The following is a 57,671-nucleotide window of genomic DNA, read 5'->3' as shown; positions in this document are numbered from 1 at the left end:
GGTTACCTGACCGGGCGCTCAGGTCAGATGTATGACCATGACCGTTATTATTACGATAAGGCGGGCAACCTGCTGGATAACGAAGGGCAGGGAGCGGTGATGAACAACCGACTGCCGGGCTGTGGTCGTGACCGTTACGGCTATAACGAGTGGGGCGAGCTGACCACGCGGCGCGACCAGCAACTGGAGTGGAACGCGCAGGGGCAGCTGACGCGGGTCATCAGCGGCAACACGGAGACGCACTACGGCTACGATGCGCTGGGGAGGCGAATCCGCAAGGCGACGTACGGGCGGCACACGGGCCATACGGCGCGGAGCCGGACGGACTTTGTGTGGGAGGGGTTCAGGCTGTTGCAGGAGAACGTGCAGCAGCAGGGCTGGCGGACATATCTGTACGATGCGGAACAGCCGTACACGCCGGTGGCGAGCGTGACGGGAAAGGGAGAAAGCAGGCAGGTGTGGTATTACCACACGGATGTGACGGGCACGCCGCAGGAGGTGACGGCGGCAGACGGAACGCTGGTATGGGCGGGGTATATCAGGGGGTTTGGAGAAAATGCGGCGGACATCAGCAACAGCGGGGCGTACTTTCACCAGCCGCTGCGGCTGCCGGGGCAGTATTTTGACGACGAGACAGGGCTGCATTACAATCTGTTCAGATATTATGCACCGGAGTGTGGGCGGTTCGTCAGTCAGGATCCGATTGGGCTAGTGGGTGGTATTAACTTATATCAATATGGGTCTAATCCGTTAAGCTGGATCGATCCATGGGGATTGACAGGGACATATATTTTCACTGACGGTACTACATATTATATTGGCAAAGGGCCTGAATCCAGAATGTATGATTCGATGGACTATCGTATAGGTGGTAGGGCTAATGCGATACAATTTGCGCATATGGATTTTGGTGATGATAAATTAGGTTTTATGGTCGAGCATCGTTTAATGGAAAAATATAATGCTCGGTATTCTCCTGATTTCGCGAATAGCGAACGTATAAGCTCACCTGGTAAGAGATTATATGATGCTGCCGATGCTAAGACACAAAGAAAAGTTAATCGATTAGCTAATAAATTAGATAGTAAATATAGAGCATCTAAGGGTTGTTAAGGAGGTATTATGAATTCAATTTATTATAACGAGAATACAGGCGATCTTGAAATACCGTTGGATATTCTATCCAAGGGAATATCTTATGCTGCAAAAAAGAAATTACATAACATAAAAATAGTCAGCCCAATAAAAAAAAGCAATGACAAACTTGATTTATCGCCATTGACTGAAAATGATAATATTCATTCACTTCATATTATTGATGATATCGATCTAAAAAAAATTGACTTATCGCCATTATATGAAATGAAAAATATAAAAAAAATAACAATGAAGTATTTAAAAGGAAGTATTGATTTTTCTAAATTTCAGAAGTTGGAAACTCTTTATATAACAAAGGCCGATGCCGAAATAGATATTTTAAATATCGATACCCTGGTAGATCTTTTACTGGTTTCAATAAAAAACACTAATTGTGAATTTATATCTTCGCTTAGGAGCTTGAATACGCTGAGAATAAGTAGTGTCAGTATAGAAACTCTATCTGGGATAGAGCTTCTCAGTAATTTAAAGTCATTAAAAATTACCTACTCCCCCAACGTTATTGATATATCAAGTATAAATAAAATAAAAACCTTATCTTATCTGCATGTTGAGAAGTGTAAAAAATTAACTGAATTTTCTTTCCTAAGGGATAACGAATCTATATGTGATCTTTTTTTGTCAGATGTTGATTCACTCTCTTTTATTCCAGAAATGAAAAGTATTAAAAATCTTAAATTTTGGAACTTAAAAGATGGAGATTTAAGCTATTTGCTTAACTCTTCGACACTTAAAACTGTTGATTTTCACCCCGATAAAAAAAGTTATAGTCACAGGAAAGACGAAATAAATAAGAAAATAGGTAAATGAGAGGGGGCAATTATTGATATTTGCCGGGAACCATTGAAATTTGCCCAGCCTTTTCATTACTTAACTTTCAGAGCACCTTCATGGTTCCAGTCGTAACGGGCCCCGGCACCCGCGATGGCGTTTCTCACCCCGGTACGCCGCCTGCGTGGCAGCGTGGTGTACAGCTATGACAGAAGCGGTTACCTGACCGGACGCTCAGGTCAGATGTATGACCACGACCGTTATTATTACGATAAGGCGGGCAACCTGCTGGATAACGAAGGGCAGGGAGCGGTGATGAGCAACCGGCTGCCGGGCTGTGGTCGTGACCGTTACGGCTATAACGAGTGGGGCGAGCTGACCACGCGGCGCGACCAGCAACTGGAGTGGAACGCGCAGGGGCAGCTGACGCGGGTCATCAGCGGCAACACGGAGACGCACTACGGCTACGATGCGCTGGGGAGGCGAACCCGCAAGGCGACGTACGGGCGGCACACGGGCCATACGGCGCGGAGCCGGACGGACTTTGTGTGGGAGGGGTTCAGGCTGTTGCAGGAGAACGTGCAGCAGCAGGGCTGGCGGACCTATCTGTACGATGCGGAACAGCCGTACACGCCGGTGGCGAGCGTGACGGGGCGGGGAGAAAGCAGGCAGGTGTGGTATTACCACACGGATGTGACGGGCACGCCGCAGGAGGTGACGGCGGCGGACGGAACGCTGGTGTGGGCGGGGTATATCAGGGGGTTTGGAGAGAATGCGGCGGACATCAGCAACAGCGGGGCGTACTTTCACCAGCCGCTGCGGCTGCCGGGGCAGTATTTTGACGACGAGACAGGGCTGCATTACAATCTGTTCAGATATTATGCACCGGAGTGTGGACGGTTTGTCAGTCAGGATCCGATCGGGCTGAGGGGCGGGTTAAACCTTTATCAGTATGCGCCAAATCCTCTCAAATATATAGACCCACTTGGTTTAACCGCGACTGTTGGGCGATGGATGGGGCCTGCGGAATATCAGCAAATGCTTGATACTGGGACAGTAGTACAAAGTTCAACAGGGACAACTCATGTTGCCTACCCTGCTGATATAGATGCTTTTGGTAAGCAAGCAAAAAATGGTGCTATGTATGTTGAATTTGATGTGCCTGAAAAATCATTAGTACCTACAAATGAAGGATGGGCAAAAATAGTAGGGCCAGATTCTATCGAAGGGCGATTAGCTAAACGCAAAGGTTTGCCTGTTCCTGAAATGCCAACAGCAGAAAACATAACTGTAAGGGGCGAGAAAATTAATGGGGAAGTTGAAGCAAAATGCTAAATAAATTTAAATTGTGGGTGAGCAAACATACTGATTATACGGTAATTCATAATGAAAATGATTTATCTTACAGTATTATTATAGATTTTGAAGATGACCGGTATATATCAAGATTTACTGTATGGGATGACCTAAGCTGTATGTCAGAAGTAATGGATGTGGATACTGGTTTATATAAATTAAACAAGAGAAACGAATTTTCTACATTTGATGAACTTCTGGATATATTTGATGATTTTATGATAAGTATTAAATAATAGTTGGCCGGGTAAGAAGTTAACTCTTCCCGGCTGTTTTATTATCTAACCCCCATCAATCCGGAGACGCGCTACCGGTACGATGCGCTGGGCAGGCGGGTGAGCAAGGCGACGTACGGGCGGCACACGGGCCATACGGCGCGGAGCCGGACGGACTTTGTGTGGGAGGGGTTCAGGCTGTTGCAGGAGAACGTGCAGCAGCAGGGCTGGCGGACATATCTGTACGATGCGGAACAGCCGTACACGCCGGTGGCGAGCGTGACGGGAAAGGGAGAAAGCAGGCAGGTGTGGTATTACCACACGGACGTGACGGGCACGCCGCAGGAGGTGACGGCGGCGGACGGAACGCTGGTGTGGGCGGGGTATATCAAGGGGTTTGGAGAAAATGCGGCGGACATCAGCAACAGCGGGGCGTACTTTCACCAGCCGCTGCGGCTGCCGGGGCAGTATTTTGACGACGAGACGGGGTTGCATTACAATCTGTTCAGATATTATGCACCGGAGTGTGGCAGGTTCGTCAGTCAGGACCCGATTGGGTTAAGGGGCGGGCTGAATCTCTATGCTTATGCGCCCAATCCGTTGACCTGGATTGATCCTTTAGGTCTTAAAGCTGATGCTTGGGTTCCGCATGGAGCTGGGGAAAATGATATAATATCAAAAGGTGTGCATTTTAATGCCGGGGATAAATATGGAACAGAACTGAAACTAGGAATAGATTCTAACGGTCAAATTCAATTTGAGCGTGTATTCAATAAAGACTCACAATCCGTTATAGATAATGCTATAAAAATGGCGAATGATAAATTCAGTAAAGATGCGTCATGGCGACAGAGGTTATTTGAATCTGCCGTTAAGGTAAAAGAAAGTCTATTTGAAAACTTTAATCGTTTAGATAGAGCGAGAGAAGTTAAAAAAATTCAAAAGGCTTTAGGTAAATCCCTTGGTAGGGGGTGTTAAATTGTCTGATTTTATTGATTTTATAAAAACAGGTTATTTATTTGGTTTGGGGTTAAACAGTACGGCATTAGATGTTAGGTGTAAACTCGGTGAACCAGTACATATATATGACGAGGCTCAACATAGTGCTATATACAATTATGGGAATATTGAGTTTATATTTGGTAGGCAAGGTGTCGCATCATTAGAAGTAAAATTATATGAAGATATGTGTGGTGTGAATATTTTGGGCGCTGAATCATTTTGTAGTGCTAAATGTATGGATTTTATAAATATATTATCTGGGTTGACCATAAGTTATAAAAAAGGTCGAGTTATCGATAATGGATTTATTATTTTTTTTCATGAACACCATCGAGCTTCGTTTGACAACGATATATTAATGACAATTTCCGTTATAAAACCTGAGGATATATACTGATCTTATAACAATACAGCACCACGACTGCGTGATATCGCGGGACTGCACGTACACAGGGAACGGAGAGTTAAGCGGTATCCGGGACAGTCTGCGTGGCAGCGTGGTGTACAGCTATGACAGAAGTGGTTACCTGACTGGGCGCTCTGGGCAGATGTACGACCATCACCGTTATTATTACGATAATAATCTGTTCAGATATTATGCACCGGAGTGTGGACGGTTTATAAGCCAGGGCCCCATAGGGTTAGCGGGGGGAATAAACCTCTACCAATATGCGCCGAATCCGTTAAGCTGGGTTGATCCGTGGGGGTTAATTTCCAAAGATGGACGGTATCATGGACCTAAACCAACATACGAGAATCCAGGACATCATGAGCCATCCTCTGGTAAATTCAGCGCCCCCGGAAAATTTTTCAACCATGCTTTAACGTTTCGCTGATTGATATAGGTCACGCTCATACCTTCAATACAGCCCCACAGTTTACGGGTATTTTGCGGCGTGATCACGACGCAGTCTTTCATCACCCGAATTTTCACAGGCATCCCGTTAATAAATCCGGCCTGCGCCATCCAGTCGCCGCATAAACGAACCGAGCGTCCTTCAACTCGTGAGTAAAACTCACAGTGGCTGAAATTCGGCACGGTATCAGCGCGAGTTTGCGTACGACGACAACGACTGCATGACGATGCACCGGGAGCCGGGCGGCGAACGGTATTACTACACCTGGGCGTGGTTTGAAGGCCCGGACGATGCGGCGTGGAGGGTGACGGGCCATCATACGGACAGCGGCGAGCAGTACCGTCTGGACTGGAATCTGGCAGAACGTTCGCTGTGCGTGACGGATAGTCTGGGGCGTACGCGCTGCCACTGGTGGGATGCGCAGGGCCTGGTGACGGCGTACCGGGACGAGGCCGGGCAGATGACCACTTTCCGCTGGAGCGATGAAGAGCGGTTACTGCTGGGGATGACGGACGCGCAGGGCGGCAAATGGCGTTATGTCTATGACCGTCTCGGCCACCTGACGGAGACGCATGACCCGCTGGGCCGGGTTGAGCAGACGCAGTGGCATCCGGTGTGGCACCAGCCGGAAACGGAGGTGGATGCCGCGGGGGCGGCGTGGCGTTATGAGTATGATGAGCGGGGCAACCTGCAGGCGGTCAGCGACCCGCTGCACCAGCGCACGGTATACGGGTACGACCGGCACGGCCAGGTGGTGCGGATAACCGACGCGCGGGGCGGAGATAAATACCTGCAGTGGAACGAAGACGGGCAGCTTATGCGCCACACGGACTGTTCTGGCTCGCAGACGGCATGGTTTTATGATGAACGCACGCGGCTGGAAAGGGTGACGGACGCGGAGAGTAACAGTACGCGTTACAGCTATGACGGCAACGGACATCTGACGGAGGTCATGTTCGCGGACGGGCGTACGGAGCGTTACCAGCCGGATGCGGCGGGACGGCTGGTGAAATACACCAGCCCGGCAGGGCAGATAACACGCTGGCAGCGGGACGGCCAGGGGCGGGTGCGCAGGCAGACGGATGCGACGGGTCGCAGGACGGCGTATGAGTACGACGCTTACGGGCGGTTGACCACGCTCACGAACGAGAACGGGGAAAGCTACCGGTTCCGGTACGATGTTCTGGACCGGGTGACGGAACAGACGGACCCCGGCGGCAGCCGCCGGGTATACGGGTATAACGCGCTGAATGCGGTGACGGCAGTGATATACGGCGGGGAGCGCGGGGGCGAAATCCGTCACGGTCTGGAGCGTGATGCGGCGGGGAGGCTGACGGCGAAAATCACGCCGGAGACGCGCACGGAATACCGGTACGACGCGGCGGACCGTGTGCTGGAAATCCGCCGCAGGCGGCATGATGCGGCGGAAGGCGGAGAGCCGGAAGTTATCCGGTTCAGCTACGACAGTGCGGGTAACCTGCTGAGCGAGGAGACGGCGCAGGGCGTGCTGCAGAACCGGTACGATGTTCAGGGCAACCGCACAGAAACGCAGATGCCGGACGGGCGGACGCTGCGGTACCTGTACTACGGGAGCGGCCATCTCCAGCAAATCAACCTGGGGCGTGATGTCATCAGCGAGTTCACGCGCGACCACCTGCACCGTGAGGTGCAGCGGAGCCAGGGGCGGCTGGACACGCGGCGGATGTACGACCGGACGGGCCGGTTAACGCGGAAACTGACCTGTAAAGGAATGCGCGGTGTGGTGCCGGAGACGTTTATCGACCGGGAATATGCGTACAGCGGCCAGGATGAGCTGCTGAAAAAGCGGCACAGCCGGCAGGGGGTGACGGATTATTTTTACGACACGACGGGGCGTATCACGGCGTGCCGGAATGAGGCATACCTGGACAGCTGGCAGTACGACGCGGCGGCGAACCTGCTGGACAGGCGGCAGGGAGAGACCGCGCAGGCGGGTGCAGGCAGCGTGGTGCCGTTCAACCGGATAACGTCATATCGTGGGCTGCATTACCGTTACGATGAATATGGCCGGGTGGTGGAAAAGCGGGGCCGCAACGGTACGCAGCACTATCGCTGGGATGCGGAGCACCGGCTGACGGAAGTGGCGGTCATCCGGGGGAGCACCGTACGGCGTTACGGGTACGTGTACGACGCGCCGGGCAGGCGGGTGGAGAAGCACGAGCTGGACGCGGAAGGAAAGCCGTATAACCGGACGACGTTTTTATGGGACGGAATGCGGCTGGCACAGGAGTGCAGGCTGGGAAGAAGCAGCAGCCTGTATATCTACAGCGACCAGGGGAGCCACGAGCCGCTGGCGCGGGTGGACAGGGCGGCGCCGGGCGAAGCGGATGAGGTGCTGTATTACCATACGGACGTAAACGGCGCGCCGGAGGAGATGACGGACGGCGGGGGCAATATTGTCTGGGAAGCGGGCTATCAGGTATGGGGGAACCTGACGCATGAAAAAGAAACCCGGCCCGTACAGCAGAACCTGCGTTTCCAGGGGCAATATCTGGACAGGGAAACGGGGCTGCATTACAATTTGTACAGATTTTATGATCCGGATATCGGGAAGTTTATATCGGGCGATCCTATTTCGATCCGGGGCGGGATAAATCTTTATCAGTATGCGCCTAATCCGCTGTCATGGATAGATCCGTTAGGCTTAGATGTTGTTCGTGTTTATCATTATACGAGTAAAGATGGATATAACGGAATTATGGGGTCAGGCACAATTCAAACAAAAGATCCCGGCGCTAGAGGAAAAGGATCAATTCAGGGAAAACCTCAAGGTGTATACGTCACTACATTATCTCCTGAGGAATTAAAATCATCTGGCTTGAGAGGAAAAATGGGATTGACTAAAGAAAAGAGCACCCATTTTATTTCATTCGAAATTGATAGTTCTAAGGTTAAGAGAGTAGATAGACAGAATGGATATCTAAGGCTCTATATAGAAGAAGACATAGTGCTCAGAGATGTGAATAACAAGCTCCGAGGTGATGTTAAACATGGTGCTTCTGGATGCAAATAGTTTAGGAGATACACATATGGCTGAATGGTCTGGCGTTATGTATGGATTTTATACTAATAAGTCGATAGATAATATATTCTCTTCATGGGGTAAAAAAATAGCATCTATTAATTATAAATACAAACGCGATAGCTTTCGGGATGAGGAATTTTTATTTTTCTATAAAAATGATGAAATGCAAAATTATCATCTTGAGAATGGATATAATTTAGATCTTGATGGTGAAGGTTGTTTTTGTATTGAGGCAAAAAGTACAAAATTGAATGGAATTGCTACTCTATTCGAAATTGATAATGACTCAAGTTTTGAGCCTTATGATATAAATTTACATTTCGATAATGTATTTTATTATGTACTTATATTACCTGATCTAATTGAGAACTCAGATTTTTGTCATAATATTCATAACTTATTTATTAATATTCTTGATGAGAAAAAATAGAGTAATGCCAGGTAAGATTTTAAATCTTCCCGGCTTTTTGTTTATTTAATTACCGTTGATTCCACTAAACCAGCACGTCCTTATTCCCCTTAACCACCTGTTTAGCCTGATAAAGTTGCTCGCGTAGCTTCTGCAGCGCGGCGTGGTGCCGGAGACGTTTATTGACCGGGAATATGCGTACAGCGGCCAGGATGAGCTGCTGAAAAAGCGGCACAGCCGGCAGGGGGTGACGGATTATTTTTACGACACGACGGGGCGCATCACGGCGTGCCGGAATGAGGCATACCTGGACAGCTGGCAGTACGACGCGGCGGCGAACCTGCTGGACAGGCGGCAGGGAGAGACCGCGCAGGCGGGTGCAGGCAGCGTGGTGCCGTTCAACCGGATAACGTCATACCGTGGGCTGCATTACCGTTACGATGAATATGGCCGGGTGGTGGAAAAGCGGGGCCGCAACGGCACGCAGCACTACCGCTGGGACGCGGAGCACCGGCTGACGGAAGTGGCGGTCATCCGGGGGAGCACCGTACGGCGTTACGGGTACGTGTACGACGCGCCGGGCAGGCGGGTGGAGAAGCACGAACTGGACGCGGAAGGAAAGCCGTATAACCGGACGACGTTTTTATGGGACGGAATGCGGCTGGCGCAGGAGTGCAGGCTGGGGAGAAGCAGCAGCCTGTATATCTACAGCGACCAGGGGAGCCACGAGCCGCTGGCGCGGGTGGACAGGGCGGCGCCGGGCGAAGCGGATGAGGTGCTGTATTACCATACGGACGTAAACGGCGCGCCGGAGGAGATGACGGACGGCGGGGGCAATATTGTCTGGGAAGCGGGCTATCAGGTATGGGGGAACCTGACGCATGAAAAAGAAACCCGGCCCGTACAGCAGAACCTGCGTTTCCAGGGGCAATATCTGGACAGGGAAACGGGGCTGCATTACAATTTGTACAGATTTTATGATCCGGATATCGGGAAGTTTATATCGGGCGATCCAATCTCGCTGAGGGGCGGAATAAACTTATATGCGTATGCACAGAATCCGTTAAGCTGGATCGATCCGCTGGGATTGACAGGGGAGTGGGTTAATCCCAAAGATATTAATTTCTCTCAAAGAACAATATCACCTCATGATTATGCCGAAATTATGCGTAATGGTGGTTGGGATTGGGATAGGTCTCCATTAAGAGTAATTGATATTGATGGGCAATTAGTCTCTTATGATAATAGGCGATTAGACGCAGCTCTAGAGGCCGGATTAGATAAGGTTAAAGTTATTAGGATTGACCCTAATGCTCCTCATCCTGACTCATCTACTGGAAAAACATGGTTGCAAAAATTTCGAGAGAGATTTAGAGACAGAAGAAATATAAAGGCCGGTGGAATAGTACCAGATAAAGGATTAAATTCTCGACCGGAAAGAACATCAAGAGGTTGCAAATGAAAAATATCATTCAGTTATGGGAAGATAACTTATTACCGATAAAAGATGCTATTTATTTTTCCAACGGCAGATCTTTTCTTTGTAAAATAATGGATTATCCTACTCTTCATATTGAGAGAAATGGTGAATTTGATTTCTCTGCCTTTTATGAAAAAAATAAAGATGAAGTTACTGACATTGATAAATTTAGAGAAATTAAATTAGCGAATAATTGCTATTGTTGCGTTGGAGAAGGTAGCTATGGTTCTGAAGGCTTTGTCGCCTATCTCGATGAAAATAAAAACTTAGTTTGGGTTCTTTATTCCGAAGAATCTAACCCGTTTATTAATGTGTCTGAATATATACCTGATATTATTATAGTAGAATCAAGTTCTAATATTAGATTAAAAATCAATATAAACAATCCCATGGATTTAGAATTAGTAGTTTAAATAAAAAGCCGGGTAAGAAATTAAATCTTCCCGGCTCTTTTGTTATTTAATTCCCGTTCACCACATTATTTACCCCCGCCTTAATATGCTTCATCGACTTTTTCACCTGATAAAGCTCCTTCCGTAGATCCCTCACTTCATCCGTTTCTGCAATCAGGATCAAACCCCGCTCGGAGATCTTCACAACAACGCTCGCCCCGGTCTCAAATCCCGCTTCTTCCTGGCAGTCGCCGCTGGGGATTTGTGAGTAACAGGTGGTCATGCAGGTTTCGCTGTTGATGTGGCGGACGCTGGCGCCGGAGGCATTCATATTTGCTGACTAAATAAATTCTTAATTCTCCGCCGGATGCTGGCTGATTGTGGAGCTCAGGGTGAGCGAGTATGGGCGCGACATCCTGGCACTGAGCCCCCCTCTCCCCGGCCAGCTCCGGGCGGTGATGAGCAACCGGCTGCCGGGGCCGTATTTTGACGATGAAACGGGCCTGCATTAAAATCTGTTCAGATATTATGCACCGGAGTGTGGCAGGTTCGTCAGTCAGGACCCGATTGGGCTGGCGGGGGGCATTAACTTATATCAGTATGCGCCAAACCCTCTATCTTGGATCGACCCATTAGGGTTAACTACTGAATATAAATCAGAATCCCCCTATCATGGACGCAAACCAATGTATGTAAACCAATGTATGTAAACCCAGGGCATAATGATCCTTCCTCACCTGATTTTAGAGGCGGTGGAAGTAAAACAACGCATTTGCCTCCTGATGCAGAAGAAGTTTATCGAAGAGCTGTACCTTCTGATTCTTCTGGTAATTCGTGGTTTGGCCGAAATAGTGAGGGGGAATTTTATCGTTACCAAGGGAGTAACGGCGAGGTTCACTGGAATGGTAGAGAAAAATCTGATAGAGGGTTGAAAGTTCCAAAATGGATTCGCGATAGATTTAACCAAATGGTTGCTAGGGTTAAAGGATCAGGAGGTAAATGTGGCTAATCTAATTTTTGGAGAACCAAGCCTTTTTTCTATAAATATATCTACTGATGATCGTTTTGCCAGCGTATCTATTTTTTGTGCATCAGAGGAAATTGGTGATAGCAGTGAATATGTATTGCTGAGTACCTTTATTTCACTTATCAAAAACAAGATTGATAATTATGACTATTCTTTATCTAACGAATTGTTTAATCTAGAGAAAAATGATGTTTTTTCATATGTTGTTGATGGGTTTGAAAAAGCAGAAAGTTGGAGGGAATCTCAACGATTAGAATCCATCTTGATTACATTGAATCTAGCTCCTTGTTTTGATGGTGAAACTTTCATTTTATTATCCACTGATGAATATGATAGAATTATATGGAAAACATTCAATTCGGAAATTATCAGTGAAGCATTCCTTCCTGCTGGATATGTATTAAAACAGTTTGATTTATTGTTTAATAATTTCTCCAATTAATTCAAAAGCCGGGAAGATATTAATATCTTCCCGGCTTTTTATTATTTAACTTTAGTTCAATGCACTAAACAAGCACATCCTTAATCCCCTGTTTAGCCTGATAAAGCTGCTCGCGCAGCTCCTGCACCTCGTTACAGTCCGCCATCAGCACAATACACCCCTGTGAAATCTTCACGGTCACGCCGCGCCCGGTCTTAAATCCCGCTTCCGCTGTAAGTATCCCGCATAATCGAGCCATTCACATTTAGAGATCATCCGACATAATCAATCTGCCAACGCAGGAGATCGCTGTGCGTAAAGCCCGTATTACTGCGCACCAGATCATCGCTGTGATTAGATCAGTCGAATCCGGACGGACTGTTAAAGATGTCTGCCGGGAGATCGGTATTTCTGAAGCCACCAGGGACAACTGGAAGTCTGGATACGGCGGCAGGGATACGCGTGGAATCACAAAAGGCTCCACCGTATTTACTGTCTGCTCAAGCTGAATTTTCGCCGTAAGGGTAAACAACGGCTGCCGGTACGCAATCCCTCGCCACTGGTCACGCCGGAAGCGCTGAACCAGAGCTGGTCTGTGGGCGTCGTTTTCGCACGTTCAATGTTGTTGATGACTGTAATCGTAAAGCGTTGTCGATAGAAATCGATCTGAATCTGCCAGCTCTGCGAGTGGTCCGTGTACTCGACAGGATTACAGCATCCGCGGTTATCCGGCCATGCTGCGTATGGATAAGGGATCGGAATTTATCTCGCTGGCACTGGCTGAATGGGCAAAGAAACATGCAGTAAAGCTGGCGTTTATCCAGCCGGGTAAGCCGAAGAAAAACGTTTTCATCGCGCGCTTTAACCGGACATACCGTACAGAAATACTCAATTCTTATCTGTTCAGAACGCTGAATGAGGTGTGGGAAATTACGGATAAAAGGTTATCAGAATATAACTGCGAACGTCCATATGAATCGCGGAACAATATGATACCGAAGGAATACCGCTAACAACATTATCTGGCCGGAATCTTAAAAATGCATGGAACTAAAACGGGTCTATTTACAGGGGCACCTGCGATGAATTTCGCTGCACTGAAAAGCGATACCGGATGAGAGTTGCTTCAAATTAATGTGCCATGTTCACGGGGAGGTGGTGCGACGTTTGCATAATCCAGCAAGAACTGAAAGGAAGGGGAGAGCTTTTTCATGCCTGTATAATCAGTCTGGCCTGTGTCAGTCAGCTCTTAGTGTTGAGACTCTCGTTGGAGCGTTATAATTGCTTTTCCGTTTCGGAAAACAAGATTTTCCATTAAAGATCTTCCCTGCGAGGAAAAGTTAACTAATAATCTTACCGTCGAGTTAGGAGATGTAGGAGATGTAGGAGATGTAGGAGATGTAGGAGATGTAGGAGATGTAGGAGATGTAGGAGATGTAGGAGATGTAGGAGATGTATGTTTAAATATAAACAATGTTGCAACGATGCCTGATAATTATCCTCTCTTCGAAGATAAGTTTCCCGCACCCAGCGTGGTGGGTTTCATTGTAATGTTATCACTTGAATGTAAATGGAAGGTATAATTGCTTTTTGACTGGCATTCTATTCCACCCTGACAATACGATGTTAACATCAATGCTGGTTATATTGGCAATAACGCAATTTTTTTCAGATTAAGAGGTGCTCTGATATATAGATTTTTATGACATTACTTGTTTGAATTGGTAACAAATACCAATAAGTGCAAGTTGTTATTACCAGCCAGGGATTTTCCCATATGGTAAAATTTGTTATGACATCATAACATTCTGGATGTGCAATTTTAACTTGGTTTTAAAGAGGTGTTTTTTCAATGAAAAACATAAAAAAATTAATTATCGCAAGCGTGTTGAGCATGATAACTGCTAGTTGTTATGCTGGTTCAATCGTGGTGGGCTCAGAGCAACAAAGTTCAGTGGATATTGGCTTTGTCTCTCCCCAGCAGTTGAGCGTAACATTTGCTCCAGTGGCGGGCTTAAAGGCTGGGGTGATTAAGTCTAATACGGATATTGCGACTATTGCAGTTAGTTCTGTTGCTGCTAAACAATTCGCGATCGCAGCGGATTTTAAGGCAAAGGATGTCATGAATGGCGATACATGGACTTTATATGGTAAAAATACTGGCAAAGGAATCAAAGTGTACTTCTATGGTGAGACAACCTCACCACAGGGGAATGTAAATTACAATGGGCATCAGTGGATCATATATGATATTAACGACAAACTTGGTGTTAAACTAGCTGGAGATCAGAATGTCCCAGCTGATGTCTTCCCAATGACTGTAAACATAGCGGCATATCAAGCTTAATAGTAAGCAACTTCTATTAAGTATTATTAAGTCTTAAAGTATTCCCAGCCACAGGCTTTTCTGTACGGTGAATTTTGGTATGACATTATTCATTCTTGATGTGCTGGGGGATTTTGAAAAGGTGGATTTCCGATGAAAAACATAAAAGATTTAATTATCGCAAGCGCATTGAGCATTATGGCTGCTGGTTGTTATGCTGGCTCGCTCGTGCCGAATACAAGCACTGGCGTGTCGGCGGATGTAAACTTCAGCAATCCTGGACAACTACAAGCACAGCTTACTCCAGTGTCTGGCTTGGTGGCAGGGCCTCATAAGGGGGATGAGGCTATTGCTATACTTTCGGCAAGCGGTTCGAGCAAACAATACGCGGTAACGGGAGATTATTCTAAACCTGAAACAGTGGGCAACGACAGCGATGTGTGGACGGTAATTGGTAAAAGTGGTAATACCATTAAAATTACCTTTGGGGGGGTAGCCTGTGGCTCAAAAGGTTCATTAGTGGATGGTGCTTCGCATAAGTGGTGGATATATAACATGACAGACAAAGTCGCTGTGAAATTGTCTGGATCACAAACGGTAAAGGCTGATACTTATCCAGTGACGATACACATAGCGGAGTATCAAGCTTAATAGTAAACAACTTTTATTGCGCTTTATTAAGGCGCAATAAATATCAAGTCATACATTTTTTTATAACTTGTAATATGAAAATTATTATTTTTGGTGTAATGGCGGCTGTTTTATTCGTCTCTAATTCTATAACTCCTCCAGTGTATGCCTCTGAGCAGAAATTAAATTTAAACACTAAATCATTCAGCGTGAAGCTGGGGGCTACACGGGTGATTTATCACGCTGGTACAGCTGGAGCCACGCTCTCGGTGAGCAACCCGCAGAATTACCCTATTTTGGTTCAGTCTTCAGTCAAAGCAGCAGACAAAAGTTCGCCTGCTCCCTTTTTGGTGATGCCGCCTCTATTTCGTTTAGAAGCGAACCAGCAGAGTCAAGTGCGTATTGTCCGTACTGGTGGTGACATGCCAATGGATCGTGAAACTTTACAGTGGGTCTGTGTAAAGGCGGTACCACCCGAAAATGAACCGTCGGATACACAGGCTAAGGGCGCGACCCTTGACCTCAATTTGTCCATCAACGTCTGTGATAAGCTGATTTTCCGCCCGGATGCCGTGAAGGGGACGCCGGAAGATGTTGCAGGAAATTTAAGATGGGTGGAGACGGGCAACAAACTTAAGGTGGAGAACCCCACCCCGTTTTACATGAATTTAGCCTCCGTCACAGTAGGGGGAAAGCCCATTACAGGGCTTGAGTATATCCCCCCCTTTGCTGACAAAACACTAAATATGCCAGGTGGCACTCGTGGTGATATCGAGTGGAGCGTTATTACAGACTTTGGTGGTGAAAGTCATCCGTTCCACTACGTCCTTAAATAAATCCAGGGGCTTAGCGGCAGAATATGAAGTTCAAACATCCTGCCTTGCTACTGTTTATCGCGGGAGTAGTTCACTGCGCAAATGCGCACGCTTACACATTCGATGCATCGATGTTGGGCGATGCAGCGAAAGGGGTTGATATGTCGCTCTTTAACCAGGGGGTACAACAGCCAGGGACTTATCGCGTGGACGTGATGGTGAATGGTAAACGTGTCGACACCCGTGATGTGGTGTTCAAATTGGAAAAGGATGGGCAAGGAACGCCTTTTCTGGCTCCTTGTTTGACGGTCAGTCAGCTTTCACGCTACGGCGTAAAAACGGAAGATTACCCTCAGTTGTGGAAAGCAGCAAAGCCCCCAGATGAGTGTGCGGATCTGACCGCCATTCCACAGGCTAAAGCGGTACTGGATATCAATAATCAGCAACTGCAACTGAGTATTCCGCAGTTGGCGTTGCGTCCGGAATTTAAGGGGATCGCTCCTGAAGATCTCTGGGATGATGGTATTCCGGCGTTTCTGATGAACTACAGTGCGAGGACAACGCAGACGGATTACAAAATGGATATGGAGAGGCGTGACAACTCTTCCTGGGTACAACTGCAACCGGGAATCAATATAGGTGCGTGGCGTGTCCGCAATGCGACCAGCTGGCAGCGGAGTAGTCAACTGTCGGGGAAGTGGCAGGCAGCATATACCTATGCTGAGCGTGGACTGTACTCACTAAAAAGTCGTCTGACTCTGGGGCAAAAGACTTCGCAGGGGGAGATATTTGATAGTGTGCCATTTACCGGTGTGATGTTGGCATCGGATGACAACATGGTGCCCTACAGTGAGCGGCAGTTTGCTCCGGTAGTGCGTGGGATTGCCCGCACGCAGGCTCGGGTGGAGGTCAAACAGAATGGTTACACCATTTACAACACCACTGTGGCGCCCGGACCGTTTGCACTGCGGGATCTGTCGGTAACAGACAGTAGTGGTGATCTGCATGTCACCGTGTGGGAGGCCGATGGCAGTACACAAATGTTTGTGGTGCCGTATCAGACCCCGGCGATAGCACTGCACCAGGGATATTTGAAGTACAGCCTGTTGGCGGGCCGATACCGATCGTCAGACTCTGCAACGGATAAGGCGCAGATCGCGCAGGCTACGTTGATGTATGGTCTGCCGTGGAATCTCACTGCATACGGCGGTATACAGAGTGCAACGCACTATCAAGCTGCATTGCTTGGTTTGGGGGGATCTCTCGGGCGGTGGGGGAGTTTATCTGTCGATGGAAGCGACACACACAGTCAGCGTCAGGGGGAGGCAGTACAGCAAGGAGCCTCCTGGCGACTGCGTTACAGCAACCAGCTGACTGCGACGGGGACAAATTTTTTTCTGACGAGATGGCAGTATGCCTCACAGGGCTATAACACCCTATCCGATGTGCTCGACAGTTATCGACATGATGGCAACCGTCTATGGTCGTGGCGGGAAAATTTGCAGCCGAGCTCGCGTACCACCCTGATGTTGAGTCAGTCAGGGGGGAGGCATTTGGGCAATCTGAGTTTAACCGGTTCCCGTACCGACTGGCGTAATCGCCCCGGTCATGATGACAGCTACGGACTGAGTTGGGGAACCTCTATTGGAGGGGGCTCGCTGTCATTGAACTGGAATCAAAACAGAACGCTGTGGCGCAATGGCGCGCACCGTAAAGAGAACATAACCAGCCTGTGGTTCAGTATGCCATTAAGCCGCTGGACGGGGAATAATGTAAGTGCTAGTTGGCAGATGACTTCACCATCACACGGTGGTCAGACGCAACAAGTGGGGGTCAACGGAGAGGCATTCAGTCAGCAACTGGATTGGGAGGTGCGTCAGAGTTACCGTGCCGATGCCCCGCCAGGTGGTGGTAATAACAGCGCATTGCACTTGGCATGGAATGGGGCTTACGGCCTGTTAGGTGGTGACTATAGCTACAGCCGGGCGATGCGCCAGATGGGAGTCAATATCGCGGGAGGTATAGTTATCCACCATCATGGTGTGACGCTGGGGCAACCTTTGCAAGGCTCAGTGGCGCTGGTTGAAGCGCCAGGGGCCTCGGGGGTGCCAGTTGGCGGCTGGCCTGGCGTTAAGACGGATTTTCGTGGCGACACCACAGTGGGCAACCTGAGCGTCTATCAGGAGAATACAGTCAGTCTCGATCCGTCGCAACTACCGGATGACGCAGAGGTCACACAAACCGATGTGCGCGTGGTGCCAACCGAAGGGGCGGTGGTGGAAGCGAAGTTTCACACTCGCATCGGGGCCAGGGCACTGATGACGCTGAAACGGGAAGATGGTAGCGCCATTCCTTTCGGGGCGCAGGTTATAGTCAATGGGCAGGATGGCAGCGCTGATCTGGTGGATACTGATAGCCAGGTTTATCTCACTGGTCTGGCGGATAAGGGCGAACTGACGGTGAAATGGGGAGCACAGCAATGTCGGGTTAACTACCACCTACCTGCCCACAAGGGAATCGCGGGCTTGTATCAAATGAGCGGTCTCTGCAGATAGCCGATTCTGAAGGAGAGAATAATGTGGATGAAAATACAGCGAGTGAAAACGGTTATCTATAGCGTAAGCTTACTGGTCGCTGCCAGTAGCTTGGTGCCGATAGCGAACGCCGCAGAAAAACTTCAGACAACGCTACGTGTAGGGGCTTACTTTCGGGCTGGGCACGTGCCAGATGGGATGGTGCTTGCGCAAGGCTGGGTGACTTATCACGGCAGTCACAGCGGGTTTCGGGTATGGAGCGATGAGCAAAAGGCGGGTAACACGCCTACCGTATTGCTGCTGAGCGGGCAACAGGATCCTCGCCATCACATTCAGGTTCGCCTGGAGGGTGAGGGGTGGCAACCAGATACGGTGAGTGGTCGTGGCGCCATTTTAAGAACCGCTGCAGATAACGCCAGTTTCAGTGTGGTCGTTGATGGCAATCAGGAAGTGCCTGCGGATACCTGGACGCTGGATTTTAAGGCCTGTGCATTGACACACGAGGAGGCGTAGACATCTGTTCCACTCATACTACCTGTATCAGTGAATAAGGCGAATACTGTATATCAGGTTCGAGGATGTATTGAAAATTTACTCAAGGCAAATATGGTTAGCAATCTTCATTGCAGAAAAATCAATTGCTGATTGATTTTAAAATCTGAAATTCATCTTTTTTTGTAGGGAGAGGAATATTATGTTTCGTAAAATAATTTAACGGACACTGATGCCTTTATTATTTCTGTTTTGTGGATTTGTTTGATTCACTCTTTTGTGAGCGGGCTTTATAAGCCCCTGGTATAAGGTTTGTTTATCTGTCAGGTATTCATATGTGATATTTAAGATTTTATGTTTAGGGGGCTTTTTCTTGTCCCCTCAGGCGTAAAAATAATTTATTTTTTACATAAAGGAATAAAGCATATGTCTTATGCACGACATTTACCGGTATTAATGTATCACCATGTCAGTGATAAACCCGGACAGATAACCTTATCTCCCCGTACGTTCCGGGCGCAGATGAAATGGCTGGCCGAATCTGGCTGGAAAACCGTTACTGCTGCAGAGGTGGAAGCTTTTTATCATGGTGCAAGATTGCCTCGTAAAAGCGTCATGCTGACCTTTGATGGCGGCTGGCTGGATAACTGGTTGCAGGTTTTTCCGGTGCTGCAGGAGTTTAATCTGCATGCGCATCTCTTTCTTGTGACCAGTTTGATCAGTGACGGACCGGTCCGTATTCCTGCAGGCGAACCGGTGTACTCTCATGATGAGTGTCAGATGCTGGTTAAACAAGGCCGGGCTGATGAGGTCATGCTGCGCTGGTCAGAGGTCCGGGAGATGCACCTCAGTGGCCTTGTTGAGTTTCACTCGCACACGCACACCCACCGACGCTGGGACCAGAAACCTGTGTCCCGTAATCCGTCGGATTTGCTTCGTGTCGATATTCTTCTTAGTCGTAAGCGGATGAGGGAGATGCTGGGTTATTGCAGTCAGCATCTGTGCTGGCCTGAGGGCTGGTATTGTTCTGACTATATTCATGTGGCTGAAGAGCTGGGGTTCACATACCTGTATACCACAGAAAGGCGTATGAACAATCCAGTCATCGGTTCACAGCGTATTGGTCGTATCAACACAAAGGAGCGAAAGAATGTGGGCTGGCTGAAACGTCGTCTGTTTTATCACACCACGCCCGGATTTTCTTCGCTGCTGGCCCGGCATAAGGGGGCACGTCGGATAGCTGACTGAGCCGGAGACCAGGATGAAAGTGCTGCATACCGAATCCTCCCCCATCATCGGCGGGCAGGGGTTGTAGGCTATATCCCAAATGATGGTGCTGATTTTGAGCAGAAATAAGATAACACCGGAGGCCGTGATAGACCCGGTTGCGCAGAATCTGGAGGCAGCAGGTCACTGGCGCAGGGCTTCTACCCGCTGGCTTTTGGTCATGGGAGATTTTGAATGTACAGAGGCCCAGCGGGAGTGGTTGTTGTTGCGCCGGAATTATTGCCTTGCGCAGATATCTTCCCTTGGCGCCAGTAAAGCTGGATATCAGCGACGTGACGAAATGAGAGGAGCCTGCACATAGGTTTATGTTTTGAGTAAGCGTCTTATTTAAACCGTCTGTTCTGTTTCCTCCGCTTTCACAAATAATGTCGAACCGGGTGGGGGGGACTTAAGTAAGAATAATCTGGCGATGTTTTGCTTGTTTCCACGGGATACTTTGTTAGGTGAACGATGCAATTAATGCGCTCCAGACTGCGTCACAGAAAAGGAGAATGCCTTTGCAGAACGGGCGCATGACAATGAACCACTTTATTATTGGTATCTGGTTCGGCGACAACCTTGACGATCACTTCTGAGATAGGGTATTTACACTGAGTGGTAAACAGGTTCAATTAGTAACCGGAGATGGATGCAAAATCATGATCGATTCAGATGCTATTTTGCAGCCAATAGATTTTTTATTAAGATGATATCAAGGACATTGAGGCACACAATGACGCATCAGTAAGTCGTTGATAGCTCATTTGATATAAGAATTTCTTTTATCAACGGAAGATAATGATGGAACTGATCAATAATCGTGGTATGCGAGACTGGATGATATTTATTAAAGTGGCGGAAGTAGGGAATCTTTCCCGGGCTGCACGGGAATTAGATATTAGCATTTCTGCTGTCAGTAAATCGCTTAGCCGCCTTGAGAATTCTATTGAGGTTACTTTACTTCGGCGCGATTCACATCACTTAGAACTGACTGGAGCTGGTCAGACAGCCTATGCAAGCATGAAAAGGATAACATCTTCCTTTCAGTCCTTGCTGGATGAATTGCGAAATCCGGATAAAATTATCAGAGGGAGTATAAAATTTTCGGCTCCGGCTATTGTCTGTGAGTTTCTTGCCAATAAGTGGATATGGGAATTTACAGCTAGCTATCCGGATACAAAAATCTACCTGGATTCACGAGAGCGTAGCGATTTTTTTAGTAAATCCCTGGAGTTTGATGAGCTGGTTTTTAAAAGTGGCATAATCGAAAGTGAGGATCTCGTGTATCGAAAGATAAGCCCTTTAAAGTTGGTTCTTTGTGCGAGTCCGAAATATATCAGAAAATATGGCAGGATCTCACACCCTGGCGATTTGGAAAATCACATTATTGTGGGTCTTCACAATCATGGTCTTTCCGGACCTCTTACTCTTTTCCGTCAAGATGAATCATACACTATTAGTGGCGCTGTTAATGTTCATTTATCTTCCAATAATCTTTTGAGTGTTCTTAATTTGGTTTTAGAAGGAAAGGGTATCAACCTCATGACTCCGGCCTGGCTTGCCACCAAATACTTAAAAAATAATGAACTTGAAATTATACTTCCTGAATGGAGGGTTCCAGATCTCCCCATTTATCTTGTATGGCGTCATCGTCAGTATTATTCTCCTTTATTTCAACGCTTTCTGTCTTTTATTGAAGATAAATGGAATAATCGCCCACAAATTGATTTTCTGAATGATGATTAACCCGTTTGGAATGGTTTTGACACGTTCCTGACTTAAACCCACATGATGATGACTGAATTGAGGCATCGAGATATGCGACTGGTCAGCCAGTCGTCTTTTGACGATGCCCAATACAAAACATGATGCCGACTGACGGAAATGATAATACCCGGAAACAGGACGGGGCTGTTTTTGGGCAGCCGGAAGTTAAGCCCATACCAGAAACGTTGCAGTGTACTGAAAAATGGCGCCAGGTTGCACCTGTTCAACGATTTTCTGAAGGCGCAGGAGTATTCATTACTGATATCCTCCATTGCGCCTTCGGGAACCCACAGGACCAGCTATTTTACCGATAGTGTTTAAAAGGCGTAAGTAATGCCGAGCATGAAGTCATTGGAGGCAGCCTTTGTGTCTGCATCATAAGCGGTATGTTCATCACCAGCATAGTGATTTTTTGAAATGCTTACTTTGCCAGCATTAATGTATTTATAACTGGCGTCAATCATAATATTATCTGTTACAGCATATTTTGCACCGATACCTGCGCCCCAGGCAAAGTTATTTTTTGAAGCAGACAGAGTTTCATTAATACCAAAACCAACAGGAATGGTGTTATTACTTAGCTTCACATGAGCGAGGCCAACGCCTGCGCTGATATAGGGAGTAAATGCCGTACTATTGTGAAAATCATAATAGCCATTAACCATGTAAGTGGTCATTCGGACCTGATTTTTTACATTTATGTGTACTGGATCACCAAATGCAATAATATCCTGCCCGCCTTTAGCATCCGTCTCACCTCTGAAAGTGGTATCCAGTTCTAAACGTACTGGAAGCTGGAATGGATCATAAAAGTCATAACCGATAGCAACCCCGCCGCCAAAAACGCCTTTGGTACGGTCAGGTAACGTTGCATGACCATTGACTATCTCATCCTGGCTGAAGGTTGAGTTGATTCCATAGACATTGACTACGGATGTCCCCGCTTTCCCGGTGATATAGATCCCTTCTTTTGCTGATGCAGTAGCGGACCAGGCTACCACAAGGGGAATGATGCAGACTGCGAAAAAGTTTTTCATTTCAGAACCTGCCTTAATATTGGGCTAAAAGACAAGTTTCACGGTATAGGGTGTGATATAACGATTACATAAACGAAGCCCAAAAAACGGTCTATTGTAACGCTGGGTTTTCTGTAAGCGGGTAAAAAATGAGATGAAGATTTTAAATAACAATACGATAATCGTCGGTATGGAAATCCATCTCCTCGCCAAATTGCCCCACGTACGGTTTCACTTCTACGTTATGTAACGGGTAGTGTGAGATGGAGCGATGCTGTAAGAAAAAGATGAAGATGAATTTGTACCCGACCTGGATAAAGCCCGTTATCCCGGAATAACGGGCAAAAATATTTACTCAAGTGCCTGGGCGAGATCTTGTTGTACCTGTTGACGCTGTTCTGGTGTTAAGACTTTGCTTAAATCAAAATAATATTTAACCCGATAATAGCGAGCCTGTTGTTCTATGTTACTGAAGGCTGCAAGCTGCTGTTTTACGGCGGCGTCATCCCATTTACCGGATTTAATCACCTCTATCAGCGCACCGTCTTTAATTCCCTTCATAGAAATCTGACTGACGTCGGTTTCCAGTTGTTGGTGAAGTTTTTTGATCCGGGTAATCTGATCGTTTGTCAGCTTCAGATGCTGGACAATAGGATCCTGGGCGGGCAGGGGAGGATTGGGGACAGCGGTGGCGAAAGCGCCAAAAGAAACGCCCGCCAGAGTCGCTGCCAGTAAAGTTGTGCGTACAAAGTTTTTCATGAAGATATCCTGATAAGGGAGTGATTAACCGTTTTTATTACCCACGAATGGCGAGCAATTATCTTAGAGCCTATCCCAGTAGGGCTATTTTACTTGCCATTTTGGACCTGGGCAGTGCTCAAAATCCTCACGTACTACGTGTACGCTCCGGTTTTTGCGCGCTGTCCGTGTCCAAACTGGCTGCGCCAATAACGCCTGGTGGGATAGGCTCTTAGTCAGAATACGTTGCCTGCCACATTACGCCACGCGAATTTGTTTTACGGAGAGTTACGGAGTGAAACAATCCCGCCGCGGTGAGCGGCAGGTTGCTTACAAGGTGAATGGATCGGCATCGCGCCAGGCTGGAAATTTTTCGCGATAGTCCTGCAAGGCGACGAGAGAAAGATCGGCATCGATACGTGTCGCCTGGTGTGGTTCGGCGGTGGCGATAATGTCGCCCTGGGGATTAATGATCCGGCTATCGCCGCGATAATGTAACCCGTTACCATCGGTGCCAACCCGGTTGCAGCCTGCGACATAAGCCTGATTTTCAATAGCGCGCGCCGTCAGTAATGTTTGCCAGTGTAGCGAGCGCGGCGCGGGCCAGTTCGCTACATACAGCGCCAGATCGTAATCATTGCGGTTGCGCGACCATATCGGAAAGCGCAGATCGTAACAGATCAGCGGCAGAATGCGCCAACCGCGCCACTGCACGATGATGCGTTTATCGCCTGCGGCATAATGTTGATGTTCATCCGCCATACGAAACAGATGGCGCTTATCATAGAGATGAACCTTGCCTTCCGGTTCAACCAGTAAGAAGCGATTTACGGCGCCGCGCTCAGTTTGTAGCGCCGCGCTGCCGGCAATCAGAGCGTCAGTTTGTCGGGCTTTGGCCTGCATCCACGTAATCACGCTATCTTGCGAAAGTGAGTTATTAGCGGCCTCCATCGCAAAGCCGGTGGTAAACATTTCAGGCAGAACAATCACATCCCGGCCAGATACGAGCTCTAGCTGTCTGTCAAAATGACGCAGGTTTGCCGGGCCGTCCATCCAGACTAAAGGTTGTTGCAACAGAGTAATTTTCAAACCAGACACGATCGGAGCTCCTCATTGAACAGCGTCTTTACACTGTAGCATGAGCAATAATAAAAAAGCGGCAAGAAAAAGCCCCGCGAAAGCGGGGCAGGAAAGACGCGAGACTGATTATGCGGCTTCGACTTTACGCACTTTCTCCGGCAGCTTTACCGGTTTGGTCGCCAGCGCTTCAGGTTCAAAATCATCAACGTTGATACTGCGTAGGCGGCTCTCTTCCGCTTTCGCCAGAATGGCGGCTTCATCTTTATCTATAAGCCCTTTCGCCAGCGCATTGCGCGCCAGTTCATCCAGACGAGTAAACGGCAGATTTTTACCCAGTTCTTTGCAGATGCGCTGGTGGATAGGGTCGGCAGCGATGACATCACGCAGCGCTTCTTCCAGTAAACCGACCGGATTATGTTCGGCGGGTGTCAGATACTGGCCGCGCCCAATGCGTGAACGTGTGGCGTTCGGCACTTGCAGGATCTTCGCCACGGCGTGATCCAGCTTATCAGACGGCGCCAGATAATGACGGCCAGTCGGGAAGATCATCGCGGTGAGCAATCCGGCCACGACGCGGTTCGGGAAGTTCTGCAGCAGATCGTCCATCGCTTGTTCAGCACGATACAGCGCATCCTGTACGCCCCAGTGTACCAGCGGCAGGTCGGCTTCGTGGCGACCTTCGTCGTCGTAACGCTTCAGTACGGCTGAGGCCAGATAAAGCTGACTCAACACATCGCCCAGACGCGCGGAAATACGCTCGCGGCGTTTCAGGCTGCCGCCCAGTACCGCCATTGACACGTCGGACAGCAGCGCCAGGTTTGCGCTCAGTCGGTTCAGATGCTGGTAATAACGCTTCGTGGCGTCGCCGGTTGGCGTATGGCTCGTTAATCCGCGGGTCAGGCCAAGCCAGAAACTGCGGACGGTATTGCTGCCGACATGGCCGATATGTTTAAACAACAGCTTATCAAAGGCATTCACATCATTATTCTGCGCTGCGGCCATCTCTTCCAGTACATAAGGATGGCAGCGAATGGCGCCCTGACCAAAGATCATCATGCTACGGGTCAGGATATTCGCGCCTTCCACGGTGATCGCGATAGGCGCGCCCTGGTAAGCACGCGCCAGGAAGTTGCTCTCGCCCAGCATAATGCCTTTACCCCCAGTGATATCCATCGCGTCGATAATGGACTGCTGGCCGCGGTGGGTGCAGTGGTACTTCACGATAGCCGACAGTACCGCCGGTTTTTCACCCAGCATAATGCCGTAGGTGATTAACGATGCGGCGGCATCCATCACATAAGCGTTACCTGCAATACGCGCCAGCGGTTCTTCAATACCTTCCATCTTGCCGATAGAAATTTTGAACTGACGACGAATGTGAGCATAGGCGCCGGTTGCCAGCGCGACGGATTTCACCCCGCCAGTGGAGTTGGACGGCAGGGTAATACCGCGTCCTACCGACAAACATTCCACCAGCATACGCCAGCCCTGTCCGGCCATTTTGGGGCCGCCGATAATATAATCAATAGGCACGAAAATATCGTTACCGCGGGTTGGGCCATTCTGGAACGGAACGTTAAGCGGGAAGTGACGACGACCAATTTCCACACCCGGCGTTGAGGTGGGGATCAGGGCGCAGGTAATACCCAGCTCTTCTTCTCCGCCTAACAATCTATCCGGATCGGAAAGCTTAAACGCCAGGCCCAACACGGTAGCTATCGGCGCCAGCGTAATGTAACGCTTGTTCCAGGTCAGGCGCATACCCAGCACCTGCTGGCCCTGCCATTCGCCCATGCAAACCACGCCGGTATCCGGAATGGCGCCTGCATCAGAACCTGCTTCCGGGCTGGTCAGCGCAAAGCAGGGGATCTCCTGGCCGCGCGCCAGTCGCGGCAGATAGTGATTCTTCTGCTCTTCCGTACCATAGTGCTGCAACAACTCGCCAGGGCCGAGTGAGTTTGGAACGCCGACGGTGATAGCCAGAATTCCGGAGACGCCGGACAGTTTTTGCAGTACACGGGACTGCGCATAAGCGGAGAACTCCAGCCCGCCGTACTCTTTTTTAATGATCATCGCAAAAAAACGATGCTCTTTCAGATAAGCCCACAGTTCCGGCGGCAGATCCGCCAGTTCATGGGTAATCTGGAAATCGTTCGCCATCCGGCACGCTTCTTCTACCGGACCGTCGAGAAACGCTTGCTCTTCGGCAGTGAGTTGCGGTTGTGGATAGTTGTGCAGTTTTTTCCAGTCAGGCTTGCCCTGGAACAGATCGCCTTCCCACCAGGTTGTACCGGCATCAATCGCTTCTTTCTCAGTGCGCGACATCGGCGGCATGACCTTACGGAAGCCGCGGAACACCGGTGCGGAAATCATTGATTTTCGCATCGGTGTGAGGTTAAACGGCACGAGGATAATGGCCAGAGGAACCAACAGCCAGATGGACCACAGGCCAGCGACGCCAAGTGCGGCGGTCCAGGCGAGCAGAATCAGGCTGCTGAGAAATAAACTCACGCGGTGATAGGACAATGCGCCGAGCAGAACAACCGTAGCGATAATACTCAAAATCATCATAACGAAAAGCTCCCTTGCTTGTAGGAGGTCTGACCACTTGTGATGATTAGGTTGTAGTGGATGTAAAATCTTTTAGCAATGTGTTTACAAAATAATTACAACAAAGCTCACATTGTTGCCGTTTTTGGGGGCACGAAAAATCAAAAGCGTGAGGCGTTAATTCGGCTTATGCTTCTCGCCTGTACTGCTATCCGGTACACTGCATACTGTCATTTACATTCATGCTGAAGGATATCCTCATGTACCAGGATCTTATTCGTAACGAACTGAACGAAGCGGCGGAAACGCTGGCTAATTTTTTAAAAGATGACGCCAATATTCACGCCATTCAGCGCGCGGCGGTCCTGTTGGCTGACAGTTTTAAAGCGGGTGGTAAGGTACTTTCCTGCGGTAACGGCGGCTCCCATTGCGATGCGATGCACTTTGCTGAAGAGCTGACAGGTCGTTATCGTGAAAATCGTCCGGGCTACCCGGCAATTGCGATTTCTGATGTTAGCCATATATCCTGCGTCAGTAATGATTTTGGCTATGACTATATTTTCTCTCGTTACGTTGAGGCGGTAGGGCGCGAAGGCGATGTCCTGTTAGGGATCTCGACGTCGGGTAACTCTGGTAACGTGATTAAAGCGATTGCCGCGGCCCGTGAAAAAGGCATGAAAGTGATCACGTTGACCGGTAAAGACGGCGGCAAAATGGCGGGAACGGCGGATATTGAAATTCGCGTACCGCACTTCGGTTATGCCGATCGTATTCAGGAAATTCATATCAAAGTGATTCATATCCTGATTCAGTTGATCGAAAAAGAGATGGTTAAATAACTATACCCGTCATACTTCAAGCTGCAGGTGCGTTGGTTGCGCTCAGAAACCCCAGTCACATAGTTATCTATGTTCCTGGGGATTTCCTCCCTTACCGCCTTCCTGCAACTCGAATTATTTAGGGTATAGCATATTGTTTTCTTTGATATTTTGAGATTTGATTGGCTGTAAAAATTACGCCTTCCCGCTTAAGGCGTTTGTGGAGGTGATGTATGTGCGAACTGCTTGGGATGAGCGCCAATGTGCCGACGGATATCTGCTTTAGCTTCACCGGACTGGTGCAGCGTGGCGGCGGAACCGGGCCGCATAAAGACGGCTGGGGAATTACCTTTTACGAAGGAAAGGGCTGTCGCACGTTTAAAGATCCGCAACCGAGCTACCATTCGCCGATTGCGAAACTGGTACAGAATTACCCGATCAAGTCCTGCTCGGTTATCGCCCATATCCGTCAGGCTAATCGCGGTGAAGTGGCGCTGGAAAATACACACCCTTTTACCCGGGAATTATGGGGACGCAACTGGACTTATGCTCATAACGGTCAGCTCAACGGTTATAAGTCGCTGGAAACCGGTAATTTTCGTCCGGTGGGGGAAACCGACAGCGAAAAAGCGTTTTGCTGGCTATTGCATAAATTAACGCAGCGTTATCCCCGCACGCCGGGCAACATGACAGCGGTATTTAAATATATTGCGACACTGGCGACGGTATTACGTGAAAAAGGCGTTTTTAACATGCTGCTGTCAGATGGGCGATATGTGATGGCGTTTTGCTCAACCCATTTGCACTGGATCACTCGCCGGGCGCCGTTTGGCGTAGCCACGCTGGTGGATCAGGATATGGAAATTGATTTCAGCTCACAGACCACGCCAAATGACGTGGTTACCGTGATTGCTACCCAGCCGCTAACGGGGAATGAAACCTGGCAAAAGATTATGCCAGGCGAATGGGCGTTATTTTGCCTCGGAGAGCGTATAATTTGAGGCCAGCTGTGGCTGAACGACTTCGTGACTCAACGGTTTGCTCACGACGTAACGTCCATCAACGATAGAAACAGTTGGCGGCTTATGCGTCTGTTCAAAATAATCGTAGCCGGGTTTTAGCTGCGCCCAGAAATCTTTGTAATATGAATATTTATGACGCTGCATATTGGCGTCGGTCATCCGGAACGGATAAATACTCACCTGCACGCTCGGCTGACCAAAGACCAGCGCGGCGGTGACAAACTGGAAAATCTCATCAATGCCGCTGTCGGTCATGGCATAGCAGCCGACGGAAACACAGGCGCCGTGAATCATCAGATATTTACCATCATAGCCATGCGCGCGATCGTAGGCATTGGGAAAACCAATGTTGATGGCCTTATAAAAACGGCTGTCTGGCTTGAGTTGATTGCGCTGAACGCTGTAAAACCCTTCCGGACTTTTAAAATCACCCTGACGGCGTTTCGGGCCTAACCCGCCGGAATAGTTGCAAATTTTGTAGCTATCAAGCAACTGGTATTGCTCACCCATTTTGACGTAGAGATCAAGGGTGCGCTCTTCTTTAAAAATCTGAATATAGACCGGTGAGCCCATTAACTGCTGCTTATACTCTTTACTGACCGGCGTGACGGGGCTGCTGCTGCTCAGCAAACCGGCAAATGAGACGCACGGCATCAGAAGCATCGCAAGAAAAAATGCGATTTTACGCATACTGCTTGTTCCTTGATAAAACGGTTACACACGCCAGAACGGCAAAAGAGTCCCCAAATCGGAGTAATCTGGATTTGGAGCGCTCACATTAGCACCACGGCAGTTTTTCGCAAGTCCCCGTGTGTACGTTTACAATTTTCCCGCCGCTTTCGTCGTCATACCTTCGAATATGTCGCATTTTTAACGCGAATGTCTCTTTGCGCGCAATAAAACATACTGTACACTTAAACAGTATTGTGGGGGCGAGCGATGCGCAAAATCATACATGTTGATATGGACTGTTTTTTTGCCGCGGTAGAGATGCGTGATAATCCGGCGTTACGCGATATCCCCATTGCCATTGGCGGGAGTCGTGAGCGAAGAGGCGTTATCAGTACCGCCAACTATCCTGCGCGCCAGTTTGGCGTACGTAGCGCGATGCCGACCGCCATGGCGCTAAAGCTGTGCCCCCATCTCACCTTACTGCCTGGCCGCTTTGACGCCTATAAAGAGGCTTCGCGGCATGTACGTGACATCTTTTCCCGCTACACTTCACTGATTGAACCGCTCTCGCTGGATGAAGCCTGGCTGGATGTGACTGACAGCCCGCACTGTTATGGTTCGGCGACGCTGATAGCCAGGGAGATTCGTCAGACTATTTTCAATGAACTGCAACTCACCGCCTCCGCCGGCGTTGCGCCAGTGAAATTTCTGGCGAAGATCGCCTCCGATCTCAATAAACCGAACGGACAATATGTTATTACGCCAGCCGATGTACCCGGCTTTCTTAAAACGTTGCCGTTAGCCAAAATTCCAGGCGTGGGGAAAGTTTCCGCCGCTAAACTGGAAAATATGGGGTTAAGAACCTGCGGGGATATTCAACAGTGCGATCTGGCGATGCTTCTCAAACGCTTCGGTAAATTTGGCCGGGTATTATGGGAGCGTAGTCAGGGTATTGACGAGCGTGATGTTAACAGCGAAAGGCTGCGTAAATCGGTAGGTGTTGAGCGTACTCTGGCGGAGGATATTCATGAATGGTCGGACTGCGAGGCCATTATTGAACATTTATATCCGGAACTGGAGCGTCGTCTGGCTATAGTAAAGCCCGATTTACTGATTGCCCGACAGGGCGTTAAATTAAAATTTAATGATTTTCAGCAAACCACTCAGGAACATGTCTGGCCGCAATTAAATAAAGAAGACTTAATTACCACCGCCCGTAAAACCTGGAACGAGCGTCGCGGCGAGCGCGGCGTACGGCTGGTGGGGTTACACGTAACGCTGCTCGACCCTCAGTTGGAACGACAGTTGGTGTTAGGGTTATAAGTCAGGACATTAAGATTTTATCACTATTACGATTGCGCCATCTAAATTTCAGTATTACTATACCCGCGCTTTCTCATTCTCAATAACTGCAAAGGAGGTTCATCATGACACTTTATTCTCTGAACGCACTTTGCAGACCTTTCCAGGATTAATTTTCTTTTATTGCCCTGGATTAGTCTGCCATTTCCTGATTTTTTAATTCATATATGGAATGGTATATGGGCAATTATATTCGTCCTTTATCAGATGTGGTATTTTCTATCGCATCGGATAACCTGTGGATCGAAGATTCCGCGATCCAACAATTATATACGACGGCTAAGTTAACCGGTATGAAACGCGTTATCGGGATGCCAGATCTGCATCCGGGGCGCGGCTACCCTATTGGCGCAGCCTTTTTCTCGCGTGGACGCTTTTATCCGGCGCTGGTCGGCAACGATATCGGCTGCGGCATGGCGTTATGGCAAACGGATATTTTAGGGCGTAAATATAACGCCGATAAACTGGAGAAGCGGCTGGCGTCGCTGCCTGACGTGGCGGACGCGCAGTGGCTGGAGGAGAATGTCCCCGCCGCAATGCAGCATCATTCGTGGCGCTCTGCGCTGGGTTCCATTGGCGGCGGCAATCATTTTGCCGAGCTGCAGCAGGTCGATCGCATCGTCGATGCTGATTCGTTCGCTTTGTCGGGGTTGCAAAAAGCGCAGTTATTACTGCTGGTACACAGTGGTTCACGCGGTCTGGGGCAAGCTATCCTGCGTCGTCATGTGGAGGCGTTTTCGCATAACGGTTTGCCGGAAGATAGCGACGATGCGCGCCGCTACCTTGCAGAACATGACGATGCGCTGGCATTTGCCCGCAGTAATCGCGCGCTGATTGCCCGCCGGATACTGCAACAGCTCAGGGCTGAGGGCGAACCGCGGCTGGATGTGGCGCATAACTTCGTTGAACCCTGTACTGTCGCGGGTGAGGCGGGGTGGCTGCATCGTAAGGGCGCTACGCCAGATGGGCAGGGACTGGTGATTATCCCCGGCTCGCGCGGCGATTATAGCTGGCTGGTGAAACCCGTCGTCAGCGAGGAGAGCCTCTTCTCCCTGGCGCATGGCGCGGGGCGCAAATGGATGCGTACCGAGTGTAAAGACCGGTTATCGGCAAAATTTACCCCGCGACAGCTCTGCCGTACCGGGATGGGTAGCCGGGTGATTTGCCGCGATCGCCAGCTCATTTATGAAGAAGCGCCGCAGGCGTATAAATCCATCGATAGCGTTGTGGATTGTCTGGCAGACGCCGGACTGATTACGCCAGTTGCCTGCCTGCGTCCGGTGCTGACGCTGAAAACCTCAGGGGAGAAAAGTGCATGATCTTACTGCAACTTTCTTCTGCGCAGGGACCGGACGAGTGTTGTCTGGCGGTAAAAAAAGCGCTGGATTGTCTGACGAAAGAAGCCGCCAGAGAAAAGGTATCGCTGACACGGCTTGAAACAGAGCCGGGACGATTACCAGACACGCTGCGTTCTGCGCTGGTCTCGCTGGACGGCGAAAAAGCCATGGCTTTCAGTGAACGTTGGTGCGGCACGTTACTGTGGATTTGTACCAGCCCGTATCGCCCGCACCATGGGCGAAAAAACTGGTACGTCGGCATTGGGCGCTTTTCCGCCGACGAGCACATACAGTCTGATGAGATTCGTTTCGAGACTCTGCGCTCTTCCGGCCCGGGTGGGCAGCACGTTAATAAAACCGACTCGGCAGTGCGGGCCACGCACCTGGCGAGCGGGATTAGCGTGAAGGTTCAGTCGGAGCGCAGTCAACATGCGAATAAGCGTCTGGCCCGGCTGCTGATTGCCTGGCGGCTGGAACAGCAACGGCAAAATGAGTGTGCGGCGTTGAAGTCTGAAAGGCGTCTGTTCCATCATCAGATTGAGCGCGGCAATCCGCTACGGATATTTAAAGGAATGGCGTTTACGCCACAATAATTCGGTGTTACCGGCGCTGTTATAGGGCTGTCCGGCTATTCGCGTGTAGCCGCAGCGCTATTTCAGCGCATTCAGGAGAGCTTATCTGGCAATGGATACCCGATATTCCATATTGATAGCCCGTCCAGAAATGGGACGGGCATTTTAGCGCTTTCTTACTTCGCAGGAATCGCTTTCAGCAATTCGGTCAGCAGAGTCCAGTAGTGGCCGACGCTTTCGATATGTACCTGCTCATCCGGAGAGTGAGGTCCGGTAATGGTAGGCCCAATAGAAACCATGTCCATATCCGGATAGGGTTTCTTAAACAGACCGCATTCCAGGCCGGCGTGGATAATTTGGATGTTCGGTGTCTTGTTGAACAGACGCTGATAGGTTTCCCGCACCAGGTGCATGACCGGCGAGTTCGCATCGGGCTGCCAGCCAGGATAGCTGCCTTTTGCTTCGGTTTTCGCGCCAGCCAGCTTGCCCAGCGAATCCAGCATACTCACCACATAATCTTTACCGCTGTCGATAAGAGAGCGAATCAGGCAGTGAATTTCGACATTCGCATCAGACATTGTGACCACGCCAACGTTCAGCGATGTTTCCACTACGCCTTTCGCCACGTCTGAATTGCGGATCACGCCGTTCGGCGTTGCGTTCAGCAGGCGCAAAAAGGTATCGCGTGACGGCGCGGTCAATGCGGCTTTATCACTGGCAACCTCATTGAGTTGCAGCGTCAGGTTTTTCTCTTTTTCCGCCAGTTCGTTTTTCAGAATATCCTGGTAAGCGTTCACTAACGTTTTCAGAGCGCCTACGTTGTCTGCGGCAACGGCGAGGGTAGCGAACGCTTCGCGCGGAATCGCGTTACGCAGCGTGCCGCCGTTGAAATCGATCAGACGCAGATCCAGTTCTTCTGCGTGCCCGGCCAGAAAACGCGCCAGCAATTTGTTGGCATTGCCAAGACCGAGGTGAATTTCACCACCGGAGTGGCCGCCTTTCAGGCCTTTCAGGGTTAGCTTAAAGCACGCAAATCCTGTGGGTACAGCTTCACGGGTCAACGGCAGATTAGAGGTAAAATCAATACCGCCTGCGCAGCCCATATAGATCTCACCTTCTTCTTCAGAGTCGGTGTTGATCAGGATGTCGGCCTGCAACCAGCCGGACTGGAGGCCGAACGCGCCATCCATGCCCGCTTCTTCGGTCATGGTCAGCAGCACTTCCAGCGGGCCGTGGACGACATTATCGTCAGCCAGTACCGCTAACGCAGAAGCCATTCCAATACCATTGTCGGCACCGAGCGTAGTACCGCGCGCTTTAACCCATTCGCCATCAATATAAGGCTGGATAGGATCTGTAGTGAAGTCGTGAACGGTGTCGCTATTTTTTTGCGGCACCATATCCAGATGCGCCTGTAAAACGACCGGCTTGCGATTTTCCATACCTGCAGTGGCGGGCTTACGGATCAGAATATTACCGACCTGGTCGCGATCCACGTAAAGGCCTTTCTCTTTGGCCCAACTCACAATATGTTCCGCGAGTTGCTCTTCGTGATAGGACGGGTGAGGAATAGAACAGATTTTGGCAAAAATATCCCACAAAGGTTGTGGTGATAACTGAGACAGTTCAGACACGATAAGTCTCCTTGGCGGTGGTCTGAAAAACGTTCTTACAGGCCACAGGGTTAGCGGAATTGATAACTCTTACGAGATGCGACTGAGAATACCACTTTCTCCGCCTGCGGGTAGTATAAAGCATACAAAAAGAGGCGTGGATTCCGCTAAACACTGGTTTTTAGCGCGTCAGGTCTCTATAATCTCGCGCAACTATTTCCCCCTCGAACACTTTTTAAGCCGTAGATAAACAGGCTGGGACACTTCACATGAGCGAAAAATACGTCGTCACCTGGGACATGTTGCAGATTCACGCACGCAAACTGGCGAGCCGCCTCATGCCTTCAGAACAATGGAAAGGCATTATTGCCGTAAGTCGTGGCGGCCTTGTACCGGGCGCACTACTGGCGCGTGAATTGGGCATTCGTCATGTCGATACCGTATGCATCTCCAGCTACGATCACGATAACCAGCGCGAACTGAAAGTGCTGAAACGTGCAGAAGGCGACGGCGAAGGCTTTATCGTCATCGACGATCTGGTCGATACCGGCGGCACTGCCGTCGCGATTCGCGAAATGTACCCTAAAGCGCATTTCGTCACGATTTTCGCTAAACCGGCGGGCCGTCCGCTGGTTGATGATTATGTTATTGATATTCCTCAGAACACCTGGATTGAGCAGCCCTGGGATATGGGTGTGGTATTTGTACCGCCGATTTCAGGTCGTTAATCAGCAGCTTTTCAGAGCGCCCGGCAATGCCGGGCGCTGTTTTATTGGTTACAATAAGCCTCTATGAGTATCCAAGGAGGCTGCACGAATGACACAGGCTAACCTCAGCGAAACCCTGTTCAAACCCCGCTTTAAACATACTGAAACGTCTACCCTTGTCCGTCGGTTCAATCGTGGGTCGCAGCCGCCCATGCAATCCGCGCTGGACGGTAAGAACGTCCCGCACTGGTATCGCATGATAAACCGCCTGATGTGGATTTGGCGCGGCGTTGACCCACGAGAAATCCTTGATGTGCAGGCGCGCATTGTGATGAGCGACGCAGAGCGAACGGATGATGATTTATACGATACGGTCATCGGTTACCGCGGCGGCAACTGGATTTATGAGTGGGCAAAGCAGGCGATGGACTGGCAGCAGAAAGCCTGTCAGGAACAGGACGCCATGCGCAGCGGACGCTACTGGCTTCATGCCTCAACGCTCTATAACATTGCCGCCTACCCGCATTTGAAGGGCGATGAGCTGGCGGAGCAGGCGCAGGCGCTGGCGAATCGCGCCTATGAAGAGGCCGCGCAGCGGTTGCCCGGCTCGTTACGTGAAATGGAATTTGCCGTTCCTGGCGGTTCGCCTGTCACCGCGTTTTTACATATGCCGAAAGGGGACGGTCCGTTTCCGACGGTGCTCATGTGCGGCGGCCTGGACGCCATGCAAACCGACTATTACACCCTGTATGAACGCTATTTCGCGCCGCGCGGTATTGCGATGTTAACGCTTGATATGCCTTCGGTTGGATTTTCATCAAAGTGGAAATTAACCCAGGATTCCAGCTTGCTCCATCAGCATGTGTTAAAAGCGCTTCCTAATGTCCCCTGGGTGGATCATACCCGTGTTGCGGCGTTTGGTTTCCGTTTTGGCGCCAACGTTGCGGTGCGTCTGGCCTATCTGGAAGCGCCGCGTTTGAAAGCGGTGGCTTGCCTGGGGCCGGTGGTCCATGCGCTACTTAGCGATCCGCAACGACAGAGCACGGTGCCGGAGATGTATCTGGATGTGCTGGCCAGCCGTCTGGGTATGCATGATGCTTCGGATGAGGCGCTGCGTGTGGAGCTCAATCGCTATTCGTTGAAAGTACAGGGGCTACTGGGCAGACGTTGTCCTACGCCAATGCTTTCCGGCTTCTGGAAAAACGATCCTTTCAGCCCGGAAGAAGAGTCTCGCTTAATTACAACATCATCTTCAGACGGTAAGCTGATAGAGATCCCTTTTAACCCGGTGTACCGTAATTTTGACCACGCGCTGCAAGAAATTACCGACTGGATTAATCATAGATTGTGTTAATAGATTGATAAATTCTATTGATTTGGTAAAACAGTTGCTTCATTAAAGGAGATCGCAATGACGTTACCGAGTGGACACCCGAAAAGTAGATTGATCAAGAAATTTACCGCGCTTGGCCCCTATATCCGGGAAGGGCAGTGCGAAGACAATCGTTTTTTTTTCGATTGCCTGGCAGTTTGCGTCAACGTGAAGCCCGCGCCAGAGAAGCGTGAATTTTGGGGCTGGTGGATGGAGCTGGAAGCACAAGAGAAACGCTTCACTTATCGTTATCAGTTTGGTTTGTTTGATAAAGAGGGCAACTGGACCGCAGTGCCGATTAACGAAACCGAAGTGGTGGAGCGACTGGAATACACGCTACGCGAGTTTCATGAAAAGCTACGCGACCTGCTGATTTCTATGGAGCTGGCGCTGGAGCCGTCTGACGATTTCAACGACGAGCCGGTAAAACTGTCGGCATAACCCTGCTGTCATGCCTGATGGCGCAGCGCCATCAGGCACAATGCGACTTATCAGAACTGGTAGGTCAACCCTATTGCCACAATATCATCGTCATTAATGCCTAACGTGTTATCGCTATCAAGCTGATTGATTTTGTAATCTACAAACGCGGACATATTTTTGTTGAAATAATAGGTTGCGCCAACGTCAATGTAATTCACCAAATCCTCACTGCCGACGCCCTCAATATCTTTGCCTTTTGACAGCACATAGCCTAATGACGGACGCAGACCAAAGTCAAACTGATACTGGATAACCGCTTCGAAGTTTTGAGTTTTATTGGCAAATCCGCCGGAAACTGGAGTCATGTTGCGGGTTTCTGAATAGAAAGTCGCAATATAAATATCATTCGCGTCATACTTTACACCCGTAGCCCAGGCTTCGGCTTTATCGCCCGTACCGCGGCGCTGCAGATTTTGCTCCCTGGTACGATCGGAGAGAGTATAAGCGCCGCTGACGGCAAAATCACTGCCGCCGAAATCATAGCTCACGGAAGTGCCGAAGCCGTCGCCGTTTTGCTTTTTCACATCGCGATCTTCGTTTTTCCCCTGATACTGTAAGGTAAGATCCAGTCCATCAACGATGCCGAAGAAATCGGTATTGCGGTAAGTCGCCAGCCCGCTGGCGCGTTTAGTCATAAAATTATCGGTCTGGGCGGAAGAGTCGCCGCCGAATTCGGGAAACATATCCGTCCAGGCCTCAACATCGTACAGCGCGCCCAGGTTACGTCCATAGTCAAAAGAACCGATATCTTTTAATTTCAGGCCAGCAAAGGCCAGGCGGGTTTTTTGCTGGGACGAATCACTTTCGGCTTTATTACCGGCAAACTCAGCTTCCCAGCGCCCGTAGCCGGTCAATTGATCGTTAATTTGCGTTTCGCCTTTAAAACCAAAACGAACGTAGCTTTGATCGCCATCTTTGCTGTCATAATCGCTCATATAGTGCATGGCTTTAACTTTTCCATACACATCAAGCTTATTACCGTTTTTATTGTAAACCTCGGCGGCGTGAACAGATGCTGATGCGATGATACTCACCACTATTGCCAGAGTGCTTTTATTCATTTCCATTCCTGTTTTAATTACGCGCTATGATTTGTCGGGAAACCCGGTAAAAAACAGGAAGGTTTTTAACGTTCGGTAATGAAAGATTTATGACAAAGTGAGAATTTTTTTAAAAAAATATGTTTAATTGTTGCGGTAATAAAATGGTCAAATTCCGCCGCTACGCTTGCTGATCCTGCGCAACAAAATTTCACGCTATGCGTACAGGTTGTTGGCAACCGGAGCCAGTCCTGCTAAAACGTTCATTTGGTCTTTATTTCTTATTTTGAACGGCAGAGAATCATGAGTGACAGCCAGACGCTGGTCGTAAAACTCGGCACCAGCGTGCTAACAGGCGGATCGCGCCGCCTGAACCGTGCCCATATCGTAGAACTTGTCCGCCAGTGCGCGCAGCTACACGCCGCGGGACATCGTATTGTTATTGTTACCTCTGGCGCGATTGCCGCCGGACGTGAACATCTCGGCTACCCGGAACTGCCGGCAACGATCGCCTCTAAACAGCTTCTGGCGGCGGTAGGGCAAAGCCGTCTGATTCAACTGTGGGAGCAGTTGTTTTCAATTTACGGTATCCATATCGGGCAGATGCTGTTGACGCGTGCGGATATGGAAGACAGAGAGCGCTTTCTGAACGCCCGCGATACGCTACGTGCATTACTGGATAACCATATTGTGCCGGTTATCAATGAAAATGATGCCGTTGCGACAGCGGAAATTAAAGTGGGCGATAACGATAACCTCTCCGCGCTGGCGGCGATCCTGGCAGGCGCGGATAAACTGCTGCTGCTGACCGATCAGCAAGGATTATTTACCGCCGATCCGCGTAGCAATCCGCAGGCGGAGCTTATCAAAGATGTGTATGGCGTTGACGATGCGCTGCGCTCTATCGCGGGAGACAGCGTTTCCGGGCTGGGAACCGGTGGTATGAGCACTAAGCTTCAGGCGGCAGACGTGGCCTGTCGCGCGGGTATTGATACGATTATTGCCTCAGGCAGTAAACCGGGCGTGATCGGCGATGTGATGGAGGGGATTTCCGTCGGCACCCGTTTTCATGCGCAAGCCTCGCCGCTGGAGAACCGCAAACGTTGGATCTTCGGCGCGCCGCCGGCAGGTGAAATTACGGTTGATGAAGGCGCGACCGCGGCAATGCTGGAACGTGGCAGTTCACTTCTGCCAAAAGGCATCAAAAGCGTGACGGGCAATTTCTCGCGGGGGGAGGTCATCAGAATTTGTAACCTGCAAGGGCGTGATATCGCTCATGGCGTCAGCCGTTATAACAGTGATGCTCTGCGGCGGATAGCCGGTCACCACTCTCAACAAATCGATGCGATTCTGGGCTATGAATATGGCCCGGTCGCTGTTCATCGTGATGACATGATTACTCGATAAGGAACAGGCATATGCTGGAACAAATGGGCATTGCTGCTAAAGCGGCGTCGTATAAGCTGGCGCTGCTCTCCAGCGGCGAAAAAAATCGCGTGCTGGAAAAAATAGCCGATGAACTGGAAGCGCAAATGGAAAGTATCCTCAGCGCGAACGTACAAGATGTTGAGCAGGCGCGAGCCAATGGCCTGAGCGAAGCGATGCTGGACCGCCTGGCGCTGACCCCTGCGCGTCTGAAAGCGATTGCTGACGATGTGCGCCAGGTCTGTAATCTCGCCGACCCGGTCGGGCAGGTGATCGACGGCGGTCTGCTGGACAGCGGGCTACGTCTGGAGCGCCGCCGCGTGCCGTTGGGCGTGGTTGGCGTTATCTATGAGGCGCGTCCGAATGTTACCGTTGATGTGGCTTCTTTGTGTCTGAAAACCGGTAATGCGGTGATTCTACGCGGTGGGAAGGAGACGTATCGCACGAATGCCGCAACCGTTCGTGTCATTCAGAAGGCGCTGAAAGCTTGCGGTTTACCGGAGGCGGCGGTTCAGGCGATTGATAATCCGGACCGTTCGCTGGTCAATGAAATGCTGCGTATGGATAAGTACATCGATATGCTGATCCCGCGCGGCGGCGCAGGCTTGCATAAACTGTGCCGCGAGCAATCCACCATTCCGGTGATTACCGGCGGGATTGGCGTGTGCCATATTTTTGTTGATAGCAGCGCAGACATCGCCCCGGCGCTGAAGATTATTGTTAACGCCAAAACCCAGCGCCCGAGCACCTGTAACACGGTGGAAACCTTGCTGGTGCATCAGGACATCGCAGAACGCTTTTTGCCTGCGCTGAGCAAGCAGATGGCGGAGAGCGGCGTGACGTTGCATGGGGATGAAACCGTCATGCAGGTACTGCATGGCCCTGCCAAACTGGTGCCGCTGAAACCGGAAGAGCTGGATAACGAGTTTCTGTCTCTGGATCTGAACGTTGTGGTGGTCGAAAATATGGATGGCGCTATCGCCCACATTCGCGAACATGGCACTCAGCACTCCGATGCGATTTTGACGTGTGATATGCATAATGCTGCGCGTTTCGTGAACGAAGTGGATTCCGCTGCGGTTTATGTCAACGCCTCTACCCGTTTTACCGACGGCGGGCAGTTTGGGCTTGGCGCAGAAGTGGCGGTCAGCACGCAGAAATTACATGCCCGCGGTCCGATGGGGCTTGAAGCGCTTACCACCTATAAGTGGATCGGCTTTGGCGATGGTACGATTCGTGCGTAATTAATGACGAGCGGTGCAAAAATAGCCGGTTGAGTAGCAAGGCTATTGACGCACCGCCCGGTTAGTTTTAACCTTCTACCCCGTGATTCACCCGCGTGAACACACCCTTCTCAGGGCCGATATAGCTCAGTTGGTAGAGCAGCGCATTCGTAATGCGAAGGTCGTAGGTTCGACTCCTATTATCGGCACCATATCAAGTTCCTCAAACGTCCGTATTTATCCATAAATACACTGATTCATAACGACTTTATTGCTTTTTTGTCCATCACCGTCCGTAACCATCCAGTAGAATCCGACACTGAATGTGTATAGGATTGTGTATATGTTCCTGTTCGGTCTTGGATTCCTATCCACATGCCTTTAAACGATATGCAGATTCGCCGCGCTAAGCCTGAAACTAAAGCCTATACACTCGGAGATGGGCAAGGGTTGTCATTGCTAATTGAACCTAATGGAAGCAAGAGCTGGCGGTTCCGTTATCGTTTTGCCGGTAAGCCAAAAATGATCTCGCTGGGTGTGTATCCGACGATCACACTTGCAGATGCCAGTTCTCGTCGTGATGATGCCCGAAAACTTGTGGCAGAAGGAAAGAGCTGTGATCCTACCCGCGTAATATGGGCACAACCCTAAGCGAGGTTCTGGTTTTCAAATTGTTCCGGACTGAGACCGCCACAGGCACTGTGACGACGCCACCGATTGTAATCACACTCACTATAATTAAACACTGCTGTCCGCATTATTTCCCGGCTGACAAAGTCCTCTCCGTGGATACATTCCACCCTCAGCGTATGGAAGAAGCTTTCCGCACAGGCATTGTCGTAACAACAACCTCTGGCGCTCATACTTCCCCGCAGATTATGGCGTTTCAGTAAGCTCTGGTAATCCGTTGAACAGTACTGACCGCCTCTGTCTGTATGCACGATGACATTTTCCGGACATTTACGCCGCCACAGCGCCATCTGTAACGCATCGCAGGCAAGCTGTGCTGTCATCCGCGAGGACATCGACCAGCCAATGACTGACCGCGACCACAGATCGATAACCACGGCCAGATAAAGCCAGCCTTCACCAGTGCGAAGATACGTGATGTCACCCACCCACTTCTGATTCGGGCCGCTGGCGTAAAAGTCCTGCTTCAGCAGATTCTCTGAGACTGGCAGACCATGTTTGCGGTAACTGACCGGACGGAACCGGCGCGAGGCTTTCGCCCGCCGCCCCTGCCGACGCAGGCTGGCCGCCACGGTTTTCACGTTGAACTGGTAACCCTGAGCACGAAGCTCATCCGTCAGGCGTGGCGCACCATAGCGTTGTTTTGCGTCACTGGATGCTTCCCGGACGACGTTATCACAGACAAGGCGGAACCGCTGACGCTGGTTTATCTGATGACGACGCTGATGCCAGACGTACCAGCCGCTACGGGCAATCTGAAGTACACGGCACATGGCTTTGATATTGAACTCAGCCTGATGTTTTTCGATGAAGACATACTTCATTTCAGGCGCTTCGCGAAGTATGTCGCGGCCTTCTGGAGAATGGCCAGTTCCTCATCCCGTTCTGCCAGTTGACGTTTCAGACGGGCGATCTCAGCGGACATCTCCTGCTCGCGTTCAGAAGAAGAGAGCTGATTTTGCTGTTTGCTTCGCCAGTTGTAGAGCTGTGATTCATACAGGTTAAGTTCGCGGGCGGCAGCGGCCACCCCAATGCGTTCAGCCAGTTTCAGGGCTTCCTGACGAAATTCAGGCGTGTGCTGCTTGCGTGGCTTTTTGGTGGTTGATGCTGGTTTTGTTATGTGAGTCACCTCTTACTTGTGAGTTTACTCACTTAGTCGCGTGTCCACTATTGCTGGGTAAGATCAATGGCCTCGCTGACCAGTCATGGCATGAACGCCGTGCATATCCAGGATCTTCTTGCGGTGGATACGTTTATTCCCCGCGCGGTACAGGGTGGCATTGCCGGGGAATGTTCAATGGAAAACGCCGTTGGCATTGCGGCGATGGTGAAATCCGATCGCTTACAGATGCAGGCTATCGCCAGCGAGCTAAGCGCCCGGTTAAATACCCCAGTTGAAGTCGGTGGTGTGGAAGCCAACATGGCTGTGGCTGGCGCGTTAACGACGCATGGATGCGCCGTGCCGCTGGCGATCCTCGATTTAGGCGCAGGATCCACCGATGCCGCCATTATCAATAACGATGGCGCAGTACGGCGTTGTCGCCGGGCAGGGTAATATCCGTGGTACTGAAGGCCCGCGCAATGCGGTAGCGACCGGGCTGGTTTTAGCCGGAGAAGCCAAAAAATAGTGCAGAAAACAGCCGCGCAAGCGTTTAGCTGCGGGGTAAGTCAAAGAAAGGCGATGTTCTCTTTGATATCCCGGCGGAGTTGGGTACATAGTATCAAGGTGTCTCTCACGTGGTTAATTTTAAGGATAAGAGCATGCCAACAGCAATTGAAAAAGCCTTGGATTTTATTGGTGGTATGAACACTTCGGCGTCAGTGCCCCATTCAATGGATGAAAGCACCGCTAAGGGAATTCTAAAGTATTTGCATGACTTAGGTGTGCCAGCGAGTCCGGAAGTTGTGATGGCACGGGGTGAGCAGGAGGGATGGAATCCTGAGTTCACGAAAAAAGTGGCCGGATGGGCAGAAAAAGTCGCCTCCGGTAACCGCATCCTTATCAAAAACCCAGAGTATTTTTCGACCTATATGCAGGAGCAGCTCAAAGAACTCGTGTGAGCTGACTATCGAATAAAACGCTAACGGACGTTTCCATCTAAGGATGGCGGCGTCCAGAAGGGGTTGCCAGTGACAATTTTGGACTGCCGATTCATTTCTTTTCGTCAAATTAATGTCTATATATTTATTGAATAAATATATAGTTCATAACTTACTACGTTGCCATTACCGCGTCATTCTTAGATGATCTACATTTCATAAAACACTTGATTCCATTTTGTCTCTATTAAGAAAAATAAAATGTGAACGCTGTCAATTCTGCAAACGTAAAAGATAAATATTGTATACACGGATGTTTGTTGGCAAACAGGCAGATGGCAATCAGGATCTTTTACGGAACATTGTGTATGAAAAATAATATTGAAGAGACAATAGGTAAGTACTTGCCTATTTTAATGATATTACCTCTGGCGGGTTTGGCAGAGTTAGCTTCTTTATATTCAATCCAGGCTTTATTACCAAAGTTAAGTGAGGTTTATAATATCCCATTGAATCAGGTAGGGATGATTTTGTCTGCTGAGGTGGGGTTTCTGGCATTAGCCATGTTATTTAGCGGCACGTTATCTGACCGTTTTGGGCGAAAGCCAATCATTTTTTATTCGTTGCTGGCAGGAGGTATTTTAACTCTATTGTGCGCAACTGCATCATCATGGCCGATGCTGGTGGTATACCGCGCTTTGCTCGGCATTGCAGTAAGTGGTATTACGGCGGCCGTTACAGTCTATATCAGTGAAGAAGTCTCTCCTGCTTTGGCAGGGATTGTTACTGGATATTTTATTTTTGGCAATTCGCTAGGGAGTATGTCTGGTCGTGTGTTTGCAACTTTGATGATGGAGCATGTATCTATAGATACGATTTTCTTTATCTTCGGTGGTGTTCTGATTGCTATGGCACTCGCGGTGAAGTTGTTTCTCCCGACATCCCGACAGTTTGTTCCTACACCTTCACTACAGCTTGGTGCAGTGTTGAAAGGCGGGTTGGAACATTTTAAGAATATCCGCGTATCATTATGTTTTGTCATTGGATTTATTCTTTTCGGCTCTTTTACGTCCATCTTTAATTTTCTGGCGTTTTACCTGCATCGACCGCCTTATGAGCTGAGCTACACCTGGATAGGTTTGATTCCAGTTAGCTTCTCATTAACTTTTTTTCTTGCGCCATATGCTGCCCGTGTCGCGTTGAATATTGGGTCGATGAATGCGCTCAGTATGCTGATCATCTGTATGATGGTCGGTGCATTTCTCACGCTAATCGCCCCTTCTCTGTGGGTTTTCATTTCAGGTATCGTTTTACTGTCAGTCGCATTTTTCTCTGCTCATTCCACCGTATTAGCTTGGGTCAGTTCACGGAGTCCAAACGCAAAAGGACAGGCGACATCGTTTTATCTGCTTTGCTACTACTCTGGCGGCGCAGTAATGGGGTATTTAAACGGGTATCTTTTCTCCTGGCAGGGATGGAATGCTATTGCGGCATCATGTCTGATGATGCTGGGGATAGGATTATTTATCTGCCGGTTTATTTTCGCAAAATATGAGAAACAACCGCAAATCAAAAAACAGTCAATTCAGGAGAGTTTCTGATTATAGACACGAAGTGTGTTTTTATACTTTCCATAATGGAATCATCATTTTTTCATTAATGTGTCACTATAGCTAAAAGCTTAAATTGTGAATATTTGGCTACCCGGATATTCGTTGCTCCAGGAATATATATGTCTGCTAAAACGCTGTATGAAAAATTAGTTGAGTCACATACCATTCGTGAACTTGATAACGAAGGACATGTTTTACTTTATATTGATCGTTCAATACTGAATGAATATACCAGCCCGCAGGCATTTAGCGGGTTAAGAGAACGCGGCCGCACCGTTCGGCACCCCGACACGTTTTTATTGAATATTGACCATGTTAATCCCACGCGGTCGCAACGGGATATCTTAATGACCGATCCGGGAGGACAGCTACAGGTTGATTACTTTCGGGAAAATGCCGCTGACTTTGGCATCACATTATTTGATGTGCTGGATCCGCGTCAGGGGATTGAACACGTGGTTGCTCATGAACAAGGGCTAGTGATGCCTGGTATGGTGATCGCCGCCGGGGATAGTCACACGACAACCTACGGTGCATTTGGCGCGCTGGGCTTTGGTATCGGGACGTCGGAAATTGAACATCTGCTGGCCACGCAGACGCTGGTTTACCGCAAGCTCAAAACCATGCGCGTAAGTGTTCAGGGAGAGCTACCTTTCGCCTGTTCCGCAAAAGATATTGTTCTTGAATTGCTTGAACGTATTGGCGCTGATGGCGCGACGGGATATGCCATTGAATTTGTGGGTGAGGCCATCAGCGCGTTGAGCGTTGAAGGACGAATGACGCTCTGCAACATGGCGGTAGAAGCGGGGGCGCGTGGTGCCATTATTGCGCCGGATAAAAAGGTTTTTGACTATATCTACGGTAAACCGCAAATGCCTGTAGGTGAACTCTGGCAGCAGGCATTGCTGGAATGGTCACAGTTGAGCAGCGATGCTGATGCGGTATTTGATAAGACGGTGGCGATCAACTGCCATGATCTTGAGCCTAAAGTCACCTGGGGAATCAGTCCGGATCAAACAGGTTCCATCACCGGACGTGTTCCTTTCCCGGAACAGGAAACCAATCCGCTTAAGCGCCTGGCGCTTGAGAAGGCCCTTCATTACATGGGATTAACGGCTGGCATGTTGCTGAAAGATATTCGTATCTCTCACGCTTTTATTGGTTCATGCACAAATGGTCGCATTGAGGATTTGCGTGCCGTTGCGAAGGTGCTTGAAGGGCGCAAAATCGCCAGCCATGTTCGCGGGATCATTGTGCCTGGCTCAACAATGGTAAGACGCCAGGCGGAAGAAGAAGGACTGGCGAAAATCTTTATTGCTGCCGGTTTTGAATGGCGGCAGTCGGGTTGCTCAATGTGCCTTGCGATGAATGAAGATGTGTTGTCGCCCGGCGATCGCTGTGCATCAGGTACGAACCGTAATTTCCCTGGACGACAGGGCGCTGGAGCAAGAACGCATTTGATGAGCCCGGCGATGGTTGCGGCGGCGGCGGTAGCGGGGCATCTGGTCGATGTTCGGTCATTACTTCAGGCAGGGGAATAAGATGGATACGTTTAAGCAAATCAGCGGGCGAATTGCGCCGATGCTGGAACCGAATATCGACACTGATGTGATTATGCCAAAACAGTTCCTGAAAGGGATCGATCGCCAGGGGCTGGATAAAGGGGTGTTTTTCGATCGTCGCTTTATGGCTGGCGGCCAACCAAATCCTGATTTTATTCTGAACATGCCGGGCTGGCAGAGCGCGACATTCCTGCTGGTTGGCCCCAATTTTGGCTGTGGATCGAGTCGTGAACACGCCGTATGGGGATTAAAACAACTGGGAGTACGGGGGCTGATAGGTAGCACATTTGCAGGCATTTTCGATGATAACTGCCAACGCAACGGGATCCTCACGGTCTCATTAGATGAACCTGCTTTGGCGCGCCTGGCGCAGCTTGCCGCGAGTGCTGATACCAATTCTATCACTGTTTCACTCGATCGCTGCGAAATTACGACGGCAGAGGAAACGATCTCCTTTGTGATCAGTGAACTCAAACGGGCGATGCTGGCCGCAGGCGAAGATGCGATAGCCTGGACATTGCAATACTTGCCGGAGATTGAAAATTTTGAGGTTGCGCATTATTCACGGCGGCCGTGGTTAAAACGCCCTGCATCCCCGCGCGGTTAAGGAAGAAGACTGCAATGAAACTGGTTCAATATCTTGTGAACGGTGGCAAACGCTACGGCATTATGCAGGAAACCGGAATAATTGATCTCTCGCAGCGGCTTGGCGACAAATATCCCACTTTGAAATCTCTCCTGTGCGCTAATGCGCTGACGGATGCGGCGTTATGGTGTGATGAGCCGGCGGATTATTACTACCAGGAAGTCACTTTTCTGCCGGTGATTGACGATCCGCAGAAGATCATCTGTGTCGGAATGAATTACGCCGATAAGCGTATTGAGTTTAATGAAACCAACCCGGCCCCAACCCTTTTTGTCCGCTTTGCGGATTCTCAGACCGGGCATAATGGCCTGCTGCTGAAGCCTGAAAATACCAATGAGTTCGACTACGAAGGTGAATTAGCCGTAGTGATTGGGCGGCGATGCTCCCGGGTCAGCGCTGAGGATGCTTTAGATTATGTCGCCGGATACAGCTGCTATATGGATGGTTCAGTGAGGGACTGGCAGCATAGCTGGTTTACGGCTGGAAAAAACTGGCCTTCGACAGGATCATTCGGTCCGTGTCTGGTGACCACAGACGACATTCCCGATCCCCAGATGTTACGTTTACTGACACGACTAAACGGGCGGGAGGTGCAGAACGAATCTACGGCAAATATGATCCATCCTATCGCTTCACTCATTGCTTATATAAGCACCTTTACTCTGCTTTCCCCTGGCGACACGATCCTCACAGGGTCGCCTGGTGGAGTGGGCAAAAAACGCGTTCCACCGCTGTTTTTACACGATGGTGATGTTATTGAAGTTGAGATTGAACATATTGGAACCCTGCGCAATGTCGTCCGGGATAGCCGTTATTTAACATCATCTGTTAGCTGGCATGACGGGAGAAAGTGATGAGTACACTGATTGAATGCGGTGCCTCTCCGTTTATTCCGGGGTTTGCGCTCAAGGATGTTCGTCTGGAAAATGGTCTGACGGTAAGAGTGGCTATCGGAGGCAGCGGTTCACCTTTGGTACTGCTACATGGGCATCCGCAGAATCATACAACATGGCGGAAAGTCGCACCGACATTGGCGCAAAATCATACAGTCATTTTGCCGGATTTGCGTGGCTATGGCGACAGCGATAAACCAACGAGCGATCCGGCGCACCGTACCTATTCAAAGCGCACCATGGCGCAGGATATCGTCATGTTAATGGATGCGCTCGGCTTTTCCCGTTTTGCCTTTGTAGGGCATGATCGTGGCGGACGCGTAGGACACAGGCTCGCGCTGGATTATCCGGATCGTGTGACCTGTTGTACTTTTATCGACATTGCTCCAACCGCGACGATGTACGCCTTGACCGATAAATCCTTTGCTACGCGTTACTTTTGGTGGTTTTTCCTGATTCAACCTTTCCCGTTACCCGAAACGATGATTGCGCACGATCCGGCATTTTTTCTGCGTAAGCATATTTCTGGCCAGCTAAAAATAGAGGGCGCGACCTCGCAGGAAGCATTCAATGAATACCTGCGCTGTTACCAGAACCCAGAGATGATCCACGCGATCTGTGAGGACTACCGGGCTGCTGCGACGATTGATTTGGACGATGATGCCGCAGATACGTCGGCGCGTATCCGGTGTCCGTTACAGTTGCTGTGGGGAGGGCTGGGAACGGTAGGGCAACTATATGATGTGGTTGGTACCTGGAAAGAAAAGGCGCTAAACGTTCAGGGGGAAGCATTGCCTTGCGGACACTCCCCGCAGGAAGAGTGTCCTGAGTACTTTATCCAGAAACTTCAGTCCTTTTTACATTCAGTGTTATAACTCGGTCATCCTTTGCAACTTCGCACTGATGCTATGAAAACGACACCTGTAGGAAAAAAACATCGCCAGCCCCTTGAGGGCTGGCCTTCTGTTGAAGATCTTTTCGTTTTTGTCACCGTTGCTCGCAACGGTGGATTTGCCCGGGCAGCGCTGGAGCTGGGGTTATCTCCCTCCTATATCAGCAAACGTATCGCTATCCTTGAAAAATGTCTCAACGCCCGGCTTTTTTTTCGAAATAACAGAGTGATGCGTCTCACACCGGAAGGCGAAAATGCGCTGTGTGGGGCTATGCAGGTCGTCAGTGAAATGGATGGCTTTGTCAGTCGTTTGGATAATCAACGTGGTGTGTTGGCTGGTAATATCACCATCAACTGCTCATTTGGTTTTGGGCATAAATATGTCGCAGAGGCGCTGTCGTCATTTATGATCGCCTATCCTGATATTACGGTAAAACTCACGCTAACGGATCGTGAAGTGGATCTGGTGGAAGAGGGGATCGATATTGAAATTCGCGTTGGGGATGATATCAACGAATTGTATATCGCACGGCAGTTAGCCACTAATCGACGGATCCTGTGTGCTTCCCCTGAATACCTCGAACGCCACGGCAAGCCAGAGTCTGTTAGTGCGCTTGTGCAGCACGATTGCCTAATGATTCAGGAAAAAAACTCGGCATTTGGCAATTGGATATTAACGGACGGTAAGCAGCAGACACATTGCCGACTAAACGGTTTTCATTCTTCCAACAGCGGCAGTGTGGTGCTTATTTGGGCCCTGAAAGGCCATGGCATTACATTGCGGTCGGAATGGGATGTTGCGCAGTATATTGAACGAGGTGAGCTGGTTCGCGTGTTGCCTCAGTGGTATCAGGAAGCGAATATCTGGGCTGTATATACCCGGCGTTCATCAAGTTCTGATCGTATCAAAATCTGCATCGATTTCCTCACGGAGCATCTTGCACAATGCTTGCCAGGCGGTAAAGCACCGGGCGTACTGTGATCAGTCGGCGCCAACTGTCGTGGCGCCAGATGCTCTGACTTACGTTTACTGTTAGGTGTTCTTTTTGCCAGCACCCAGTAGCTTTTAGGGCGTTGCGTTGGTGGCGCGGTTTTGTTTCCGCTATCGTGGCGAAGTTATCTTTTATCCCACCACGAGGCCCAACCTCCACATAGATACCTCCATTATTACCGGATTTCTCACCTGGTTTTAACGTCATATTTTATCTCCTGATTTTTGGGTGACGATTATCGGAGGTTGAGAATTCTATTGGTATCGGCTGGATGGCATTGTAAGTATCACACACTCACTCCATAACAATCAGATTGATTGAGCGACTACTTTAGCTCAATAGATATGTGTTCATCTTAAGCGTATTATCGCAGGTTGGTAATTAAAATTCTTTAAAAAACAATACCATCCATCAATTCAATATGCTGATTTTTCGAGGTTTTCTCAAATTTAGTTATGCTTATGTAATGCTACCTAACTGACTAAAAGTAATGCTCTTTTCACACAAAAGCCTTAACAGAGGAAACGCAATATTACGTGACTTAATGCCTCTGCTCATTCTCATTAGTTATACCAATGTAATGTTTTCTCACAGCAAAAGAGAAGTAGCTACCTGTGCAGCATTATAGGCGGAAAATCCATTGGGGGTATTACCAAAGATGAAATAGAAAATTAATATTATTAATTAAATGAATATGAAACAGGTATTGTTCCTGTTATCGTTACAACCTTTTCTGTCATAACAATCTTCTCATTTTCTTTCTCGCATACTTGCTGAGCATGGTATAAATGTCTATGAGGACGTCAGCTCGGAAAGCATTCGTTCTGCATGGTATGCCTTTCGCTATTCTCAGGGGCGTGAAATGAAAGTTTTCTTTGATGGAGTCTATATAACTATATGAAATTGATAATAATCCTCCTTCTCGCGCTATTCCCGTTATGTTCATCTGCCAGCAATCATTATGCCCTTGTTTTTGAAAATAACACGATACTGCTTGTTTTAAATCTTAAATGTTCTCCCTGTGATTTAAACTGCGCAAATATTCAATACCAGATTTTCAATAAAGAGACGGAGTCTGTTATTTCAGGGGTTGCTAAGCCTGTGACAACGGGCATCGAAAATAATTTTCGTGGTTATATGATGCGTAATAATAATACGTTCTACACATTAATTGAATCAGATAATGAAAACGTATGGGATATGTCTGTTGAGGAGAAGGGAACTCAACAGAACAAAGATGCCGTGCAAAAAGTAAAATATCAGCTTAATGCTATTTTTGACAATGGTACATGCTGAGTCTGGCTTGCCTCAGGGATACGATCGTATCCCTGAATATTTCCCATCAAAACTCAGGAGTAAAATCATTCTCACTAATATATTTTTCCAGTATGGCGGTATATTGTCGCCAGTTCCCGGAGTCATTGATTACTGCATAATTTATCGATGCTCCCGGCGTTGGCGAGCGTGTTAGCGGCACATCACGTGCTGTTTTCGGCGCAACCATGATATCGCCGATACTTTTCTTGTCATCCGTCGTTAGTGTTAAACTCATATACCACGAGGTGGGGTTAACTATCCGTATAGTATTCTCTTTAGCAATAAAGCGTAATTTTTTCTCCTCCGCTTCCGTTGGCGCTTTTAATCCGGTCGGGCGAATTAAAATTTTTAGCCGCAAACGAAGCGGTAATACCAGTTTTCGCGGGTGGTTTTTAATGTCCTGGGTGACTGGCGGTATCTGATAAATGTTTAGCCAGAAGAGACTCTCCCGGTCCGTTGCCAGCTGCTGGCGGGAACTCAGGAGCAGGCGAAGCGTTCTCAGTTCTCCTGGCTGCATTTTAAATACCGGCGGCAGCGCCACCAGCGGCGTTTTGCTGTTATCCGGAGAGGCGTCAATGTTTCCGGCGTCGGTCCATACCTGTAACAGCATCGGCGTTGTATTATCGTTGGATAATGTCAACGATTGAGCGACCTCATCTGAAGCAAAAATAATTCGGGTTCTGTCAATATTAACGGCGGCTTGTGCCGGGCCATACCATCCCGTCAACCCAAGTAGCGTTAATATGACTTTACTGAAAACTAACCACTGCCTGTAATTGCGCATTCACGCTTCCTGCCGTTACTGTTTGTCCGCCGATCGCCTCAAGCGAGGCAGTAAAATCACCGCTGTAGGTTTCTACTGAACCGGATGATACCCGTGTGGTTAAATCTTTATAGCCATACCAGCCTCGGGCGTTGCCAGTGCCTGTCTTGATCCGATCGGGTAACAGGTTAATCGGCGTACCGGCATCGTTATAGATGCGGATACCCACTCCGGAAGCTACGCCAGGTTCGCCATAATGGGTGTCCAGTAGCCACGACAGACCGCCTGCGGATGTGGTTAGCCCCAGGCGACGCGCCGCCGCCACAGCGGTGGGTTGATTAACGACAAACCCCATTGCGACATTAGCGGCGCTGGTGGACGGGAGGGCACTGGACACTGCGCCGGACTCACATTCCAGGCTGACGTGGAAAGGCGCCTGGCTATTGCCTCCGGCGGCTAATATGCCAACGGCGACAGGGGGAATTTTCACGATCGCAGGATAATCTTTGATTTTACATAACGCGCCGCGAACATAGGTGACGCTATTATATGTACTCCATGCCCCGGGCCAATAGCTGGGCCAGCCATAATAATCGCTGGCATGATCCAGTCCCGCTTTGATCCGCTCGGTAATCAAGCCTGGGCCTTTAAAGGCGATATAACCCCGAGGCTGCGTCCAGGTATCTCGGTCCATTGGATTCTGGTAGGCAAAATATTTTCTTGAGTCAATTTTAAACATCTCATATAACACGTTGCTAAACGCGCTGGCAGGAATATAAATATATTTGTCATCCTGAAACCAACTGTCTGCGGTAAGTTGGCGTTCTTTCCAGAAACGGCTGTAATATTCGCCGGTACTGAGGTTTGTCATACGGACAGCAACATTACGCTCCACATCATAATAAGCGCCTTCTACTTCGGGAGTAAAAAATGCCCCCGCAAAAGCGCTATCGCCATTTGTCGAATACATCTCATAGAGCTTCCCGGCATCGGCGGAATCGCAGCGGTAAAGTACCTGTTTACTGGAATAGGGCGTGCCGGTGGCGGCCGTCAGGAAGTTACCGATCCCACTGGCCAATAGTGTGCCGGAGGGTTGAAAAGTTTCACTATTACTGACGCTAATCACCGTTGGCAAACCGATATTACCGGTATTCGTGTCAGTTGCGCCGATCCAGTTTTGCGCCGTGTAGCCCGCTTTTATCGCCGCGTCAGAGAGCGCGCTCTTATCGGTGACTTTGATACATGACGACCATGTTCCGGCGCTGACGAACAGGCTGGTGATAAACAATAGCGTTCGGAAACTAAAAAGCATTGTGCTATTCCTTCTCGCAGATTTTGTTCAGATAGAGAAACGGTTCTTTGGTGTGAAGATCGAGTTGGTAGGCAACCCGGCAACGCTGGTTTGCCCCTGTTCCCCAGCGCACCAGTAGAGAACCCGACGGATGGGCGATACGGGCATAAATCTGCCCACTCTGGCCGACCATGCCGATGTTTGTGCCTTCACCGTTGAAAACATCAGCGCCCATTGGCGGTATGCCGCCATCCGGCATCTTCACGGAGATCAGCACCGCTTTGCCGCTGATAGTGGCGAAATTGACACGCGCGATGGCGCCGGCATAGGGCACAATCTGCTGACTTCCTCCCGTCAGTTCGGCATCGCTGCGCATCTTACGGGTATCGAGCGTAACGTTATTGACGCGGTAAGGAGATAACGAAGGCAGAATGGCGTAACCAAAGCGATCAACCACAGCGCCCTGGCCATTTTGTACGATCGCGCCCTGCGCGCCATCGGCATGAATAAGCGCAAAGGTATCGCTGGTATAGGGGCCAGCCGTCAGACCGCCAGGGTGAAGTACCAGGGTGCCGGACGCGCCCAGCCCTTCCTGACGATAGTTATCACCCTGGTCATAGTTGGCGCGAAGTGCGCCAAACCGGGTGTTCTGTTGTAGATTACCGCCAAACGTCGTTGGCGCGCTGCTATCGCTATTACTATTGCGATAACGCTCGTAGCCGCCATAAACCGACCATGACAGGTCGCTGTTTTCACCGCTACTGCCGGTCATAGATACGGTTGAGGAACGGCTTTGACTGGACTGGTTATAATTCATGGCGACAGACGTTCTGTTTTCGCCCCAATCCAGCGGTATAGAGACATTAAACGACATTGTGGTTTCGGTATATTTTTGTCGGCTACTCACGTCCAGTGGTTCGTTGACGCCGTGATAAAAGCGATCGTAATCCCAGGTGGTGCGCTGTCGTGCGATATTCACCCCGTAGCTTATATTCCGCCACTGGTTGCTATACCCCATTTGTAGCTGTGTTATACGCGATTGGTTATTGTAGTAGTCTGCGGTGCTGGCGCTGAGGTTAAGCGTGCCAAGCCGTCCTAACGGCTGGCTTACCGTCGCGGACAGGCGATTGCGCTGATGCAGCGTGTCGGAGTAGTAATCAATCCCCGTTTTTGCTTCCCGGCGTACGCCGAGCACGTCCTGAAGATCGCGAAAGCCGTTGGTTGAATAACGATAAGCCGCCAGTACCAGGTTAGTGCCGGTGGTAAACGTTTTGCTGTAACTGAGTTCCGCGCGCCAGCCTTGCTGGCGATCGTTATGCTCTGCGCGCGCGTTCGACCAGGTGGCGTTAAGGCCGAACGCGCCCATACCGGTGGCCCAGACGCCGCCCGCCAGCCATGCCTGGTAACGCTGCGCAATTCGTGAACCGAGGTTGAGGGTAATGGTGTTATTAACGCCGTGCTGGAACGTTCCCTCAAAGAAACGATTTTCAATATCGTAGTACTGACGAACCCTGCCGAAGGCCAGCGAATAGTGCCAGTTACCGGGACGTACCGAATCCGGCACGGAAGAATAAGGCACGGTGAAACGTGAAGTTTTACCGCTGGCCTCGATAACCTCTACCTCCAGATCGCCTTGATAACGGGTGTTGTACAGATCGTCAATATAAAATGGGCCCGGTGGAACGTTGGTTTCATAAATCACTTTCCCCAGTTGTTTTACTACCACGTGCGCGCTACTGGCTGCTACGCCCCGAACTTCCGGCGCATAACCGCGTTTGCCCTGCGGGCGCATCCGCTCGTCGGTGACAAGTTTAGCCCCGTTAAAAGACAGACTGCCGAATAAGCTGGAGTCCGTATAGCTATCGCCCAGCGACAGGATACTGTTAATAGACGCGACAGGTCTTTGCACCCAGGTTCGAACGCTATTATAGCGCCAGGCGCTTCCGCTCTGGTTGCTATTGGCATAGCGCAGATTACTTTGATGACGGACCTGCCAAAGTCCGAGGTTAACGCCCATGTTTAAACCGCTCCATAAGTATTGGTAGCGATAATGGCTGTCGGTATTTTCGGTGTGGGTCCAGTTTGTGTTATGGCGTAAAAACAGCGCCAGCGCGCCGCTATCCCACTCTGAAGGAGAGATATAACCGCGCGGTTTGTGCGTAAGTTCGGTCATTGGAATCGTCAGCAACAGGCGAAGCGTGGCGCTATCAAATTGCCAACCGGCATGAGGCACCCACCCCCTGAGCGGGCGACACTCGGTCGCAGCGTCGGTCGCAGCGTCGGTCGCGGGGAGTGATTTTATCTGTGCCGCTTTCATCACCGATAAGGGCAGGCAGGGTTCAGTCTGTTGACCCTCTTTTGCAGCATTAAATCGTATATTAGTGCTCGAGGCTACCAGCGTGCCATTAACGTAAACGTCGGCAAGATAGTCTCCGGAAGGCGTTTGCTGTTCATTAAAACGGGCAATATTTTGTCCGTAAGTGGCCCCCTGAAGTAGCGCAGGATCAAAATAATACTCTTCACCCTGCGCGGAGCCTGAGCAAACTATGGCGATCAATAGCGCAAGGCTTTTGCGGTTCAAATTAATGGTGGGGGACATCGTAGCTCTCGCTTATCCTTGCGCCCAGGTCGTTAACCAAAGTAACGGTGACTGTACCGGAGAAGGATTTGAGTGACCGTTTGCCCGGCAGCCACCAGGTTTGACTGGAGAAAGGGGCAATCATGTCAGCATCCAGGTTATACGAAGCGCCGTTCACTTTTACATTCAGGTTACTTAAAGAGGCAAACCAGGGCTGCGGATTAACAATAACAATACCGCTTTTTCCGGAACCCTTATTTACCGTTTTAATCTGTAGTTTTTTCGCCAGATTATCAGGTTTACCTAGCCCGTCAGGACGATAGAAAAGTTTTATTCTTGAGCGCAGCATCACCAACATTTTATTTTGCCCGCTGTCGCTGCCAATATTCGTTGGTGGTACCTGTAATACGTTAAACCAGAATACTGACTCACGATCCTGCGGCAATTTTTTCGTGTTGTTATAAATTACGCGTACCACCTGGCCTGCTTTGGGTTGAATACGAAATACCGGCGGCGTGGCAATGAACGGCATCGCGCTGCTATTTTCCGGGCTGGTATTCATATCGCCATCGTCAAACCAGGTTTGTACGATATAAGGTATTGCATCATTATTTTTTAACTGCACATCTACGGAGGAGGCTGTTGATGGGTAAATTATTCGGCTACCCAAAATAGTAACGCTCGCCCACGATGCTGTGGCGGGTAGGGCCAGCAATAGAAAAACTATTAAGTAATATAATGCGGAATGTCGGGTATCCATTTTCATCTCAACAACTCCCTGGCGATTGAAAATGGTCTGGCGTTTCAACGCCAGACCGTAGCGACAATTATTTATACGAAACGGCGTATTGAAGGGTGGCAGCGACTGTCCCCGCCTCTGCTTTCCCGGTAGAGTAATACCGCGCGGTATAAGTCGCGCTCGCTTCAGAAGCATTTGGTTCCAGCTGTAGGTCGCCGTCGCCAGTAAAGCCGCCGGTCAGATTGATTGGCTCCCCTGAAGTGTCGAGTAATTGGACTTCAACATTTTTCGCGCTGCCAGTATTACCCAGGTTACCGTTACTGGTGACCTGATTACCGACAAAGACAGTGGAAATTTTTGTTGTTTTGTCCTTAGAGCCGGTACACCCGGACAGCCCAATATCAAACGTTATTGGCCCCGCAGTTTTCCCTTGTTCTGATAAATCTTTAGTACTTACTGTTGGCAATAACACGACGGGTTTAGCCTGATTACCATTAATCACGACAGAGCATGTTTCATCAGAGACCTCCCCTTGAAAGGTGATGGTGTTATCAGAAACAGCCATCGCGCTGCTGGAGACAAGAAGCGAGCCTGTGATCATTGCTAAATATTTTTTCATAGACATATGATAATGTTCCTGTAT

At 49.5% G+C, this 57,671-nt stretch carries 53 protein-coding genes, 1 tRNA gene and 8 pseudogenes (1 of these 62 cut by a window edge); 45 read left to right on the top strand and 17 right to left on the bottom strand.

Translation table 11 applies throughout. The annotated features are described in order from the left end of the window. The 7 genes and pseudogenes from J4617_RS18560 to J4617_RS23100 all read left to right on the top strand — a co-directional run. Positions 1 to 1,113, top strand: the final stretch of a protein-coding gene (locus J4617_RS18560) for an RHS repeat-associated core domain-containing protein (RefSeq protein WP_017465823.1). It extends 2,976 nt beyond the left edge of the window; 1,113 of the gene's 4,089 nt are visible here — the last part of the coding sequence; its start codon lies beyond the left edge, outside the window; its stop codon occupies positions 1,111 to 1,113. 9 nt (positions 1,114 to 1,122) lie between these two features. Continuing rightward, a complete protein-coding gene (locus tag J4617_RS18555; RefSeq protein WP_001084940.1) occupies positions 1,123 to 1,968 on the top strand; it encodes a hypothetical protein in 846 nt (281 codons plus the stop codon). 141 nt (positions 1,969 to 2,109) lie between these two features. Further along, positions 2,110 to 3,264 (top strand): annotated as a pseudogene (locus tag J4617_RS18550) (RHS repeat-associated core domain-containing protein); the annotation flags it as partial. Then, complete coding sequence (locus J4617_RS18545) at positions 3,258 to 3,521, top strand: hypothetical protein (RefSeq protein ID WP_000932531.1); 264 nt, start codon at positions 3,258 to 3,260, stop codon at positions 3,519 to 3,521. The pseudogene J4617_RS18550 and the gene J4617_RS18545, both read left to right, overlap by 7 nt. Before the next feature lie 63 nt (positions 3,522 to 3,584). After that, positions 3,585 to 4,127 (top strand): annotated as a pseudogene (locus tag J4617_RS18540) (RHS repeat-associated core domain-containing protein); the annotation flags it as partial. A gap of 352 nt (positions 4,128 to 4,479) precedes the next feature. Next, positions 4,480 to 4,899 (top strand): hypothetical protein, encoded by a 420-nt coding sequence (locus tag J4617_RS18535; protein ID WP_031624782.1) that lies wholly within the window; start codon positions 4,480 to 4,482, stop codon positions 4,897 to 4,899. Between the two features lie 151 nt (positions 4,900 to 5,050). Beyond that, positions 5,051 to 5,338: an RHS repeat-associated core domain-containing protein gene (locus J4617_RS23100; protein WP_223227914.1), complete on the top strand. Its 288-nt coding sequence runs from the start codon at positions 5,051 to 5,053 to the stop codon at positions 5,336 to 5,338. Here the strand turns inward: J4617_RS23100 and J4617_RS18525 are convergent. Further along, complete coding sequence (locus J4617_RS18525) at positions 5,269 to 5,541, bottom strand: SymE family type I addiction module toxin (RefSeq protein WP_072100733.1); 273 nt, start codon at positions 5,539 to 5,541, stop codon at positions 5,269 to 5,271. The genes J4617_RS23100 and J4617_RS18525 overlap by 70 nt on opposite strands. Between J4617_RS18525 and J4617_RS18520 the strand changes: the two are divergent. The 4 genes and pseudogenes from J4617_RS18520 to J4617_RS18505 all read left to right on the top strand — a co-directional run. Further along, positions 5,532 to 8,411, top strand: a pseudogene (locus J4617_RS18520) (RHS repeat-associated core domain-containing protein); the annotation flags it as partial. The gene J4617_RS18525 and the pseudogene J4617_RS18520 sit on opposite strands and share 10 nt — an antisense overlap. Continuing rightward, positions 8,389 to 8,853, top strand: a complete 465-nt coding sequence (locus J4617_RS18515; RefSeq protein WP_223227916.1) for a hypothetical protein — start codon at positions 8,389 to 8,391, stop codon at positions 8,851 to 8,853. The pseudogene J4617_RS18520 and the gene J4617_RS18515, both read left to right, overlap by 23 nt. A gap of 136 nt (positions 8,854 to 8,989) precedes the next feature. Beyond that, positions 8,990 to 10,294: pseudogene (locus J4617_RS18510) on the top strand (RHS repeat-associated core domain-containing protein); the annotation flags it as partial. Further along, a complete protein-coding gene (locus J4617_RS18505) occupies positions 10,291 to 10,725 on the top strand; it encodes a hypothetical protein (RefSeq protein ID WP_000789494.1) in 435 nt (144 codons plus the stop codon). The pseudogene J4617_RS18510 and the gene J4617_RS18505, both read left to right, overlap by 4 nt. A gap of 46 nt (positions 10,726 to 10,771) precedes the next feature. On the opposite strand, the gene J4617_RS18500 is transcribed toward J4617_RS18505, so the two are convergent. Next, positions 10,772 to 11,035 carry a hypothetical protein gene (locus J4617_RS18500; protein ID WP_000994215.1) on the bottom strand — a complete coding sequence of 88 codons (264 nt, stop codon included), beginning with the start codon at positions 11,033 to 11,035 and terminating at the stop codon, positions 10,772 to 10,774. A gap of 184 nt (positions 11,036 to 11,219) precedes the next feature. On the opposite strand from J4617_RS18500, the gene J4617_RS23095 reads away from it, so the two are divergent. From J4617_RS23095 to J4617_RS18485, 3 genes are read left to right on the top strand one after another with little or no spacing between them, the layout of a single operon-like run. Beyond that, a complete protein-coding gene (locus J4617_RS23095; protein WP_139814209.1) occupies positions 11,220 to 11,414 on the top strand; it encodes an RHS repeat-associated core domain-containing protein in 195 nt (64 codons plus the stop codon). Continuing rightward, positions 11,405 to 11,713: a hypothetical protein gene (locus tag J4617_RS18490; RefSeq protein WP_166427842.1), complete on the top strand. Its 309-nt coding sequence runs from the start codon at positions 11,405 to 11,407 to the stop codon at positions 11,711 to 11,713. The genes J4617_RS23095 and J4617_RS18490 overlap by 10 nt, the downstream gene beginning before the upstream one ends. Next, entirely contained in the window at positions 11,706 to 12,173 is a 468-nt protein-coding gene (locus tag J4617_RS18485; protein WP_001284951.1) for an Imm42 family immunity protein, read from the top strand. The genes J4617_RS18490 and J4617_RS18485 overlap by 8 nt, the downstream gene beginning before the upstream one ends. 64 nt (positions 12,174 to 12,237) lie before the next feature. Here J4617_RS18485 and J4617_RS18480 read toward each other — a convergent pair whose 3' ends face one another. Beyond that, entirely contained in the window at positions 12,238 to 12,411 is a 174-nt protein-coding gene (locus J4617_RS18480) for a hypothetical protein (RefSeq protein ID WP_001531381.1), read from the bottom strand. 52 nt (positions 12,412 to 12,463) lie between these two features. On the opposite strand from J4617_RS18480, the pseudogene J4617_RS18475 reads away from it, so the two are divergent. From J4617_RS18475 to J4617_RS18430, 10 genes and pseudogenes are all read left to right on the top strand, one after another. Next, positions 12,464 to 13,165: pseudogene (locus tag J4617_RS18475) on the top strand (integrase core domain-containing protein). Positions 13,166 to 14,004: 839 nt separating this feature from the next. Continuing rightward, positions 14,005 to 14,499: a hypothetical protein gene (locus J4617_RS18470; protein ID WP_017465815.1), complete on the top strand. Its 495-nt coding sequence runs from the start codon at positions 14,005 to 14,007 to the stop codon at positions 14,497 to 14,499. 132 nt (positions 14,500 to 14,631) lie between these two features. Further along, a complete protein-coding gene (locus tag J4617_RS18465) occupies positions 14,632 to 15,129 on the top strand; it encodes a Saf-pilin pilus formation protein SafA (RefSeq protein ID WP_208290706.1) in 498 nt (165 codons plus the stop codon). 74 nt (positions 15,130 to 15,203) lie between these two features. Further along, a complete protein-coding gene (gene safB, locus J4617_RS18460; protein WP_017465813.1) occupies positions 15,204 to 15,944 on the top strand; it encodes a pili assembly chaperone SafB in 741 nt (246 codons plus the stop codon). A gap of 23 nt (positions 15,945 to 15,967) precedes the next feature. Beyond that, a complete protein-coding gene (locus J4617_RS18455) occupies positions 15,968 to 18,478 on the top strand; it encodes a fimbrial biogenesis outer membrane usher protein (protein ID WP_065680806.1) in 2,511 nt (836 codons plus the stop codon). A gap of 21 nt (positions 18,479 to 18,499) precedes the next feature. Continuing rightward, entirely contained in the window at positions 18,500 to 18,970 is a 471-nt protein-coding gene (gene afaD / locus J4617_RS18450; RefSeq protein ID WP_017465811.1) for an AfaD family invasin, read from the top strand. Between the two features lie 405 nt (positions 18,971 to 19,375). Beyond that, positions 19,376 to 20,197 carry a polysaccharide deacetylase family protein gene (locus tag J4617_RS18445; protein ID WP_000119391.1) on the top strand — a complete coding sequence of 274 codons (822 nt, stop codon included), beginning with the start codon at positions 19,376 to 19,378 and terminating at the stop codon, positions 20,195 to 20,197. Positions 20,198 to 20,279: 82 nt separating this feature from the next. Beyond that, positions 20,280 to 20,520 (top strand): annotated as a pseudogene (locus tag J4617_RS18440) (PerC family transcriptional regulator). Between the two features lie 493 nt (positions 20,521 to 21,013). After that, positions 21,014 to 21,961 (top strand): LysR family transcriptional regulator, encoded by a 948-nt coding sequence (locus tag J4617_RS18435; protein ID WP_000970302.1) that lies wholly within the window; start codon positions 21,014 to 21,016, stop codon positions 21,959 to 21,961. A 119-nt stretch (positions 21,962 to 22,080) separates the two neighbouring features. Beyond that, positions 22,081 to 22,296 carry a hypothetical protein gene (locus tag J4617_RS18430; protein WP_001575654.1) on the top strand — a complete coding sequence of 72 codons (216 nt, stop codon included), beginning with the start codon at positions 22,081 to 22,083 and terminating at the stop codon, positions 22,294 to 22,296. A 3-nt stretch (positions 22,297 to 22,299) separates the two neighbouring features. Here the strand turns inward: J4617_RS18430 and pagN are convergent, their stop codons facing one another. From pagN to fadE, 4 genes are all read right to left on the bottom strand, one after another. Continuing rightward, positions 22,300 to 23,019: an adhesin/invasin protein PagN gene (gene pagN, locus J4617_RS18425; protein ID WP_000787603.1), complete on the bottom strand. Its 720-nt coding sequence runs from the start codon at positions 23,017 to 23,019 to the stop codon at positions 22,300 to 22,302. Positions 23,020 to 23,349: 330 nt separating this feature from the next. Further along, the gene (locus J4617_RS18420) at positions 23,350 to 23,757 is read right to left on the bottom strand and encodes a Spy/CpxP family protein refolding chaperone (RefSeq protein WP_000788200.1); all 408 of its coding nucleotides are present in this window, start codon (positions 23,755 to 23,757) and stop codon (positions 23,350 to 23,352) included. Positions 23,758 to 24,066: 309 nt separating this feature from the next. Then, entirely contained in the window at positions 24,067 to 24,834 is a 768-nt protein-coding gene (locus J4617_RS18415) for an amidohydrolase (protein WP_000015789.1), read from the bottom strand. A 108-nt stretch (positions 24,835 to 24,942) separates the two neighbouring features. Continuing rightward, complete coding sequence (gene fadE / locus J4617_RS18410; protein WP_017465810.1) at positions 24,943 to 27,387, bottom strand: acyl-CoA dehydrogenase FadE; 2,445 nt, start codon at positions 27,385 to 27,387, stop codon at positions 24,943 to 24,945. A gap of 239 nt (positions 27,388 to 27,626) precedes the next feature. On the opposite strand from fadE, the gene lpcA reads away from it, so the two are divergent. Continuing rightward, positions 27,627 to 28,205, top strand: a complete 579-nt coding sequence (lpcA, locus tag J4617_RS18405) for a D-sedoheptulose 7-phosphate isomerase (RefSeq protein ID WP_000284051.1) — start codon at positions 27,627 to 27,629, stop codon at positions 28,203 to 28,205. A gap of 212 nt (positions 28,206 to 28,417) precedes the next feature. Beyond that, on the top strand, positions 28,418 to 29,185 hold the full coding sequence (locus tag J4617_RS18400) for a class II glutamine amidotransferase (RefSeq protein WP_000333387.1): 768 nt from the start codon (positions 28,418 to 28,420) through the stop codon (positions 29,183 to 29,185). Here J4617_RS18400 and dpaA read toward each other — a convergent pair. Next, positions 29,156 to 29,896: a peptidoglycan meso-diaminopimelic acid protein amidase gene (gene dpaA, locus J4617_RS18395; RefSeq protein ID WP_001225658.1), complete on the bottom strand. Its 741-nt coding sequence runs from the start codon at positions 29,894 to 29,896 to the stop codon at positions 29,156 to 29,158. The two genes, J4617_RS18400 and dpaA, sit on opposite strands and share 30 nt — an antisense overlap. A 249-nt stretch (positions 29,897 to 30,145) precedes the next feature. Between dpaA and dinB the strand changes: the two genes are divergently transcribed. The 3 genes from dinB (at position 30,146) to prfH (ending at position 33,170) form a co-directional block, all read left to right on the top strand. After that, positions 30,146 to 31,201, top strand: coding sequence for a DNA polymerase IV (gene dinB, locus J4617_RS18390; RefSeq protein WP_001226205.1), 1,056 nt, complete (start codon positions 30,146 to 30,148; stop codon positions 31,199 to 31,201). Between the two features lie 218 nt (positions 31,202 to 31,419). Beyond that, positions 31,420 to 32,559 (top strand): RNA ligase RtcB family protein, encoded by a 1,140-nt coding sequence (locus J4617_RS18385; protein WP_000528888.1) that lies wholly within the window; start codon positions 31,420 to 31,422, stop codon positions 32,557 to 32,559. Further along, the gene (gene prfH, locus J4617_RS18380; RefSeq protein WP_000602086.1) at positions 32,556 to 33,170 is read left to right on the top strand and encodes a peptide chain release factor H; all 615 of its coding nucleotides are present in this window, start codon (positions 32,556 to 32,558) and stop codon (positions 33,168 to 33,170) included. Before J4617_RS18385 ends, prfH begins: the two co-directional genes overlap by 4 nt. Positions 33,171 to 33,325: 155 nt before the next feature. Here prfH and pepD read toward each other — a convergent pair whose 3' ends face one another. Then, entirely contained in the window at positions 33,326 to 34,783 is a 1,458-nt protein-coding gene (gene pepD / locus J4617_RS18375; protein ID WP_017465809.1) for a cytosol nonspecific dipeptidase, read from the bottom strand. Between the two features lie 248 nt (positions 34,784 to 35,031). On the opposite strand from pepD, the gene gpt reads away from it, so the two are divergent. The 3 genes from gpt (at position 35,032) to crl (ending at position 37,282) form a co-directional block, all read left to right on the top strand. Next, positions 35,032 to 35,490, top strand: a complete 459-nt coding sequence (gene gpt, locus J4617_RS18370) for a xanthine phosphoribosyltransferase (protein WP_001292018.1) — start codon at positions 35,032 to 35,034, stop codon at positions 35,488 to 35,490. 88 nt (positions 35,491 to 35,578) lie between these two features. Beyond that, entirely contained in the window at positions 35,579 to 36,823 is a 1,245-nt protein-coding gene (gene frsA / locus J4617_RS18365; protein ID WP_000189586.1) for an esterase FrsA, read from the top strand. Between the two features lie 57 nt (positions 36,824 to 36,880). Continuing rightward, positions 36,881 to 37,282: a sigma factor-binding protein Crl gene (crl, locus tag J4617_RS18360; protein WP_000174693.1), complete on the top strand. Its 402-nt coding sequence runs from the start codon at positions 36,881 to 36,883 to the stop codon at positions 37,280 to 37,282. Between the two features lie 50 nt (positions 37,283 to 37,332). On the opposite strand, the gene phoE is transcribed toward crl, so the two are convergent. Then, complete coding sequence (gene phoE / locus J4617_RS18355; protein WP_001043667.1) at positions 37,333 to 38,385, bottom strand: phosphoporin PhoE; 1,053 nt, start codon at positions 38,383 to 38,385, stop codon at positions 37,333 to 37,335. 282 nt (positions 38,386 to 38,667) lie between these two features. On the opposite strand from phoE, the gene proB reads away from it, so the two are divergent. The 4 genes and pseudogenes from proB to J4617_RS18335 form a co-directional block, all read left to right on the top strand. Further along, positions 38,668 to 39,771, top strand: a complete 1,104-nt coding sequence (gene proB, locus J4617_RS18350; RefSeq protein ID WP_001285275.1) for a glutamate 5-kinase — start codon at positions 38,668 to 38,670, stop codon at positions 39,769 to 39,771. 11 nt (positions 39,772 to 39,782) lie between these two features. Then, positions 39,783 to 41,033 carry a glutamate-5-semialdehyde dehydrogenase gene (gene proA, locus J4617_RS18345; RefSeq protein ID WP_000893231.1) on the top strand — a complete coding sequence of 417 codons (1,251 nt, stop codon included), beginning with the start codon at positions 39,783 to 39,785 and terminating at the stop codon, positions 41,031 to 41,033. Positions 41,034 to 41,148: 115 nt separating this feature from the next. Beyond that, positions 41,149 to 41,224 (top strand) — tRNA-Thr (locus J4617_RS18340). A 163-nt stretch (positions 41,225 to 41,387) separates the two neighbouring features. Beyond that, positions 41,388 to 41,624: pseudogene (locus J4617_RS18335) on the top strand (Arm DNA-binding domain-containing protein); the annotation flags it as partial. A 35-nt stretch (positions 41,625 to 41,659) separates the two neighbouring features. Here the strand turns inward: J4617_RS18335 and J4617_RS18330 are convergent. Further along, a protein-coding gene (locus J4617_RS18330; RefSeq protein ID WP_086011054.1) for an IS3 family transposase occupies positions 41,660 to 42,822 on the bottom strand; the annotation gives its coding sequence in 2 pieces (ribosomal slippage) (positions 41,660 to 42,558 and positions 42,558 to 42,822; 1,164 coding nt in all). 66 nt (positions 42,823 to 42,888) lie between these two features. Between J4617_RS18330 and J4617_RS18325 the strand changes: the two are divergent. From J4617_RS18325 to J4617_RS18285, 8 genes and pseudogenes are all read left to right on the top strand, one after another. Continuing rightward, a pseudogene (locus tag J4617_RS18325) lies at positions 42,889 to 43,233 on the top strand (diol dehydratase reactivase ATPase-like domain-containing protein); the annotation flags it as partial. Positions 43,234 to 43,439: 206 nt separating this feature from the next. Beyond that, positions 43,440 to 43,763 carry a DUF1889 family protein gene (locus tag J4617_RS18315; protein WP_001573898.1) on the top strand — a complete coding sequence of 108 codons (324 nt, stop codon included), beginning with the start codon at positions 43,440 to 43,442 and terminating at the stop codon, positions 43,761 to 43,763. 341 nt (positions 43,764 to 44,104) lie between these two features. Next, on the top strand, positions 44,105 to 45,343 hold the full coding sequence (locus J4617_RS18310) for an MFS transporter (RefSeq protein ID WP_077248447.1): 1,239 nt from the start codon (positions 44,105 to 44,107) through the stop codon (positions 45,341 to 45,343). A gap of 131 nt (positions 45,344 to 45,474) precedes the next feature. Beyond that, the gene (gene leuC, locus J4617_RS18305) at positions 45,475 to 46,896 is read left to right on the top strand and encodes a 3-isopropylmalate dehydratase large subunit (protein ID WP_001749079.1); all 1,422 of its coding nucleotides are present in this window, start codon (positions 45,475 to 45,477) and stop codon (positions 46,894 to 46,896) included. A gap of 1 nt (position 46,897) precedes the next feature. Next, positions 46,898 to 47,524: a 3-isopropylmalate dehydratase small subunit gene (leuD, locus tag J4617_RS18300; protein WP_000379343.1), complete on the top strand. Its 627-nt coding sequence runs from the start codon at positions 46,898 to 46,900 to the stop codon at positions 47,522 to 47,524. Between the two features lie 14 nt (positions 47,525 to 47,538). Next, positions 47,539 to 48,417 (top strand): fumarylacetoacetate hydrolase family protein, encoded by an 879-nt coding sequence (locus J4617_RS18295; RefSeq protein WP_000780210.1) that lies wholly within the window; start codon positions 47,539 to 47,541, stop codon positions 48,415 to 48,417. Beyond that, a complete protein-coding gene (locus J4617_RS18290) occupies positions 48,417 to 49,331 on the top strand; it encodes an alpha/beta hydrolase (RefSeq protein ID WP_000105592.1) in 915 nt (304 codons plus the stop codon). The genes J4617_RS18295 and J4617_RS18290 overlap by 1 nt, the downstream gene beginning before the upstream one ends. A gap of 33 nt (positions 49,332 to 49,364) precedes the next feature. Continuing rightward, positions 49,365 to 50,330, top strand: coding sequence for a LysR family transcriptional regulator (locus tag J4617_RS18285; RefSeq protein WP_000859020.1), 966 nt, complete (start codon positions 49,365 to 49,367; stop codon positions 50,328 to 50,330). Here the strand turns inward: J4617_RS18285 and J4617_RS18280 are convergent. Next, positions 50,275 to 50,547: a hypothetical protein gene (locus J4617_RS18280; protein ID WP_001675688.1), complete on the bottom strand. Its 273-nt coding sequence runs from the start codon at positions 50,545 to 50,547 to the stop codon at positions 50,275 to 50,277. The two genes, J4617_RS18285 and J4617_RS18280, sit on opposite strands and share 56 nt — an antisense overlap. Before the next feature lie 690 nt (positions 50,548 to 51,237). Between J4617_RS18280 and J4617_RS18275 the strand changes: the two genes are divergently transcribed. Then, the gene (locus J4617_RS18275) at positions 51,238 to 51,636 is read left to right on the top strand and encodes an outer membrane protein (RefSeq protein WP_000766837.1); all 399 of its coding nucleotides are present in this window, start codon (positions 51,238 to 51,240) and stop codon (positions 51,634 to 51,636) included. 46 nt (positions 51,637 to 51,682) lie between these two features. Here J4617_RS18275 and stbE read toward each other — a convergent pair whose 3' ends face one another. The 5 genes from stbE to J4617_RS18250 all read right to left on the bottom strand — a co-directional run bounded on the left by stbE (position 51,683) and on the right by J4617_RS18250 (position 57,653). Next, complete coding sequence (gene stbE / locus J4617_RS18270) at positions 51,683 to 52,441, bottom strand: fimbrial biogenesis chaperone StbE (protein ID WP_001247039.1); 759 nt, start codon at positions 52,439 to 52,441, stop codon at positions 51,683 to 51,685. Beyond that, on the bottom strand, positions 52,407 to 53,732 hold the full coding sequence (stbD, locus tag J4617_RS18265; RefSeq protein WP_000899096.1) for a fimbrial usher protein StbD: 1,326 nt from the start codon (positions 53,730 to 53,732) through the stop codon (positions 52,407 to 52,409). Before stbD ends, stbE begins: the two co-directional genes overlap by 35 nt. A gap of 4 nt (positions 53,733 to 53,736) precedes the next feature. Continuing rightward, entirely contained in the window at positions 53,737 to 56,310 is a 2,574-nt protein-coding gene (locus tag J4617_RS18260; RefSeq protein WP_017465402.1) for a fimbrial outer membrane usher protein, read from the bottom strand. Then, complete coding sequence (stbB, locus tag J4617_RS18255; RefSeq protein WP_000781492.1) at positions 56,294 to 57,055, bottom strand: fimbrial biogenesis chaperone StbB; 762 nt, start codon at positions 57,053 to 57,055, stop codon at positions 56,294 to 56,296. Before stbB ends, J4617_RS18260 begins: the two co-directional genes overlap by 17 nt. Before the next feature lie 61 nt (positions 57,056 to 57,116). Then, positions 57,117 to 57,653: a fimbrial protein gene (locus J4617_RS18250; RefSeq protein ID WP_000062033.1), complete on the bottom strand. Its 537-nt coding sequence runs from the start codon at positions 57,651 to 57,653 to the stop codon at positions 57,117 to 57,119. Between the last annotated feature and the right edge of the window lie 18 nt (positions 57,654 to 57,671).

The organism is Salmonella sp. 32010601201800023SM (assembly GCF_017572235.1).
Taxonomy (GTDB): domain Bacteria; phylum Pseudomonadota; class Gammaproteobacteria; order Enterobacterales; family Enterobacteriaceae; genus Salmonella; species Salmonella enterica.
The sequence above is the reverse complement of the archived record's forward strand: the minus strand, read 5'-3'. Positions and strand labels throughout refer to the sequence as shown.

Coding starts and splice junctions, on each gene's coding strand:
- J4617_RS18555 (WP_001084940.1), top strand. CDS start 1,123: ATGAATTCAATTTATTATAACGAGAATACAGGCGATCTTGAAATACCG.
- J4617_RS18545 (WP_000932531.1), top strand. CDS start 3,258: ATGCTAAATAAATTTAAATTGTGGGTGAGCAAACATACTGATTATACG.
- J4617_RS23100 (WP_223227914.1), top strand. CDS start 5,051: ATGTACGACCATCACCGTTATTATTACGATAATAATCTGTTCAGATAT.
- J4617_RS18515 (WP_223227916.1), top strand. CDS start 8,389: ATGGTGCTTCTGGATGCAAATAGTTTAGGAGATACACATATGGCTGAA.
- J4617_RS18505 (WP_000789494.1), top strand. CDS start 10,291: ATGAAAAATATCATTCAGTTATGGGAAGATAACTTATTACCGATAAAA.
- J4617_RS18500 (WP_000994215.1), bottom strand. CDS start 11,035: ATGAATGCCTCCGGCGCCAGCGTCCGCCACATCAACAGCGAAACCTGC.
- J4617_RS18490 (WP_166427842.1), top strand. CDS start 11,405: ATGTATGTAAACCCAGGGCATAATGATCCTTCCTCACCTGATTTTAGA.
- J4617_RS18480 (WP_001531381.1), bottom strand. CDS start 12,411: ATGGCTCGATTATGCGGGATACTTACAGCGGAAGCGGGATTTAAGACC.
- J4617_RS18470 (WP_017465815.1), top strand. CDS start 14,005: ATGAAAAACATAAAAAAATTAATTATCGCAAGCGTGTTGAGCATGATA.
- J4617_RS18465 (WP_208290706.1), top strand. CDS start 14,632: ATGAAAAACATAAAAGATTTAATTATCGCAAGCGCATTGAGCATTATG.
- safB (WP_017465813.1), top strand. CDS start 15,204: ATGAAAATTATTATTTTTGGTGTAATGGCGGCTGTTTTATTCGTCTCT.
- J4617_RS18455 (WP_065680806.1), top strand. CDS start 15,968: ATGAAGTTCAAACATCCTGCCTTGCTACTGTTTATCGCGGGAGTAGTT.
- afaD (WP_017465811.1), top strand. CDS start 18,500: ATGTGGATGAAAATACAGCGAGTGAAAACGGTTATCTATAGCGTAAGC.
- J4617_RS18445 (WP_000119391.1), top strand. CDS start 19,376: ATGTCTTATGCACGACATTTACCGGTATTAATGTATCACCATGTCAGT.
- J4617_RS18435 (WP_000970302.1), top strand. CDS start 21,014: ATGATGGAACTGATCAATAATCGTGGTATGCGAGACTGGATGATATTT.
- J4617_RS18430 (WP_001575654.1), top strand. CDS start 22,081: ATGATGCCGACTGACGGAAATGATAATACCCGGAAACAGGACGGGGCT.
- pagN (WP_000787603.1), bottom strand. CDS start 23,019: ATGAAAAACTTTTTCGCAGTCTGCATCATTCCCCTTGTGGTAGCCTGG.
- J4617_RS18420 (WP_000788200.1), bottom strand. CDS start 23,757: ATGAAAAACTTTGTACGCACAACTTTACTGGCAGCGACTCTGGCGGGC.
- fadE (WP_017465810.1), bottom strand. CDS start 27,387: ATGATGATTTTGAGTATTATCGCTACGGTTGTTCTGCTCGGCGCATTG.
- lpcA (WP_000284051.1), top strand. CDS start 27,627: ATGTACCAGGATCTTATTCGTAACGAACTGAACGAAGCGGCGGAAACG.
- J4617_RS18400 (WP_000333387.1), top strand. CDS start 28,418: ATGTGCGAACTGCTTGGGATGAGCGCCAATGTGCCGACGGATATCTGC.
- dpaA (WP_001225658.1), bottom strand. CDS start 29,896: ATGCGTAAAATCGCATTTTTTCTTGCGATGCTTCTGATGCCGTGCGTC.
- dinB (WP_001226205.1), top strand. CDS start 30,146: ATGCGCAAAATCATACATGTTGATATGGACTGTTTTTTTGCCGCGGTA.
- J4617_RS18385 (WP_000528888.1), top strand. CDS start 31,420: ATGGGCAATTATATTCGTCCTTTATCAGATGTGGTATTTTCTATCGCA.
- prfH (WP_000602086.1), top strand. CDS start 32,556: ATGATCTTACTGCAACTTTCTTCTGCGCAGGGACCGGACGAGTGTTGT.
- gpt (WP_001292018.1), top strand. CDS start 35,032: ATGAGCGAAAAATACGTCGTCACCTGGGACATGTTGCAGATTCACGCA.
- frsA (WP_000189586.1), top strand. CDS start 35,579: ATGACACAGGCTAACCTCAGCGAAACCCTGTTCAAACCCCGCTTTAAA.
- crl (WP_000174693.1), top strand. CDS start 36,881: ATGACGTTACCGAGTGGACACCCGAAAAGTAGATTGATCAAGAAATTT.
- phoE (WP_001043667.1), bottom strand. CDS start 38,385: ATGAATAAAAGCACTCTGGCAATAGTGGTGAGTATCATCGCATCAGCA.
- proB (WP_001285275.1), top strand. CDS start 38,668: ATGAGTGACAGCCAGACGCTGGTCGTAAAACTCGGCACCAGCGTGCTA.
- proA (WP_000893231.1), top strand. CDS start 39,783: ATGCTGGAACAAATGGGCATTGCTGCTAAAGCGGCGTCGTATAAGCTG.
- leuC (WP_001749079.1), top strand. CDS start 45,475: ATGTCTGCTAAAACGCTGTATGAAAAATTAGTTGAGTCACATACCATT.
- leuD (WP_000379343.1), top strand. CDS start 46,898: ATGGATACGTTTAAGCAAATCAGCGGGCGAATTGCGCCGATGCTGGAA.
- J4617_RS18295 (WP_000780210.1), top strand. CDS start 47,539: ATGAAACTGGTTCAATATCTTGTGAACGGTGGCAAACGCTACGGCATT.
- J4617_RS18290 (WP_000105592.1), top strand. CDS start 48,417: ATGAGTACACTGATTGAATGCGGTGCCTCTCCGTTTATTCCGGGGTTT.
- J4617_RS18285 (WP_000859020.1), top strand. CDS start 49,365: ATGAAAACGACACCTGTAGGAAAAAAACATCGCCAGCCCCTTGAGGGC.
- J4617_RS18280 (WP_001675688.1), bottom strand. CDS start 50,547: ATGACGTTAAAACCAGGTGAGAAATCCGGTAATAATGGAGGTATCTAT.
- J4617_RS18275 (WP_000766837.1), top strand. CDS start 51,238: ATGAAATTGATAATAATCCTCCTTCTCGCGCTATTCCCGTTATGTTCA.
- stbE (WP_001247039.1), bottom strand. CDS start 52,441: ATGCGCAATTACAGGCAGTGGTTAGTTTTCAGTAAAGTCATATTAACG.
- stbD (WP_000899096.1), bottom strand. CDS start 53,732: ATGCTTTTTAGTTTCCGAACGCTATTGTTTATCACCAGCCTGTTCGTC.
- J4617_RS18260 (WP_017465402.1), bottom strand. CDS start 56,310: ATGTCCCCCACCATTAATTTGAACCGCAAAAGCCTTGCGCTATTGATC.
- stbB (WP_000781492.1), bottom strand. CDS start 57,055: ATGAAAATGGATACCCGACATTCCGCATTATATTACTTAATAGTTTTT.
- J4617_RS18250 (WP_000062033.1), bottom strand. CDS start 57,653: ATGTCTATGAAAAAATATTTAGCAATGATCACAGGCTCGCTTCTTGTC.